The following is a 57,671-nucleotide window of genomic DNA, read 5'->3' on the forward strand; positions in this document are numbered from 1 at the left end:
GCAAGCCAACCACGCGTTGGCGTAGGTCTTGCCGGTGGCCGCTTCGCTCTGGGCGATTTCGTTTTCGTGGTGCGGGAACTCAAGGTCGCTGCCGCCGCCATGAATGTCGAAGGTCTCACCGAGGCAGCAGGTGGACATCACCGAGCACTCGATGTGCCAGCCCGGACGCCCGGCGCCCCACGGCGATTCCCAGCTCGGCTCGCCCGGTTTGGCGGCTTTCCACAGGACGAAATCCAGCGGGTCTTCTTTCGACTCGTCGACTTCGATGCGTGCACCGATGCGCAGGTCTTCGATCTTCTTGCGCGACAGCTTGCCGTAACCCATGAACTTGGCGACGCGGTAGTACACGTCACCATTGCCCGGGGCGTAAGCGAAGCCCTTGTCGATCAGGGTCTGGATCATCGCGTGCATGCCCGGAATGTGATCCGTGGCACGCGGCTCCATGTCCGGCTTCTTGATGTTCAGGCGCGCTTCGTCTTCATGCATCGCGGCGATCATGCGCTCGGTCAGCGCGTCGAACGACTCACCGTTCTCGCGGGCACGATTGATGATCTTGTCGTCGATGTCGGTGATGTTGCGCACATAGGTCAGGTCGTAACCGCTGAACCGCAACCAGCGGGTCACCAGGTCGAACGCGACCATGCTGCGGCCGTGGCCGAGGTGGCAGTAGTCGTACACGGTCATGCCGCACACGTACATGCGCACCTTGTTGCCATCCAGCGGCTTGAAGACTTCTTTGCTCTTGGTGAGCGTGTTGTAGATCGTCAGCACGTTAATTTCCTTGACGCTAAATCACTGGCCCCACGAATCACGCAGGGTCACGGTACGGTTGAATACCGGCTGACCTGGTTTCGAGTCCTTGATGTCGGCGACGAAGTAGCCTTCGCGCTCGAACTGGAAACGGTCTTCCGGCTGTGCATCGCCCAGCGAGGGTTCAGCACGACAACCGGTCAGCACTTGCAGTGAGTCAGGGTTGATGTTGTCGAGGAAACTCGCGCTGTCTTCGGCCTTCTCCGGGTTCGGAGAACGGAACAGGCGATCGTACAGACGCACTTCGCCGTTCGGCTCCAGACGCTTGTAGCCCTTTGGCGGTTCTTCCATGAAGTCATCGCGGTCGATGTAGATTTCACGGGCGAACGGCAGCTTGCGCACGCCGAGTTCTTCTTTCTGCGGATGACGCGGCAGTTCGAGGTTTTCGACCTGGTCTTGCGGGTAGTTGGTGATCACGACTTTCAACGGACGCAGCACGCACATGGCGCGCGGGGCGTTCGCGTCGAGGTCCTGACGGATGCTGAACTCGAGCATGCCGAAGTCGACCACGCCGTCGGAACGGTTGGTGCCGATCATGTCGCAGAAGTTGCGGATCGAAGCCGGCGTGTAGCCACGGCGACGGAAGCCCGACAGCGTCGACATGCGCGGGTCGTCCCAGCCGTTGACGTGCTTTTCATCGACCAGTTGCTTGAGCTTGCGCTTGCTGGTGATGGTGTAGTTCAGGTTCAGGCGGCTGAATTCGTACTGGCGCGGGTTGGCCGGCACCGGCAGGTTCTGCAGGAACCACTCGTACAGCGGACGATGGCTTTCGAATTCCAGGGTGCAGATCGAGTGGGTGATGCCTTCGATGGCGTCCGACTGACCGTGGGTGAAGTCATAGTTCGGGTAGATGCACCACTTGTCACCGGTCTGATGGTGATGGGCGTGGCGGATGCGGTACATGATCGGGTCGCGCAGGTTCATGTTCGGCGAAGCCATGTCGATCTTCGCGCGCAGCACGCGAGCGCCGTCCGGGAACTCACCGGCACGCATGCGCGCGAACCAGTCGAGGTTCTCTTCCACCGAACGGTCGCGGAACGGGCTGTTCTTGCCCGGCTCGGTCAGGCTGCCACGGTATTCCTTGGCCTGCTCAGGGGTCAGGTCGTCGACGTAGGCCTTGCCGGCCTTGATCAGCTCGATCGCCCAGTCGTGCAACTGGTCGAAATACTGCGAGGCGTAGCGCACTTCGCCGGACCACTCGAAGCCCAGCCATTTGACGTCGCTTTCGATCGCGTCGATGTATTCCTGGTCTTCCTTGGCCGGGTTGGTGTCGTCGAAACGCAGGTGCGTGACGCCGCCGAACTCCTGGGCCAGGCCGAAGTTCACGCAGATCGACTTGGCGTGGCCGATGTGTAGGTAGCCGTTGGGCTCAGGCGGAAAACGGGTGACGATCTGGGTGTGCTTGCCCGAGTCCAGGTCTGCCTGGATGATCGGCCGCAGGAAATTGACCGGCACGGCAGGGCCGGACTTGGCATTCGAGGTAGGGTCGACAGTGGGCTTGCTCATAGGATCCTTGACTTACATGTGCGCGGCCGCAAAGGGGGCCAGACAAAACAAAGCCGCTATCATAGCCGATGCTGTCAAGGGGCTGACAGAGCGCGGCCTATAAAGGAGTGCATTTAATCGAAGGGTTTTGGAAAAACAGCCTCGAAATTCGCGCCTGTCACGCTAAACTGCGCTCCTTGGCCGAAGCAGGCTGAACCGGTTGTGGGGCTGAATGTCCCAGAACCACGAATTCCTTATAAAGAGTAGCGATCATGACTCAAGTCAAACTGACCACCAACTACGGCGACATCGTCATCGAACTGGACGCGGAAAAAGCGCCGATCACCGCTGCCAACTTCCTCGAATACGTTAAAAACGGTCACTACGAGAACGTGGTTTTCCACCGCGTGATCAAGGGCTTCATGATCCAGGGCGGCGGTTTCGAGCCTGGCATGCAGGAAAAGAAAGACAAGCGCCCAAGCATCCAGAACGAAGCCGACAACGGCCTGAAGAACGAGAAGTACACCCTGGCCATGGCCCGCACCATGGACCCGCATTCGGCCTCGGCGCAGTTCTTCATCAACGCCACCAACAACAGCTTCCTCAACCACACCGCCAAGACCGCTCAGGGCTGGGGTTATGCCGTGTTCGGTAAAGTGGTTGCCGGTACCGATGTCGTCGACAAGATCGAAGGCGTTGCCACCACTTCCAAGGCCGGTCACCAGGACGTGCCGAAAGACGACGTGATCATCGAGAAAGCCGAGATCATCGAAGCGTGATATTGCTGATTTCAGACTTGCATCTGGAAGAGGAGCGCCCGGACATTACCCGGGCGTTTCTGGATTTGCTCGCCGGACGCGCCCGCTCGGCGAGTGCGCTCTACATTCTTGGCGACTTCTTTGAAGCGTGGATTGGCGACGATGCCATGACGCCCTTCCAGCGTTCCATTTGCCAGGCTCTGCGCCAATTGAGCGACAGCGGCACGGCGATCTTTCTGATGCACGGCAATCGCGACTTCCTGCTCGGCAAGGCCTTCTGCAAAGAAGCCGGCTGCACGCTGTTGAAGGACCCGAGTGTCGTGCAGTTTTACGGCGAGCCGGTGCTGCTGATGCACGGTGACAGCCTGTGCACCCGCGACGTAGGCTACATGAAGCTGCGGCGCTACCTGCGCAACCCGATCACCCTGTTCATCCTGCGCCACCTGCCGCTGAGCACCCGCCACAATCTGGCGCGCAAGCTGCGCAGCGAAAGCCGCGCGCAGACACGGATGAAGGCCAATGACATTGTCGATGTCACGCCTGAGGAAATTCCGCGGATCATGCAGCAATACGGGGTGAACACCCTGATTCACGGCCACACCCATCGTCCGGCGATCCACAAGCTGCAGCTCGGTGAGCAGGCAGCGAAGCGGATTGTGCTGGGGGACTGGGATCGACAGGGATGGGCGTTGCAGGTGGATGAGAACGGGTTTGCCCTGGCACCGTTCGACTTCGCCCCGCCACCGGCACTGCCTGCTCCCGCAATCTAGAAGCCAAACACAAACCACTGTAGGAGTGAGCCTGCTCGCGATAGCGGTGTACCAGTCAACGAAGATGTTGAATGTGATACCGATATCGCGAGCAGGCTCACTCCTACAGTTTGACCGCGTTTTTGCTTAGTGACCGCTGGCCGCCGGGCCGGCCTTGGCAGCAAACGGCGGCTTTGCCAGCCACACAATCAGAATCAGCCCCATGAAGCCCCAACCCAGCAACGTGAAGTAATCCACGGTGGAGAGCATGTACGCCTGGCTGGTGAGGATCTGATCCATCTGCGCGTACGCCGATTGGCTCGCGCCGCCTAGATGATTCAACGTCTCGCGGGTCGCCGGCTCATAGGTACTGATGCTTTCGCTCATGTACGCATGGTGCTGGTCGGCGCGGCGGATCCAGATCCATGTGGTCAGCGATGCCGCAAAGCTGCCACCCAAAGTCCGCAGAAAGGTCGCCAGACCCGCGCCATCGGCGATCTGGCTCGGCGGCAGGTCGGACATCAGGATGCTCAGGGTCGGCATGAAGAACAGCGCCACGCCGATACCCATGAACAGCTGCACCAGAGCGATGTGCTGGAAGTCCACCTGGTTGGTGAATCCGGCGCGCATGAAGCAGCTCAGGCCAATCGCGAGGAACGCCAGACCGGCCAACAGGCGCAGGTCGAACTTGTTTGCGTACTTGCCGACAAACGGCGACAGCAGCACCGGCAGAATCCCGATCGGCGCCACCGCCAGACCGGCCCAGGTCGCGGTGTAACCCATCTGCGTCTGCAACCACTGCGGCAGGATCAGGTTGATGCCGAAGAACCCGGCGTAACCCAACACCAGCACCAGCGTGCCGATACGGAAGTTGCGGTAGGCGAACAACCGCAGATTCACCACCGGATGCTGGTCGGTCATTTCCCAGATGACGAACACCGCCAGGGCGATCACCGAAATCGCCGCGCCGATGATGATGAAGTTCGACTCGAACCAGTCGAGATCATTGCCCTTGTCGAGGATCACCTGCAACGCGCCGACGCCGATGATCAGCGTGATCAGCCCGACGTAGTCCATCGGCTGCCGGCTGGTCTCCACCGGGCGCTTGGCCAGTTGCGAGCGCACCACCATCACCGCAAAGATGCCGATCGGTACGTTGATGAAGAAGATCCACGGCCAGCTGTAGCTGTCAGTAATCCAGCCACCGAGAATGGGCCCGGCAATCGGCGCGACCACCGTGACCATCGCCAGCAACGCCAGGGCCATGCCGCGCCTCGCGGGGGGATAGACTGCAATCAACAGGGTCTGCGTCATCGGATACAGCGGCCCGGCCACCAGACCTTGCAGCACACGGAAACCGATCAGTTCCGGCATCGAGGTGGAGATTCCGCAGAGGAACGAGGCTAGCACGAATAGAATGGTGGCCCAGAGAAACAGCTTCACCTCGCCGAAACGGCGACTGAGCCAGCCGGTCAGCGGCAGCGCGATGGCGTTGCTCACGGCAAACGAGGTGATGACCCAGGTGCCCTGCTCCGAACTCACGCCCAGGTTGCCGGAGATCGTCGGCAGCGCCACGTTGGCAATAGTGGTGTCGAGCACTTGCATGAACGTCGCCAGCGACAGGCCGATGGTGCTGAGCAACAGGCTGGGCGGCGTGAAAGAGGCGTTATTGCTCATTGTGAATCCTTTGAAACCTGATTGACGCTGCGTCTGTTAAAGAAGCAGTTGCCTATAAAGAACAGGCCCTTGTGACGAGGAAGTTCATCTGTGGTGAGGGGATTCATCTGTGGCGAGGGGATTTATCCCCGATGGGTCGCGAAGCAGCCCCTCTTTTAATTCAGAAAAGCCGGGCCTGCTGCGCAGTCCATCGGGGATAAATCCCCTCACCACGGTAAATCTCATCACCTTGAGAACCTGTTCCCACAGGGGAAAGATTCAGCGTTGCGCGGTCTTGCTCACCGCAGCGCTGTTGTCGTGGATCAGCTGCGCAATCATCGCGTCGGCCTCGGCCAGTTGCCGGTCGTAGACGTTGGTGCTGAACGAGGCCTGTTGCGGCGGTTGCTGGGCCAGTACCGGACCGCTCTGGTCATGCAGGTTCACTTCAACATTGGTCGACAGACCGACCCGCAGCGGGTGCTTGGCCAGCTCTTCGGCGTTGATGTGAATCCGCACCGGCACACGCTGCACGATCTTGATCCAGTTACCGGTGGCGTTCTGCGCCGGCAACAGGGCGAACGCGCTGCCGGTACCGGCGCCGAGGCTGTCGACGGTGCCGCTGTACTTCACGCTGCTGCCGTAGATGTCGGACTCGATGTCCACCGGCTGACCGATGCGCATGTCACGCAGCTGGGTTTCCTTGAAGTTGGCGTCGATCCACAGTTGATCCAGCGGAATCACCGCCATCAGCGCGGTGCCCGGCTGTACGCGCTGACCGAGTTGCACGGTGCGTTTGGCGACGTAACCGGTGACCGGCGCGATCAGGGTGCTGCGAGCGTTGGTCAGGTACGCCTGACGCAGATCGGCAGCCGCCGACATCACGTCCGGGTGCGACGAAACCACGGTGTCATCGACCAGCGCGCTGGTGGTTTTCAGTTGCTGCTTGGCATTGGCCAGGGCGTTTTGCGCCGAGGTCAGGTCGTCGCGGGCGTGGGACAGTTCTTCCTGGGAAATCGCGCCGCCAGCGGCGAGGTTTTTCCGGCGGTTGTAGTTGTCCTGAGCCTTCTGCACTTCAGCCTGTTGCGCGTTGACCTGGGCCTTCATGCCGTCGACGTTGCTGTACAGGCCGCGCACCTGACGCACGGTACGCGCCAGTTTCGCCTGGGCACTTTGCAGGCCGACTTCGGCGTCGTTCGGGTCGAAGTTGATCAGCACCTGGCCTTCGTGAACCAGATCGCCATCATCGGCGCCGATGCTGACCACGGTGCCGGTCACCAGCGGGGTGATCTCGACGACGTTGCCGTTGACGTAGGCGTCGTCGGTGCTTTCGTTGAAGCGCCCGATGAACTCGTGATACGCCCACACGCCGGCGCAGGCGAGCAGGACCACGACGGCCAGCACCAGCAGCATGACTTTGCGTTTGCGCGGATTGCCGGTGTCGGGGGTGTTGGCTTGAGTTTGAGTGTTTTCGGCAGTGGCCATGACAAATACCTGAAATTAGTTGTGCGACGTGGCTGGGGTGGCGTTGGCTGCGGTCAGGGTTTCACCCTGAAAGCCGCCGCCCAGCGCTTGCATCAGTTGAATCGACAGGTCGATCTGCTCGGCATTGAGGTTGGCCAACTGACGCTGGGCCTGCAGCAATTGCTGCTCGATGCTGAGCACGTCCAGGTAGTTGCCGATGCCGGAACCGTAACGCTGGACGACGGTGTTGTAAGAATCCTGAGCAATCTCGGTGGCGTGTTGCTGCGCCCCGATCTGCCGGCCGATGTCACGCAACTGGTTGATCGTGTCGCTGACATCGCCCAGTGCTTTCACCAGGCTTTTGTTGTACTGCGCCACCGCCAGATCGTAATCGGCGTCGCGCGCATCGAGGTTGGCGCGCAGACGCCCGCCGTCGAAGATCGGCACCGAGATGGTCGGGGCGATGCTGAAGAAGCGACTGGCCGACCCGAACATCGCGTCACCCAACAAGGATTCGGCACCGGCCGACGCCGTAAGGTTCAGGTTGGGATAGAAGCGGGTTTTCGCCGAGTCGATGTCTTTGCTCGCGGCCTCTACGCGCCAGCGCGCCGCGACCAGATCCGGACGCCGGCCCAGCAGCTCAGCCGGCAGGACCGACGGCACCGCCACGGCGCTGGCTTGCAGGACTTTCGGCCGGGCGATTTCGTTGCCACGATCCGGGCCTTTGCCGAGCAGCACGGCCAGGGCGATCTTGGCGCTGTTCAGACGTTTTTCAGCGTCGATCAGACTGGCTTCGGAACTGGCCTCAAGGCTTTGGGTTTGCTGGAACTGGTACTGGCTGTCGATCCCGGCACTCAAGCGGCGCTGGCTCAGATCGAGCATTTGTTTGGTGCGTTTGAGGTCGTCGTTAGCCAGGTCGTAGACGATGTGCGCCTGTCCCAGATCGCTGTAGGCCCGGGCCACGTCGGCGGCGAGGGTCAATTGCGCCGCCTGACGGTCGACTTCTGCAGCGCGGGCCTGACCGAGTGCGGCTTCCCAGGCATCACGCTGGCCGCCCCACAGGTCGAAGTTGTAATTGAAGCCGGCGCTGACGTTACGCACGGTGGCGTAGGCATCGCCCTGCCCTCGCGGGTCCTGATCCTTGGCCAGGCGCGAACGGCTGATGCCGGCGCTGGCGTCGAGGGTCGGATAGCGTTCGGCATCGGCGGCATACGCCGCAGCGCTGGCCTGATGCGCGCGCGCTTCGGCGATCTGCATGTCCGGGCTGTCGTGCAGGGCTTCGCGGATCAGACCGTCGAGCTGTGGATCGCCGAGGCTGGTCCACCAGTCGCTTTTCGGCCACGCGGCGGGCGACAGGGTCACGCCGCTGAGAGACTGGCCGGCTTTCAGGCTTTTCGCATCGAGATTTTTGCCCTGAGTATCGAGGCCGCTGTAGTTGGCGCAGCCGGCAAGGATCATCGCCGACAGCACCAGGGTCAGGCTGGTGCGCAAGGTTTTACCGCTCATTGTGTTCACCTAACCGCTGGATAGTGATCGGGTCACCGGCTGCCAGCAGGATTTTCTTGAGGATGTATTCCAGGGTCTTCAACTCGTCCGGAGTGACGGCGCCGGCCAGTTCATTCATCGCATCGGCGCCGATGTGCGGCAGGCGATCGGCCAGTTGCCGACCTTGCTCGGTGAGCTTGAGCTGCACCTGACGGCGATCGCCTTCGCTGCGTTGGCGAGCCAGGAAGCCTTTCTGCTCCAGACGATCAAGCATGCGTGTCATCGAACCGCTGTCGAGCGACAGATGCCGGCACAGCTCGGCCGGGGTGTCGACGCCAAACTGCGCCATGATGATCAACACCTTGAACTGCGCGGCGGTGATGCCGTGGGGTTCCATGTGAGTGTCGATGATCTTGTCCTTGAGCAGCGCAGCACGGCCAAGCAACAGGCCGAGATGGCAATGTTTGAATTCGTCCGGGGTGAAATGCTTCATGTGCTTACCTAATAACTGCCTAGGCAGTGAATGTATGTCGAGATGTTACTGCCTAGGCAGCGAATGTCAACGTAATAGTTAGGTTGCTTTGTAATTAGTTGACCAGTGGACTGGGTTTTGTGTTTGGCGGGCGGACGCTATCGCTGGCAAGCCAGCTCCCACAGGTTTCTATGGCGTACGTGAATTTTGAGTACACCACTGACCCTGTGGGAGCTGGCTTGCCAGCGATTGGGACAACTCGGTTTAAAGACGCTCAGGTTTCATCGGAAGGACGGGCAGCCGCCGGCGGCTGAAGGGGATGCACTTCACGTCCGCGCAAGGCGGTGACTGCATAACCGCAGGCGCGTTTGGTCACCGCATACATGCTGTGCCAGCCCGGTGGTGCCGGCTCGATCGCAGCATGCAGCGCCCGTGCGTAATCGAGCACCAGACCGGGCGTCCAGGCCATCACTTCAGCGCGCTTGCGCACCTGCGCCGCGACCCAGAATTCGGGGCTGAAGATGATCCGGGCAAAATCGAACATGCTCGAGTGCCCGCGATTCATGGATCCTTCCAGAGCCGCCTCGAGGCTATGGGCCACGGCACTGGAACAATTGCGGCTGGTGAGGTTGTAGGTGTCGTTCTGCCGATACGCCACCCAGAACGCCTGCAATCGCCGGGCATCGTAGTGGGCAAAACTGACCTGAACCGAAGACCGGCACCAGTCCGCCACCTCGCCGGCATAGTCCGGCAGAAACCGCCCGGCGACATCGTTGTTCGGCGTCGCCCGCAGCAAACGCACGAAATCTCCCGCCGAACGATCGATGTCGTCCAGCGGGTAATGGCTGATGTAAATGTCCGGGCCACATTCCAGCGCCGCGTGGCCGGCGGAAATGACCCCATTAATATCAACCGCCGCGATGTAGCGATTGAGCAGACGGTTGCGCACCAGGGTGTCATCCACGGTGCCGCTGGGCGTCCAGATGTGGATGACCAGCGCGTCGCTGCTGGCCGGCGCACTGACAGCAGCAGGGTCGGTCAGCGCCGGCAGGTGCCTGAAGCGCGCGGCTTGGCGCAGCAACGCGCAGCCCGAGAGAAACAGGCTCATGCCTATGCAGAACGGCACCGTGCCCTTATACAGCGTCGGATACGGCTCAAGGATAAACACGCCAAAACCGAGTTCGAACAACCCCGCCAGCAGCGACACTTGCCAGCCGACAAAACGCACCACCACCGCAGCCGCCAGCCTGAAGACCCCATCAACGATGAAAGCCCCGCCAAACAGCACCGCCAGAATCAGCCCGGCAGCATGTTGCCGGTCAACAATCAGCAGCCCCAACAAGAGAAACGCCAGACCTCGCGCTTTACGCAGGGCCGCAGCGGTCCCGGTTTGCGGTGCCGGCACCAGCAGCAGGATCAGCGCTTCGAGCAACAACAGATAGCCAAACAGGTGCAGCGGAAAATACAGCACGCCGTCCAGCGCATCGATGAAGATCGCCACCCCGGCCGCGCCCCAGACGATGCCGGTCAGCGCCAGTGCTGACCAGCGCTTGCGGACAAAGTCATTACCGAGCAGGACCATACTCAAGCGAACCATAGGCACAACCGGCAAGGTTTACAGGGTTCGCTGAGTCTAATACATCCTGCAAGAACCGGATCGCGACGCCACGACCCGGCTCTTGGCAACGCCCTCAGAAATCGCGCTTGTAGAAGATATCCAGCGAACTGGCGACACCGCTGGCGGCTTCGAGATAAACCTTCTTGCTCAGCTTGTACCGCAGCGCAATGGTGTTGGCCGGTTCGAACACGCCGACGCCATAACGCAGGCTGAGTTTTTCCGAGATATTGCCGCTGGCGACCACGCTGGTGGTGTTGCCGCTGCCCTGGGTGTCGAGCTGGAAGTCCTGAATCCCCAGGTCTTTGGCCAGACTGCTGGTGACCCCGGAACTGCCCATCAGGCCCAGACCCAACGCTGCTTGCGCGAGCATGTTGTTGTCTTCGCCGTTGGTGCTCAGCGGTCGCCCGAGCACCAGATACGACAGCGCCTGCTCCTGACTCATGGCCGGTTCGGAGAAGATCTGCGTGGTCGGCTGTTCGGCACTGCCGCTCAGGCGAATACCCGCGATCACGTCGTCGGTCTGGCGGATCGCTTCGATGTCCAGATACGGCTGGTCGATGGGCCCTGCGAACAACAGCCGTGCACGCCGAACCGTCAGGCGCTGGCCGTAGGCGCGGTATTTGCCGTCGTTGAGCCACAGCTCGCCACGGGTGTCCATGTTGTCGCCGATGTGCACATGACCTTGCAGGTTGGCGGTCAGGCCGAATCCGGCGAAGCTGAGTTTGTCGTCACCGACCACCACGTCGATGTCCATCTTCATGGCCATCGGCGGTTTACCCTCCTCGGTCTGCGCGCCGACGATGATCGTGTCATCGGAGACTTTAACCGTGGAGGGCGGCAGTTCGCGGACGGTGATTTCGCCTCTGGGTACCAGCACTTTGCCGGCAATCTTCAGCTCGTCGCCGGCCATGGAGATTTTCAGATCCGGCGCCACTTCCAGCTTGGCATACGGCTCGACGGTGACCGGCAATTGCGTGCCCTTGAGCGCCACATCGACTATCAGCGCCTGACCCCAGGCGACATTGCCGTTGAGGCTGCCCTGGCCGGTCTTGCCGCTGTTCCAGCCACCATCAAGACGCACGGATTCGCCGGCGATCACCGCTTGCAGTTGCAGGTCCTTGAGTTCCATCGGCAGCTCGGCGCCGGAGACTTCGCCATCACTGAGCTTCACCGTGCCGTTGACCAGCGGCGCCAGCAGCCCGCCGGAAATCGTCCCGCTGCCGTTCAGGCGCCCGGTGAGTTTTTCGACCATCGGCACAAACGGTCGCGCCACCGACAGGTCCAGCCCGCTGAGACGGAACGAACCACTCAGCGGTTTGTTTTTCGGCAGCGGATTGAGCTGCGCCTGCACCATCAATTCGCCGAGTTTGCCGCCGACAAAATTGAGGTCGGTGTCGATGCGCTTCGGTGTGAGTTTGCTGGTGAGCTTCAGCGTCTGGTACGGGAAGTCCAGCCACTGATCTTTTTCTTTCATGCGCAGGGTGCCGCCGCTGGCGTCGATGCTGACCACGCCGTTCGGGCCGCTGGCCGGCAGATCCAGTTGCAGGTCGGCGTTGAGCTTGCCCTGCCAGGCGAAGTCTTTCGGCAACCATTGCGCCAGACTTTCAATCGGGAACTGCTTGAGGTGGTAACGCAGTTTCGGCTCGGGCAGCAGGCGCTGATCTTCACCGCACAGGCTGGCATTGCCAGACATCCAGCAATGCGCGCCGAAGTTGATCTTGCCGTCAGCCAGACGCTCCAGTCTGGCCGGGTTCTGCAGCTTCCAGTCCTGGCCGCCGGCCTGAATATCGCCGCTGGCCAAACGGCCGCGCCAGTTGCCCTTGTCCAGATTGCCGTCCAGACCGAGGGCCAGCTTCAGCTGTGGCCCGAGCAGGTCGAGGTTGAGTTTCTGGCTCTTGATGTCGCCTTGGGCACTGGCGGTCAACACACCGAGGTTGGTGTCGCCGGCCTGAATGCCGCTGCCCTTGAGGTCGATTTTCGCCCGTTGCGCACTGTCGAGGGTGGCGTCGAGGTTGAGGCTTTGCAGGCGATTGTCCTGAAACGCCAGTTGCGAACCTTGCAGACCGAGTTTGCCTTGCGGTGCTTTCAGCGTACCGGCGACGTTGACCTGACCCGTGACCTGTCCGCGCAGCTGCGGCCAGAGCTGGGCCAGACGCGTCAGCTTGATGTCGATCTGCCCGCTGAGTTTCTGTTGCAGGCTGCCCTTGCCGCTGATGCTGTTATCGCCGAGGCGGATTTGCAGGGCGTTGAGGTTCCACTGCTCGCCGGCACCGTCAGCCTTGGCTTGCAGCACTGCCGGTTGACCGCGCAGTTTGCCCTTGAGGTCGAGGTCGGCGGTGAGGCTCAGGCGTTCGTTCTTCATTTCGCCTTTGCTGCGCAGCGGCCCGGCCAGAGTCCCCGGCAACTCCGCAACCCAGTACGCCGGGTTCAGCGCCGAAAGATCCAATGCGGTGTCCCAGGCGATGCCATCGGCGAACTGCACATTCACATGCCCTTCGGCCTTGCCCTGCCCGGCCTGCATTTTCAGCTGCGGCAAAGCGATCTGCTTCAGGCTGCCGCTGAACGGACTGCTCAGGCTGAACGCCCCCGCCGGACCATCGAGGTCGGCGGCGAAGTTACCGAGGTATTGACCGTCGGTGTAGGAGACTTCGCCAGTGAAGGTGCGCAGTGCGACTTGCGGCTCGTCGATCTCGGGATACAGCCGATGCCACGGGAAATCCTGCCAGTTGATGTTGGCCTGAGCCGTGAGGCCCTTGCTCCAGTCAACGCTGCCGGTGAGTTTGAGGCTTTGCTTGTCGTTGGCACTGAGGTCGAGGCCGGCGATCTGCGCGCCGCTGGCATCGACCTTGCCTTTGAGCAGCAACGCCACCGGGCCTTTTTCGGCGGGCAGCGTGGCGTTGCCGAGCAATTGGTAACCGTTTTTCAGGTCACCTTCCCCGGTCAAAACCAGTTGATTGAATTGCAGGGTGTCCGGCAGATCGGCGCTCGGTTTGAACGCCTCACTGGTGATGCGCACCTTGGCCGGCAGGTTTTCTGCCAGCGGTTGCAGCTCGCCGCTCAACTGGCCATCGAGGTAGCCACGGCTGTCGGCATGCAGGTTGAGGGTTTTCAGCAGGTCGCCGTCGACTTTCAACGCCAGCGTCCATGGGCCTGTGCCTGGGGACGGCAGACTCAGGTCACCGGCGATGTTCAGCGGCCAGTTGCCGGTCGGTTGCAGCAGGCCGGAGAGGTTCAGACTCATATCGTCGCGCTGCAATTTCACGCTGTCGATCTGCATGCCTTGGGCCGTCCAGTGCGCCGCCAGTTGCAGGCCCTTGAGCTGTTCGCTGCCGTTGAACAGCAGGCTGCCGATCTGCACGTCGCCCAGTTCGATCGCTACCGGCAGTTGCAGATCCGGCAGTTTGATCGGACCGCTTTCAGTGGTTTCACTCGGCGGGAATTGCAGGATCACCTGATCGGCCTTGAGCTGTTCGATGCACAGGGTCATGCGGGTCAGGCACAGCGGCGACCAGGCGAAGATCGCCTGGTTCAGTTCGACCCGGCTGCTGTCCTGCTGCCACAGCAGATGATCGGCGCTCCATTGGCCACCGAGCCGGCCCTGGAAATTCTCCACACTCAAACCCGGCACCAGGCCCAGCGCCCAACGGCTGCCGGCCTGGGTTCCCACTACTGCGGCGATGCTCAATACAACCAACAGCACCAACGCCAACAGCGCCAGTGCCGATATTTTCAAACCACGCTTCACAGCTCAGGCCCCATGGAAAAGTGCAGCCGGATGCCGCCGTCGTCGTCCAGCGCGTGGGCCAGGTCGAGGCGGATCGGCCCCACCGGCGAGACCCAGCGCACACCGATACCGACCCCGGTCTTGAGGTTCGGCAGTTCGAGTTTGTTGAAGGAGTTGCCCTGGTCGACGAAGGTCGCGATCCGCCATTTCTCGGCAATCGAATACTGATACTCGACGCTGCCGGCGACCATGTAGCGCCCGCCGATGCGGTCGCCCTTGGAGTTTTCCGGGGACAGGCTCTGGTAGTCATAACCGCGCACGCTCTGATCGCCACCGGCGAAGAAACGCAGTGACGGCGGTACCGAGTTGTAACCATTGGTGGCGCTGCCGCCGACCTGCACCCGGCCGAGGAAGCGGTGGTTGTCGAACACCGTGGTCAGGCCTTTGATTAGCGCTGTGCCATATAAAAGGTTGTTGTCCGAGCCGAGGCCTTCCTTTGCCACTTTGCTTTCAAACGTCAGGCGATAGCCGTTGTGCGGGTCGATGCGGTTGTCGCTTTTCAAGTACGAGTAACTGATGCCGGGCATCAGCAAGGTGCTGAGGCCGGAGTCGTCGCCGAGCTGATATTCCTCACGCTGCCATTTCAGCGAAATGACCCGCTGCCAGCCGCTGGGTAATTTGCTGTGCCATTCCGGGCCGAAGGTCAGCAGCTTGCTCAGGGTGTCGGAGCCGTCGATGTCTTCATATTGATAACCGCCGGCCCAGCGCAATTTATCGGTCAGCGGCGGATCGAGCGGGATGTCATAGAACAGCCCGACGTTCTGCCGTGGCGCCGACAACTCGGCTTCCCAACCGTAACTGTCGCCCTGCGGGTTGACCCAGTGGCGGGTCCAGTTGGCCTTGATCCGCGGGCCGACGTCGGTCGAATAACCGAGGCCCAGGCCCATGGTGCGCGGCTTGCGGGTGTCGAGTTTGACCTCGACCGGGATCACGTCGTTTTTCGCCGCCGTCGGCGCCGCATCGACGCGCACGCCTTCGAAATAGCCGCTCGATTGCAGGTCGCGGTTGAGTTCGGCGATCAGCTCGGAGTCATACGGGTCGCCAGCCTTGAACGGCACCATGCGTTGCAGCAGGTCTTCGTCGAAGGGTGTGTCGCCCTCGAAACTGACTTTGCCCAGCGCATAACGCGGGCCGCTGTCGTAGATCAATTCAACGTCGGCCACCCCGGCCCGCGGGTCGACCAGGAGTTTCTGGCTAGTGAAATGGCCACTGAAAAAACCGAAGCGCGAGGCCTGATTCTGGATCAGGCGTTTGGCGTCTTCATAACGCCCATGGTTGAGCACCGCGCCGGACTTGAGCGTGTCGCTGCTCGGCACACGAAAGGATTTGAGGGAGGCGGCAGGCCCGTCGACGCGCACGATGACGTTGCGCAGACGAATCGGTTCGCCGGGATCGATGTTCAGCACCAGGCGCGGTTTTTCACCGCCCTTCACGTCACTGTCGATCTGCGGCTGGTAATAACCCAAGGCCTGCGCGGCTTTGCGCGCCTGCTCCTCGGCCCCGCGACTGAAGCGCAGCAAGGCTTGTTCGTCACGATCGCCGAGGCTGCCGATATAGCCTTCTATATTGGCCTTGAGTTCGTCGTTGGACGGTTTGATCCGCACGTCCAATTCACTTTGCGCCAGCGCCGCGCAGCTGGTTAACAGCATGAGCACGCCACTGGTAAATCTTCCTGGAAACTTCATAGGGGCGGATGCTATCACGGGCTTGGGAGCGTGATAGAACAGGAAATTTCCGAAAAAGTTCTACGGCTAAGCCATTGCAGTTTGTAACACCTGCGGATTGGCGTGGAAAAACACGTGCTCGCGCACCGGGCCGACGGCGACTTCACCGATCTCTTCGTAGCCTTGGCGTTTATAGAATTCCAGGTAACGCGGGTTGCCGGTGTCGAGCACCACGCCTTGCGAGGTTTCGTCCACTGCGCACCAGTTGTGCACCGCCGTCAGCAACTGCTCGCCGAAGTGTTTGCCCTGAAACTGCGGATGAATCCCCAGCAGCGGCAACATGTGCACCGAGTCGCTGGGCACGCAGGCGGCCACTGCATCGTGGTATTCCAGATAGCGCCGGGTGCAGCGGAATCCGGTGCTGAGCACCATGCGCAGGCGCCAGGCCCAACTTTCGGTGATGCCCAGGCGGCGCTGTGGCGGTGCGATCAGGGCGATCCCGATCAGGCGGTCGTTGACCAGCAGGCCGATGGCCGGCTGATCCTGCAAAAAATGCTGTTTGACCAACTCACGCACCGTGGCCCGCACGCGTTGTTCGTAGCCCGGGCGCTCGGCTTCGAACAGATAACCAAAGGTCGGCTCGTGGCGATAGGCCTGATACAGCAGCGATCGGGCTTCGCGCGAGTAACCGCGGTCGAGCATGTGGATGTCGGCGATGGCAGTCTGGGTTTCAGGCATGACGATGATTCTCCCCGGCGCGGCTCAAATGACTGCGCTCTTGTTGGTACGAACCTTTTGGTGGTGGCACAGTTCCCCACAGGTATAGCCCAAGCCAGACTCTTCATCGACTCAACTGACGCCTTCGCGAGCAAGCCCGCTCCCACATTTGGAATGCATTCCCCTGTGGGAGCGGGCTTGCTCGCGAAGAGGCCGGTTCAGACGACATCTATCTGGCAGACAACAATGATTTCTCCCACCCCACACTGGCCCCCATCCCACATGTCAGCTAGCATCGCCCTTTTGCCAGGACTGCCGACCATGAAGATTGTTTCCTTCAACATCAACGGACTGCGCGCCCGTCCGCATCAGCTGGCAGCGCTGATCGAAAAGCATCAGCCGGACGTGATCGGCCTGCAGGAAACCAAGGTCCACGACGACCAGTTCCCGCTGGAAGAAGTGCGTACGCTGGGTTATCACGTTTATTTCCACGGCCAGAAAGGCCATTACGGCGTCGCGCTGCTTTCGCGCAAAGAGCCGATCGCGATTCACAAAGGCTTCGCCACGGATGAAGAAGACGCCCAGCGCCGCTTTATCTGGGGCACCTTCGCCGACGCCAATGGCGTGCCGGTGACCATCATGAACGGCTACTTCCCGCAGGGCGAAAGCCGCGACCACCCGACCAAATTCCCGGCCAAGCAACGCTTTTACAGCGACCTGCAAACCTTGCTGGAAAGCCAGTTCCACAACGAGCAGCCGCTGGTGGTGATGGGCGATGTGAACATTTCCCCGGAAGACTGCGACATCGGCATCGGCCCGGACAACATGAAGCGCTGGTTGAAAACCGGCAAATGCAGCTTCCTGCCGGAAGAGCGCGAGTGGATGGCCCGCCTGAAGAACTGGGGCCTGACCGACAGCTACCGCCACCTGAACCCGGACGTGACCGACATGTTCAGCTGGTTCGACTATCGCAGCCGCGGGTTTGAAGACGAACCCAAGCGCGGGCTGCGGATTGACGTGATCCTCGCGTCCCATGGCTTGCTGCCACGGGTCAAGGATGCGGGCGTGGACTATGAACTGCGCGGGATGGAGAAACCGTCGGATCATGCGCCGATCTGGCTTGAATTGGCCTGATCTCGAGCTTTAAGAGAGCCTTGTAGGAGTGAGCCTGTGGTGAGGGGATTTATCCCCGATGGGTTGCGAAGCGGCCCCGGTCGTCTCTAGTAGATCGAAATGAAGATTTTGGGTCGGCTTCGCCAACCATCGGGGATAAATCCCCTCACCACACCTCACTCTTCCATTGGATCACTGTCATGTTTTGGTCATGCACCTGACTTAATCTCCCCGGCAATCCCCTTGGCCTGATTCGGTGCCGGCATGACCCTGCGTGTTCTGTTCGCTTTTCTGTCGAGTGCATGGCTGACGGTCAGTGCCGCCGCCCTGCCCATCCCCGAAAACGGCCCGGCGCTGCGCATTCAGGGGTCCAACACCATCGGCGCCGACCTCGGCCCGGCGTTGGTCGAAGGTTTCCTGCAAGAACAAGGGCTGCTGAAAGTCCACCGCGAAAACCCCGACACCGCCAACGAACAACACATCGTCGGCCAGACCGCGCAAGGCAAACGGCTGGTGGTGGAAGTCGCCGCCCACGGTTCCAGCACCGGGTTCACCGCGCTGAAAAGCGCCAGTGCCGACCTCGCCGCCTCCTCGCGCCCGATCAAGGACAGCGAACTGCTCAGCCTGCAAGCGCTTGGCGATCTGAAAAGCGCCACCGCCGAGCAGGTAATCGCCATCGACGGTCTGGCGATCATCCTTCACCCCGGCAACCCACTGCAGCAACTGGACACCGAGCAACTGGCGCGGATCTTCAGCGCTGAGGTGAAAACCTGGGAAGACCTCGGCGGGCGCGGCGGTGCGATTCATTTATATGCGCGGGATGATCAGTCCGGCACCTACGACACATTCAAGGAATTGGTGCTGAATCGTCGTGGGAAAAGTCTGAGTTCCACTGCGAAACGCTTCGAATCCAGCGAGCAATTGTCCGACGCGGTGAGCAGCGATCCGCAAGGCATCGGTTTCATCGGTCTGCCGTATGTGCGCCAGGCCAAAGCCGTGGCAATTGCCGACGGTGCCTCGCAATCAATGTTGCCGCTCAACAGTCTGATTGCCACTGAGGACTATCCGCTGTCCCGGCGCTTGTTCTTTTACTTGCCGCCCAACAGCCCGAATCCCTGGGCATCGGCACTGGTGGCATTTGCGCAAAGCCCAAAGGGCCAGAAGATTGTTGCGGCCAACGGTTTCATCAGCCAGACCGTGCACGCGATGACCGTCACCCCGAACGCGCTGATGCCAGAGGGTTATCAATCTCTCAGCCGGCACGCCCAGCGCCTGACAGTGAACTTCCGCTTCGAGGAAGGCAGCGCCAGCCTCGACAACAAGGCACGGCAGGATCTGGCGCGGGTGCTCGACTATATACAGCGCCACGGCAAGACAGAGCGCGCGGTGACGCTGGTGGGGTTTGGCGACGAGAAAGACGATCCGGCCCGCGCCGACCTGCTGTCGAAGTTGCGGGCGATGGCGGTGCGTCGCGAGCTGGTGAAGAACGGCGTGGTGCTGCGCGAGGTGCGCGGGTTTGGCGCGTTGATGCCGGTGGCGGCGAACAGCGCGGATGAAGGCAGGATCAAGAATCGGCGGGTTGAGGTTTGGGTGTATTGAGCCTGATGTTGATGTGTTGAACCTGCTTACGTCATCGCTGGCAAGCCAGCTCCCACAGAGATTTCCAGTGAACACAAAGTTTGTGAACACCAAACAAACCTGTGGGAGCTGGCTTGCCAGCGATGAACGATAACTTGGTCTAGGATCAGCGCTCGCTACGCAGCATTTCCTTCGGCACATATTTGCCGATCTCGAACTTGCCGATCGCCGCGCGGTGCACTTCGTCCGGGCCGTCGGCCAAGCGCAGGGTGCGTTGCATGGCGTACATGTAGGCCAGCGGGAAATCGTTCGAAACCCCGGCCCCGCCGTGCATCTGGATCGCCCGGTCGATCACCCGCAGGGCGACGTTCGGTGCGACGACTTTGATCTGCGCGATCTCGCTCTTCGCCACTTTGTTACCGACGGTGTCCATCATGTACGCCGCTTTCAGCGTCAGCAGGCGCGCCATGTCGATTTCCATCCGCGAGTCGGCAATCTTGTCGACGTTACCGCCCAGACGCGCCAGCGGTTTGCCGAACGCGGTGCGGCTGACCGAGCGTTTGCACATCAATTCCAGTGCACGCTCGGCCATGCCGATCGACCGCATGCAGTGGTGAATCCGTCCTGGGCCGAGGCGGCCTTGAGCAATTTCGAAGCCGCGTCCTTCACCGAGCAGGACGTTTTCGTACGGCACGCGCACGTTGTCGAACAGCACTTCAGCGTGACCGTGGGGTGCATCGTCGTAGCCGAACACCGGCAGCGGGCGGACGATTTTCACCCCGGGGGTGTCAACCGGCACGAGGATCATCGAGTGCTGGGCATGGCGCGGTGCGTCGGGGTTGCTCAGGCCCATGAAGATCAGGATCTTGCAGCGCGGATCGCAGGCGCCGGAGGTCCACCACTTTTTGCCGTTGATCACCCACTCGTCGCCATCACGCACGGCGCGGGCGGCCATGTTGGTGGCGTCGGACGAGGCCACGTCCGGTTCGGTCATGGCGAACGCCGAGCGGATCTCGCCGCGCAGCAACGGTTCGAGCCAGCGCTGTTTCTGTTCTTCGTTGGCATAGCGCACCAGCACTTCCATGTTGCCGGTGTCCGGTGCCGAGCAGTTGAACGGCTCTGGCCCGAGCAACGAACGGCCCATGATTTCCGCCAGCGGTGCGTATTCGAGGTTGGTCAGACCCGCACCGAGTTCCGACTCGGGCAGGAACAGATTCCACAAACCTTCGGCCTTGGCCTTGGCCTTGAGCTCTTCCATGATCGCGGTCGGCTGCCAGCGATCGCCCTCGGCAACCTGGCGTTCAAACACCGCTTCGGCCGGGTAAACGTAGGTGTCCATGAACGCGGTCACGCGCTCACGCAGTTCTTGCACCTTGGGCGAATAAGCGAAATCCATGAGCAATTACCTTCTATGGGCAGAGGTTGTTCAGATCATGCATTCGATGCTAGAACAGCGTTGATAATTTACCTAGCCTATTCTCGGCGTGTATAAACATTCATCACCGATATATGATCCGCTGATCGTCAGCCCCTAGAACAAGAGAAGCCGCGTTATGAATCTGAGTAAGGTCGACCTCAACCTTTTCATCGTCTTCGACGCGATCTACACCGAAGCCAACTTGACCCGCGCCGGGCAGATTGTCGGGATCACCCAGCCGGCGGTGTCCAACGCGCTGGCGCGGTTGCGCGAGACCTTCAACGATCCGCTGTTTGTGCGCACCGCCCAGGGCATGGTGCCGACGCCGATGGCGCAGAACATCATCGGCCCGGTGCGCAACGCGCTGTCGTTGCTGCGGGTGTCGGTGCAGGAGAGCCGGATTTTCAACCCGGCCCAAGCGGTGAAGACTTACCGCATCAGCATGACCGACCTCACTGAGGCGGTGATTCTGCCGCCGCTGTTCCAGCGTTTGCGCCGTCTGGCGCCGACGGTGATCATCGAGAGTTTCCTGTCCAAACGCCGCGAGACCACCAAGGAACTGGCTGCCGGGCGTCTGGATTTCGCCGTCGATGCGCCGCTCAACACTGACCCGCAGGTGCGCCACGTCAAGCTGATGGAAGACCGCTACGTCTGTGCGATGCGCAAGGGCCATCCGCTGGCGGGCAAGGAAAAACTCAGCCTCGACGATTACCTGTCGCTGACCCATATCCACATCTCCAGCCGCCGCAGTGGTCTGGGCTACGTGGATCTGGCGCTAGGCAAAATGGGTATTCAGCGCAAGATCGCCCTGCGCTCGCAGCATTACCTGATGGCGTCGCAGGTCATGCAGCAGACCGACATGGTGATGACCGTGCCCGAGCGTTTTGCCCGGCGTAATGACTTGCATGCGTTCAACCTGCCGGTCAACGACGTGCCCCCGGTGGAGACCCACCTGTACTGGCACGAGAGCACCGATCAGGATCCGGCGAACCGCTGGATGCGCGAGCAGATAATCGAGTTGTGCCAGCAGGTGACGGCGCATGAGAAGAAGCTCGATAAGGCGTAAGGCTGGCAACCGCGTTATCGTTCTTCGCGAGCAGGCTCGCTCCCACAGTTGATCGCGTTCCATCTGAAGAAACGCGACCGAGTGTGGGAGCGAGCCTGCTCGCGAAGAGGCCAGCACTCGCGCCACACACTTTGAACCTTGACGTAAACGTCAACCTGCCATTAGCTTAGCTCCAAGACCTTTTTTCGAGCGCTTTCATGAGCAGCCAGACTTACAGCATTTCCGACCTCGCCCGCGAGCTGGACATCACCACCCGGGCGATCCGCTTTTATGAAGAACAAGGCCTGCTCAGCCCCGAGCGCCGTGGCCAGGAACGCATCTACTCGCCCCGCGACAAAGTCAGCCTGAAGCTGATCCTGCGCGGCAAGCGCATCGGTTTTTCGCTGGCCGAATGCCGTGAGCTGATCGAGCTGTACGACCCGTCCAGCGGTAACACCAAACAGCTCAACAGCATGCTGGCGAAAATCAGCGAGCGCCGCGAACAACTCGAGCAGCAGTTGCTCGACATCGAACAGATGAAACTGGAACTCGATACTGCCGAAGAACGCTGCGTGCAGGCGTTGGAGCAGACGCTCAAGAGCCAGCAGATAGCGCAGTAATCAGCCACAACTCATTCCCTGTGGGAGCGGGCTTGCTCGCGAAGGCGGAGTGTCAGGCGACAAATTTTGTATCTGATACACCGCCTTCGCGAGCAAGCCCGCTCCCACAGGGACCTCATGTAATTCCGAAAATGAGCAGGTCAACCCATGTCCCTCCCCTCCCAAGTACGCCTGATCGAAGTCGGCCCGCGCGATGGCCTGCAGAACGAAGCCCAGCCGATCAGCGTCGCTGACAAGGTGCAACTGGTCGACGCTCTGAGCGCGGCTGGTTTGGGTTATATCGAAGTCGGCAGTTTCGTCTCCCCGAAATGGGTGCCGCAGATGGCCGGCTCCGCCGAGGTATTCGCGCAGATCCAGCGCAAGCCCGGCGTGACCTATGGCGCACTGGCGCCGAACCTGCGCGGTTTTGAAGACGCGCTGGCCGCCGGCGTGAAAGAAGTCGCAGTGTTCGCTGCGGCGTCCGAGGCGTTCTCGCAACGCAACATCAATTGCTCGATCAGCGAAAGCCTGGCGCGCTTCGCACCGATCATGGAAGCGGCGAAACAGCACGGCGTGACCGTGCGCGGTTACGTGTCCTGCGTGCTCGGCTGCCCCTATGAAGGTGAGGTCGCGCCGGAGCAAGTGGCGATGGTCGCCCGCGAGTTGTATGCGATGGGCTGCTACGAAGTGTCCCTCGGCGACACCATCGGCACCGGCACCGCAGGCGCCACGCGGCGGTTGTTCGAAGTGGTGTCGGCGCAAGTGCCACGGGAAAAACTCGCTGGCCACTTCCACGACACCTACGGCCAGGCGATGGCCAACATCTACGCCAGCCTGTTGGAAGGCATCGCGGTGTTCGACAGCTCTATCGCCGGCCTCGGCGGCTGCCCATACGCCAAAGGCGCGAGCGGTAACGTCGCCACCGAAGACGTGGTGTACCTGCTCAACGGCTTGGGCATCAAGACCGGTATCGACCTGGATGCCTTGATTGCGGCGGGTCAGCAGATCAGCGCGGTGCTCGGTCGCCCGAGCGGTTCGCGAGTGGCCAAGGCCCGTAACGCACAGTGAGGGCAAAGGTGTTACCGCTGTGTCTGAAACGTGGGCGTAGTCGAGTAACACGGAAACAAATTGTCTGGTTTGCCCTGAAGGAAAAATCCTGCAAAAACCTCAAACCATTGATTTACAAGGGTTTTAAAAAGTTGGCACGGCTTCTGCTATCTCTATGGCATAACAAGAATAAAAAGCAGCAAACCAATAAAAATAAGACGTACCGACTCTGACATAACAAAAACAACACGGCAGAGACGCAGCTAACAGATTTTTTTGGAGAAGATGTGCTTTTCAGGGTGCTCTCAGGAGTGACCCGCAACCGGGCAGAGAACAATAAAACTACCTTCAGGTAGCTCCCGAATCGGTTGGATCGTTTAACGAGAAAGCAGATCAGCGCTCAAAAAAATACGTTTGCTCTTGACCCCGGATGGGGGTCGCCAAAAACAGCGGTAAAGGGCCACGGTTGCCAAAAACAACAACAGACCGCCCCTCAATAATAAAAAAGAGCACGCGACGACAAAATTAAAGGGGAGCTTCGGCTCCCCTTTGTGCTTTCTGTGATTTATGAATTCCCCGCCGATCCCTTGTGGGAGTGAGCCTGCTCGCGATAGCGGTGTGTCAGTCGATGCAAATATTGACTGATACACCGCTATCGCGAGCAGGCTCACTCCTACATTTGATCGTTGTCAGGCCTGCTTTTCGCGGAGTTCTTCGATACTGATCTCACGCATCCGGAATTTCTGGATCTTCCCCGTCACCGTCATCGGAAACTCTTCGACGAACTTGAAGTGCCGTGGCGTCTTGAAGTGCGCAATGCGTTCCTTGCACCAGGTTTGCAGTTCCAGCTCGGAAGCATTGTGACCGGGGTGGAATTTGATCCAGGCGACAATCTCCTCACCGTAACGCGCGCACGGAATGCCGATCACCTGCACGTCCGCCACCGCCGGGTGGGTGAAGAAAAACTCCTCCAGCTCGCGCGGATAAATGTTTTCGCCCCCACGGATGATCATGTCCTTGTTGCGCCCGGCGATGTTCACGTAACCCTCATCGTTCATGCTCGCCAGGTCGCCGGTGTGCATCCAGCCGGCCTCGTCGATGGCTTCGGCCGTGGCTTGCGGGTTGCTCCAGTAACCGAGCATCACGCTGTAACCGCGAGTACAGAGTTCGCCAATGGTGCCGCGCGGCACCAACTTGCCCGCCTCGTCGATGATCTTGCTTTCCAGTTGCGGCTGAGTACGGCCGACGGTGGTCACGCGCAGTTCCAGTTCATCGTTGGGCCCGGTCTGCAGCGACACCGGGCTGGTTTCGGTCATGCCGTAGGCGATCTGCACTTCGCTCATGTGCATCTCGCTGATGACCCGGCGCATGACTTCGATCGGACAAGTCGCGCCGGCCATGATCCCGGTGCGCAGGCTCGACAGATCGAATTCGCCGCGCAGCGGTTGATCGAGCATGGCAATGAACATGGTCGGCACACCGTACAGGCCGGTGGCTTGTTCTGCGGCGACGGTTTGCAGGGTCAGTAACGGGTCGAATGCGTCGTTGGGATAAATCATGGTGCTGGCGTGAGTGATGCAGCCGAGGTTGCCCATGACCATGCCGAAGCAGTGATACAGCGGCACCGGGATCACCAGCCGGTCGCTCGGGGTCAGGCCGATGCTTTCGCCGACCATGTAACCGTTGTTGAGGATGTTGTAGTGACTGAGGGTCGCGCCCTTGGGGAAACCGGTGGTGCCGGAGGTGTACTGGATGTTCACCGGTTGGTCGAAGTGCAGGCTGTCGCTGCGTTCGCGCAATTGTTCGGCCGAGACGCCGGTCGCCAGATCGGCCAGTTGCGACCACGGCAGGAAGCCCGACGGCGGCTGTGCGTCGAGGCTGATCACCCCGCGCAAATCCGGCAGACGTTCGCTGCGCAACTGGCCGATGGATTGCTCGGCAAGTTCCGGCATCAGCCCTTGCAACATGGCGTGGTAGTCGGAGGATTTGAATGCCCCGGCACAGACCAGCCACTGGCAACCGGACTGCTTGAGCACGTATTCCAGTTCGGAGCTGCGGTAGGCCGGGTTGATGTTGACCAGAATCACGCCGATCTTCGCCGTGGCGATTTGCGTGATGCACCACTGCGCACAGTTGGGTGCCCAGATGCCGAGCCGATCACCCGTCTGCAAACCCAGCGCCAGCAGGGCTCTGGCGTGCAGATCGACGCTATCGGCCAGTTGTTGCCAGGTGTAGCGCAATAGCTGGTGACGTACGACCAGCGCCTCGCCGTTCGGGTGTTGCGCGACAGTCTGGTCGAACTTCTGCCCGATGGTCATCGCCAGCAAGGCTTTGTCCTGGGAGCCTCGGGTATAGCTGCGCTGCGGGTTTGCACTGGGTTGATCCATGACGACCCCTATTGTCTTTATTAGTGGGTTTACCGGGATTTTGCTTCGGGTGGGAGCGGGCTTGCTCGCGAATGGGGAGGATCAGTCGCCAGATGTATAGGCTGACACACTGCATTCGCGAGCAAGCCCGCTCCCACCAAAAGCACTCCGCTTTCAATCCTGAACTGCCCCTACTCTCGCCCAAGTTGACGTTAACGTAAAGGGTGATTGACAGCCAATCGTCACAAGCTTACGTTAACGTAAAGGTGAGAGCTGATCGAGCGCCCTCCCCACCCTACAAAAAAGCCAAAAGGTGCCCCATGAGCTACCCATCCCTGAACTTCGCCCTCGGTGAAACCATCGACATGCTGCGCGATCAGGTTCAGTCCTTCGTCGCCGATCAGATCGCCCCACGCGCTGCGCAGATCGACCGCGACAACCTGTTCCCTGCCGACATGTGGCGCAAATTCGGTGACATGGGCCTGCTGGGTATCACCGTGCCGGAAGAGTACGGCGGTGCGGGTCTGGGTTACCTGGCGCACGTGGTGGCGATGGAAGAAATCAGTCGCGGCTCGGCGTCGGTGGCGCTGTCCTACGGCGCGCACTCCAACCTCTGCGTCAACCAGATCAACCGTAATGGCAACCACGAACAGAAAAGCAAATACCTGCCGCAATTGATCAGCGGCGAACACGTCGGCGCCCTCGCCATGAGTGAGCCAAACGCCGGTTCCGACGTGGTTTCGATGAAATTGCGCGCCGACAAACGCGGCGACCGCTTCGTCCTCAACGGCAGCAAGACCTGGATCACCAACGGCCCTGACGCCAACACCTACGTGATCTACGCCAAGACCGACCTGGAAAAAGGCCCGCACGGCATCACTGCGTTCATCGTCGAGCGCGACTGGAAAGGCTTCAGCCGCAGCAACAAGTTCGACAAGCTCGGCATGCGCGGTTCCAACACTTGCGAGCTGTTTTTCGATGACGTCGAAGTCCCGGAAGAAAACATACTCGGCGTACTCAACGGCGGCGTGAAAGTGCTGATGAGCGGCCTCGATTACGAGCGCGTCGTACTGTCCGGCGGCCCGACCGGGATCATGCAGTCGTGCATGGACCTGATCGTGCCGTACATCCACGATCGCAAGCAGTTCGGCCAGAGCATCGGCGAATTCCAGCTGATCCAGGGCAAAGTCGCCGACATGTACACCCAGCTCAACGCCAGCCGCGCCTACCTGTACGCAGTCGCTCAGGCTTGCGAGCGCGGCGAAACCACGCGCAAGGACGCCGCCGGGGTGATCCTCTACACCGCCGAGCGCGCCACACAAATGGCCCTCGATGCGATCCAGATTCTCGGCGGTAACGGCTACATCAACGAATTCCCCGCTGGGCGCTTGCTGCGTGACGCCAAGCTGTACGAAATCGGCGCGGGCACCAGTGAGATCCGGCGCATGCTGATCGGCCGCGAACTGTTCAATGAAACCCGCTAAACGGAGCTGCACATGGCTATCCTGCATACCCAGCTCAACCCCCGTTCAGCGGAGTTCGCCGCCAACAGCGCGGCGATGCTTGAACAGGTCGACGCCCTGCACACCCTGCTCGCCCAAGTGGCCCAGGGTGGCGGCGCGAAGGCCCAGGAACGACACACCTCGCGCGGCAAACTGCTGCCGCGCGAGCGGATCAATCGGCTGCTCGATCCGGGCTCGCCGTTTCTCGAGATCAGCCAGCTCGCCGCACACGCCGTGTATGGCGAAGACGTACCGGCCGCCGGGGTGATTGCCGGGATCGGCCGTGTCGAAGGCGTCGAGTGCATGATCGTCGCCAACGACGCGACGGTGAAAGGTGGCTCGTACTACCCGCTGACTGTGAAAAAACACCTGCGCGCGCAGACCATCGCCCAGCAGAACCGCCTGCCGTGCATCTATCTGGTGGACTCGGGCGGCGCCAACCTGCCGCGTCAGGACGAAGTGTTTCCGGATCGCGAACACTTCGGCCGGATTTTCTTCAACCAGGCCAACATGAGCGCCATGGGCATTCCGCAGATCGCCGTGGTCATGGGCTCCTGTACCGCCGGCGGCGCCTATGTGCCGGCGATGGCGGACGAAGCGATCATGGTGCGCAATCAGGCGACAATCTTCCTCGCCGGCCCGCCGTTGGTAAAAGCCGCGACCGGAGAAGTGGTCAGCGCTGAAGACCTCGGCGGTGCCGACGTGCACTGCAAGATTTCCGGCGTGGCCGACCATTACGCCGAGAGCGACGAACACGCCCTCGCCCTCGCCCGCCGCAGCGTCGCCAATCTCAACTGGCGCAAGCTCGGCGAAGTGCAGCAGCGCACGCCGATTGCGCCGCTGTACGCCAGCGATGAGTTGTATGGCGTGGTGTCGGCCGACGCCAAGCAGCCGTTCGATGTGCGCGAAGTGATTGCGCGGCTGGTCGACGGTTCGGTGTTCGATGAATTCAAGGCGCTGTTCGGCACCACGCTGGTCTGCGGCTTTGCGCACTTGCATGGTTACCCGATCGCGATCCTCGCCAACAACGGCATCCTCTTCGCCGAAGCCGCGCAGAAAGGCGCGCACTTCATCGAACTGGCCTGCCAGCGCGGCATTCCGCTGCTGTTCCTGCAGAACATCACCGGCTTCATGGTCGGCCAGAAATACGAGGCCGGCGGCATCGCCAAGCACGGCGCGAAACTGGTGACCGCTGTGGCCTGCGCCAAAGTGCCGAAATTCACCGTGATCATCGGGGGCAGCTTCGGCGCCGGTAACTACGGCATGTGCGGCCGCGCGTACGACCCGCGCTTCCTGTGGATGTGGCCGAACGCGCGCATCGGCGTGATGGGCGCCGAACAGGCTGCGGGCGTGCTGGTGCAGGTCAAGCGCGAGCAGGCCGAACGCAGCGGCCAGGCCTTCAGCGCCGTGCAGGAAGCCGAGATCAAGCAACCGATCCTCGATCAGTACGAAGAGCAGGGTCACCCCTACTACTCCAGCGCACGGCTGTGGGACGACGGCGTCATCGACCCGGCGCAGACCCGCGATGTGCTCGGTCTGGCCTTGTCCGCGTCGTTGAACGCGCCTATCGAACCGAGCCGCTTCGGCGTGTTCCGGATGTGATGCTTTTTTGTGGGAGCGGGCTTGCTCGCGAAAGCGGTGTATCAGTCGACGTATCCGCAACTGACAGACCGTCTTCGCGAGCAAGCCCGCTCCCACAGAAACCGTGGAGACGGAAGAATATGAGCGATTTCAACACCCTCGAACTGCACAACGACCCACGGGGTTTCGCCACCCTGTGGCTCAATCGTGCGGAAAAGAACAACGCGTTCAACGCCGAAATGATCCGCGAACTGATTCTGGCGCTGGACAAGGTTGCCAGCGACGCCAGCCTGCGTTTCCTGCTGGTGCGCGGGCGTGGCAGGCACTTCAGCGCCGGCGCCGATCTGGCGTGGATGCAGCAATCGGCCGAACTCGATTACCACACCAACCTGGACGACGCCCGCGAACTGGCAGAGCTGATGTACAACCTCGCCAAGCTGAAAATCCCGACCCTGGCCGTGGTCCAGGGCGCGGCGTTCGGTGGCGCATTGGGGCTGATCAGTTGCTGCGACATGGCGATCGGTGCCGACGATGCGCAATTCTGTCTGTCGGAAGTACGCATCGGCCTGGCGCCGGCGGTGATCAGTCCGTTCGTGGTGCAGGCCATCGGTGAACGTGCAGCACGTCGTTATGCGCTGACCGCCGAGCGCTTTGGCGGCCAGCGTGCGCGGGAAATCGGTTTGTTGTCCGAGAGCTACCCGGCTGCCGAACTCGATCAAGCGGTCGAGCATTGGATCGACAATCTGCTGCTCAACAGCCCCGCCGCGATGCGCGCCAGCAAGGATCTGCTGCGCGAAGTTGGCAACGGCGCGCTGACCCCGGCCTTGCGTCGCTACACCGAAAACGCCATCGCCCGTATCCGCGTCAGCCCTGAGGGCCAGGAAGGCTTGCGCGCCTTCCTGCAAAAACGTCCGCCGAGCTGGCAAGCCGCAACCACCACCAAGGAGCCGCGTTGATGAGCGCACCTGTTCTCACCACCCTGCTGGTAGCCAACCGTGGCGAAATCGCTTGCCGGGTGATGCGTACCGCCAAGGCGCTGGGCCTGACCACCGTCGCCGTGCACAGCGCCACCGACCGCGAAGCGCGGCACACTCGCGAAGCGGATATCCGCGTTGATCTCGGTGGCAGCAAAGCCGCTGACAGCTATCTGCAAATCGACAAGCTGATCGCAGCGGCCAAGGCCAGCGGCGCGCAGGCGATTCACCCGGGTTACGGCTTTCTGTCGGAGAACGCCGGATTCGCTCGCGCCATTGAACAGGCCGGGCTGATTTTCCTCGGCCCGCCCGCCTCGGCCATCGACGCGATGGGCAGCAAATCGGCAGCCAAGGCGTTGATGGAAACCGCCGGCGTGCCGCTGGTGCCGGGCTATCACGGCGAGGTGCAGGATCTCGATACATTCCGCAATGCCTGCGAACGCATTGGTTATCCGGTGCTGCTCAAGGCCACGGCGGGTGGCGGCGGTAAAGGCATGAAAGTGGTCGAGGACGTCAGCCAGTTGGCCGAAGCCCTGGCCTCGGCGCAGCGTGAAGCGCAATCGTCGTTCGGCGATTCACGGATGCTGGTGGAGAAATACCTGCTCAAGCCGCGTCACGTGGAGATCCAAGTGTTCGCTGACCAGCACGGCAACTGCCTGTACCTCAACGAACGTGACTGCTCGATTCAGCGCCGCCACCAAAAAGTTGTCGAAGAAGCCCCGGCCCCGGGCCTGACCCCGGAACTGCGCCGCGCCATGGGCGAAGCGGCCGTGCGTTCGGCGCAGGCGATCGGTTATGTCGGTGCCGGCACCGTGGAGTTTCTGCTGGATGCGCGCGGCGAATTCTTCTTCATGGAGATGAATACGCGCCTGCAGGTCGAGCATCCGGTCACCGAGGCGATCACCGGACTCGATCTGGTGGCGTGGCAGATTCGTGTGGCGCGCGGTGAAGCGTTGCCGATCACCCAGGATCAGGTGCCGCTCAATGGCCATGCGATTGAAGTACGCCTGTATGCCGAAGATCCGTCGAATGATTTCCTGCCCGCCACCGGACGTCTGGAGCTGTACCGTGAATCGGCAGCAGGGCCGGGGCGGCGGGTTGATAGCGGGGTTGAGGAAGGTGATGAAATATCGCCGTTCTACGACCCGATGCTCGGCAAGCTGATTGCCTGGGGCGAAGATCGCGAGCAGGCGCGGCTGCGCTTGTTGAGCATGCTCGATGAATTCGCGATTGGCGGCTTGAAGACCAACATCAACTTCCTGCGGCGGATCACCGCGCATCCGGCGTTTGCCGCGGCTGAGCTGGATACCGGGTTTATTCCGCGTTATCAGGAAACACTGCTGCCGGCCCAGGGTGAGCTGAGCGATGAGTTCTGGCACACCGCAGCACAGGCTTTCGCACAGAGTTTGCCGGGCGCTGTTCGGGCGGATGATCCGGGCTCGCCGTGGGCTTTGAACAGTGGTCTGCGCGCCGGTCTGCCAACGGAAATCACTTTGCACTTGAGCTGCGAGGGCCAGGATCGGGCGCTGACGCTGAATAGCGCGGGCAACGCCACACTGTCCGGTGAAGCACTGGTGGTCGAACACAACGGCGTACGCCGGAGTTTGCGTGCGATTCGTCAGGGCGATTCGCTGTACCTGCAATGGGACGGCGAGTTGCGGCGCATTCAGACGTACGACCCGATCAGCGCCGTCGACGCCAGCCACAGCCATCAGGGCGGTCTGACTGCGCCGATGAACGGCAGCATCGTGCGGGTATTGGTGGAGGCCGGGCAATCGGTCGAGGCCGGCGCGCAACTGGTGGTGCTGGAGGCGATGAAGATGGAGCACAGCATTCGCGCGCCCCATGCCGGAGTGATCAAAGCGCTGTATTGCCAGGAAGGCGAAATGGTCGGCGAAGGCAGCGCTCTGGTTGAACTGGAAGCTGTGTAATGAGGGACCGATCCTGCGCTCTGCGAGGATCGGTCTGACTAGAATCGCGCCGTGGCCTGAACCACCACGCCGATGATCCGACACTCGTCGGTGAACAGGGCTTTAGGCCAGGTCGGATTGAGCGGTACCAGATAACGCTGGCCGCCCTCTTCGTCGAGCTTGCGAAAGATCGCTTCATCGCAGCCCTGCCACTGGGCGATCACCAGTTTGCCGGGCACCGCCTCCACCTCCGGATCCACCAGGATCAGCATGCCTTCGGCAATGCTCTGGCCCGTGGGCGCGGTCATCGAGTCCCCCGCTACCGTCAACCAGAACGCTGCGCCACGGGCGTGATAATCCGTCAGCTCGAAACGCTGCTTGTCCTGCGCCGGGGCGTAGGCCGTGGCCGCTCCCTCGCGAGCTTCACACGGCGTGCGCCAGTCGCTGACCGGATAGCGGAAGTACGGGTTGTACTTCTGCGCCAAGGGCATTTCGTCATCCGCGGTTTCCTGCGGTTCGCGGATCACCAGCACCACTTCCAGGAATTCCATGCCCAGCGCCTGCAACACGCGGTTCATTTCCGTGACGCCCGGTTCGCGACGCTTGTTCAGCCAATGGCCGATGCCGCCCTGGGACATGCCGACGCGCTCTCCGAGCTCTGTTTGAGTGATTTTGAGTTCACTCATCTTGGCCTTGACCAACTCAATCCATTTATCCATGTGCGGCACCTTACTTGGCCCGCCTTCGGCCGACAAAACACATATTGTAGTATTTAAATTCTGGTCACAACTACGCATCGTACTATTCTACGGACACGGATTTTGAATCGAACAAGGAGTGACCTTTGACCATGAATATCAGCAGCAAAGACTTGCCCGATCTGCAAATCGACACCACCTTCACTTCGCCCCAAGGTAACGCCGCAGCGCAGCGAGCACTGGACTATTACTTGAAACCAGCTGTGTCAGAACCCGAGGTTGACGAGCGTTTTTTCGATGTGAAACGCCACCTCAGTGGCGAAGAGGCCCTGGTGCACGCCTCGGATCTGCTGCGCTGCGCAGCCGCCACCGCGCTCAAGGCAGCAGAAAACCTGCAGGGCGCAAGCCGTGACCTGGCATTTTCGGTGGTACACATGGTGGATATGGCGCGGGCGATGGTCGACCATTCGATTGATGGCGAACAACTCTGACAAACAAGGAATACAGACGGACAGGAAAGAATTTCCCCATCGCGCAGATAAAAACATTTGACTTGCAAATGATAATGATTATTATTGCATGCAGCTGGTCGCGAGATCAGTCGATGGACCAAAGACCTTAGGTCGGTCTTCTGGACTATCTCCTCATCAGGCTAATCACGGTTTTTGACCCGGCTTTTTGCCGGGTCTTTTTTTACCCGTTTTTCGGGCTTATGGCTTCAGGCTAATGAAGTCTTTGGATGCTGCAAATTCGATGGCGCGGATAATATCAAAAGAATATCTCTTGGCAAGCGAAGCCCGGCCACATTGGGGCAAACTAATGACAATTAGCACTTGAGAATCAATTGCACAGTCTCTAAGCTGCTTGCGCGTCATGGAAGACGCCCCCACTACAACCCGCAATTTCCCTCGGTTTCAGCCGCGTCTTGCGTGTAAAGTAGCCGCCATAAGAATCATATTCAGGAACCGATTATGACCGTGGCCAAATCTTCGTTCGACATCAGTGCCAATTTCGACAGCGGCAACATCCAAGTCATCGACATCTCCAATCCGCTCAACCCGGTTCTGGCCATCCGCCCGGATACCCGCAGCGCACATTTTCAGTGGTTCCACTTCAAGGCCAGCGGCTTGCATGTTCATCAGGAACACTGGTTTCGCCTGGTCAATGCCAGCCAGTCCTCCTACAACAAAGCCTGGACCGGCTATCAGGCGGTCGCTTCCTACGACCACGTCAACTGGTTCCGCATTCCCACCAGTTTTGAAGGCGACAGCCTGCGCTTTTGCCTCGAAGCCGAGCAGACCCATGCCTGGTTCGCCTACTTCGAACCCTACAGCCGCGGTCGTCATGACTGGCTGATCGAGCAGGCGCTGACCAAGGCCGGCACCGAACTGCTGGCCACCGGCAAGAGCGTCGAGGGCCGTGACATTCAACTGCTGCGCAAAGGCAGCGGCGGCGAAGGCCGGCGCAACATCTGGATCATCGCGCAACAGCACCCGGGCGAGCACATGGCCGAATGGTTCATGGAAGGTGTGATCGAACGCCTGGAACGCCACGACGACCCGGTGCTGAACACACTGCTCGCCAGCGCCGATCTGTATCTGGTGCCGAACATGAACCCGGACGGTGCCTTCCACGGCCATCTGCGCACCAACGCCATGGGCCAGGATTTGAACCGCGCCTGGCAGAGCGCCAGTCAGGACCTCAGCCCTGAAGTACTTTTCGTACAGCAGCAGATGGAAAAGTACGGCGTCGACCTGTTCATTGACGTACACGGCGATGAAGAAATCCCCCACGTGTTCACCGCCGGCAGCGAAGGCAACCCGGGGTACACGCCGCGTATCGCGAAACTCGAAGAGCATTTCTGCACGCACCTCAAGCACACCACCAAAGACTTCCAGACCAAATACGGCTACACCCGCGATGAACCGGGTCAGGCCAACATGACACTGGCCTGCAACGCTGTCGGGCAGAAATACGACTGTCTCGCGCTGACCCTGGAAATGCCGTTCAAGGACCACGACGACGCGCCGAACCCGCTCACCGGCTGGTCAGGCAAGCGCTCCAAACAGCTGGGCAAGGACGTGCTGACCACCATCGCCGACATGGTCGACACGCTGCGCTGATCCCCGCCCCGCTCCCCCTGAAAGATCGCAGCGTTGTCTGCGATCTTTTTTTTGCGCAAACAGCGCGAGCTAACTGCGATCACGGCCACGCAACATGCTGTCGAGCACTTCGTCGCGGCGCACCCAACCGTGGAACAACGCTGCGGCCAGGTGCAGCAGCACGGTCAGGAACAGCAGATACGCCAGATAGCCGTGCGCCTTGCGCAGCAGGGCAAACACTTGCGCATCGGCCGGCAGAATCGACGGCAACTGCAAGGTGCTGCTGAGCATCACCGGCTCGCCCGACGCACTGATCATCGCCCAACCGAGCACCGGCAGCACCAGCATCAAGGCGTACAACAACACATGCGAAGCCTTGGCCGCCATTACCTGCCAACCCGGCAGATCGGCAGGTAAAGGTGGCTGGCGGGTAGAAAACCGCACCAACAGGCGCACGACCACCAGCAGCAGAATCGCGATCCCCAGCGGTTTGTGCAGATGAATCAGCCATTCATGCCGCTGCGAAACCGAAGTGACCATGCCAGCGCCAATGAACAACATGGCGATGATCATCAGCGCCATCAGCCAGTGCAGCAGCCGCGCCAACAGCGCGAAATGAGTCGGTTGCGTGCTCATGGGCGAGCCTCCTGACGGGCGGCGGGCAATTGGTTGACTTCACTGGTACGGCGCAAGTAGGAATCGGCGTAACCGGCGGAGCGTGCGGCGAGCAGCGGGTCTTCAGAGCCTTCGATACCGGCCGGCAGCACCAGCGGATCGTAGTTGATGTCGCGGCATTCACCGCTGAGCTGCGGCTGGGTCTTCTCCAGCACCAGGGTGCCGGCGTTGATCACCTTGCGGCCCTCGGGCCAGGTTTTGCTGGCATCGTTCACCGGATCACCGGGGTTGGCCAAGGTGATATTCAACTGCCAGCGCAACGGCCCTTCGGCCAGACGCTGCACCAGATCCTTCTCGAGAAAATCAGCACCCTCCGGCGCCGAGGCTCCGGCCGCATCACGCGCCAGTGGTGTGACACTCCAGCGCACCGCCTGCTTCTGGCCACTGCCGTTGACCAGATAGAACGCATTCACGCTGTTATAGGTTTCGGTGGCATAGCTGGCCGACGGTTTGGCGGTCTTCACCCAGGTCAGAAACGGCACGGCTTCCGGGTGGGCGGCAAAGAATGCCGGCACTTTGGCCGGATCCGGTTTACCTGTGGCCGGATCCGGCGACTGCGCCTGCTGCAATTGATAGAACGCCTCCGGAGTGCCGACCGGGAACACCGGCATGCTGTTCATCCCGGTGCGCCATTGCTGACCGTTGGCTTGGGTGAAGCGCAGCGCCAGGCTGCGAATCGGCACGCTGCTGTCCGGCGCGTAGGGATTCCCCGCTGGCAAGGCGAAGCGCCCGACCACCGGGGTCTGCGCCTCGTTGAACACCTGCGCCGTAGAAAACGCCCGCGCCTCGCCACTGCTCTCGAAATGCCCGATCACGCACACACCCTTGGCATGGTTGCGCCGAAACCCGGGATGCACGCCGTTGTTTTTCTCCAGCACATCAACCAGCGCCTTGGGCGTCAGACGTTGTGGGTCAAGGTTACCGTGCACGTAGGCAAACGCCCCGGCGACAGCGGCAACGACCACGGCAATCGCCGTCAGGCGCAACACTGTGCTCGCGGCACTCAAGGGCGGACGCGGCGGCCTGCCCGGCGGAGAAGTGCGATCAACCATGAATAACTCCAGGGCCATCGGCCACAAGTAGGAAGAATCAGCAAGACGCGCCCCATCGGGATTTATTCCATGGCCCGGTATTTATTTTTCCGAACGTGGAATAACCTCGAACGGCAGACGTCTCCCTAGTCCACAGCGTAGTGACTAGCAGAAATTCATGAGCGAATTCGACGAACAGTTGAGAGAAATCATTCCCAGATTGCGCCGCTTTGCCGTGTCGTTGACCCGCAACAGCAGCAGCGCCGACGATCTGGTGCAGGCCAGCCTCGAGCGGGCCCTGTCCGGCTGGGGCGCCAAACGCGCCGAGGGTGACGTGCGCGCGTGGCTGTTCGCGATCCTCTATCGGCAGTTTCTCGATGCTCACCGGCGCTCACGTCGTTATGCGCGGATGCTCGAATTCTTTACCGGTCGCGACGACACCGAGCCCTCGACCGAGCGCACGGTAATCGCCCAGGCAACCCTGCAAGCCTTCGATCGCCTGCCCACCGAACAACGTGCGCTGTTGCTGATGGTCTCGGTCGAAGGCCTGAGCTACAAGGAAGTCGCGCAAATCCTCAACATCCCCACCGGCACCGTGATGTCGCGCCTGTCCCGCGCCCGCCAGGCCTTGCGCCAACTCAGCGACGGCGACATCAACAGCCCTTCTTTGCGGATACTCAAATGATCAGCCTGCCCCCCAGCGAGCGTGACCTGCACGCCTACGTCGACCACCAGCTCAGCGAGGCCGACCGGCGTCTGGTCGACACCTGGCTGGCCACTCACTCGGAAGCCGCCGCGCAGGTGCGCGCCTGGCAGCACGACGCACAGTTGTTGCGCGCAGCCCTGGGCGGGGCCTTGCAGCAACCGGCCAATCCGCACCTTGATCCGACGCTGATTCGCCAGCGTCTGAAGCGTCAGTCGCGGCGACACCTGGCCAGCGCGGCGGTATTGCTGATCGCGGTCGGCATCGGCGGTTTCAGTGGCTGGCAGGCGCGGGAAATGACCCTCGTGCGCTCTTCCATTCTGCCGATGACCGATGCCTTGCAAGCCTATCGTTTGATCGCCCAGCAAGGGATTTTGCCGGCGGACTACAAAGTCGACAGTGACGGCGACATGCAGCATTGGCTCGACCGCTATTTCACCCAGGCCAGTCGCTTGCCGGATCTGAAATCCGCCGGCTTCGAACCGGTCAGCGGCCGCCTGCTCAGCACCGACGAAGGCCCGGCGGCGATGGTCATGTATGAGGATCGCAGCGGCCACAAGGTGAGTTTTTACGTGCGGCCACCGGGGCCGAAAAACACCTTCCTGCCACGCGGCAGCCGCAGCGACGGTGATCTGCAAGCCGATTACTGGTCCGGTGGCGGATACAACTATGCGATGGTCAGCCCAACGGACTCGCCGGCTGCGCAAGTGCTTAAGCAATCACAGCCTTTCTGAATCTGCTGCATACCCCTGTGGGAGCGGGCTTGCTCGCGAAAGCGCTGTGTCATTCAACAATGATGGCGACTGACCTGCTGCTTTCGCGAGCAAGCCCGCTCCCACAAGTGGTTCATCGTATGATTCAGAACCCCACGTCGAGCACCACATTGTCCAGGTACGTCCCCGCCGGCGGCGTGGTCTGGTCGGTGTAGATTTTCGCGTTGTAGTTGAAGATCTGGCTGCCGGTGCCCAACCCATTGCCGGGATTGACCTCAGCGTCAGTGCTCGAGCGGCGCGCACTGCCGACGCTGCCCCACCGGGTGGTGCCAGCGCTTTTGAAGATGTCGTAAGCCAGATAATTACTCCCGGAAATCATCCGCCGTCGCCCACCGACGCTGAGCGCATTCTGCCCGTCGCTCAAACCGACGGTGTAGGCGCTGCCCTTGGTGCAGGCCAGATTGATCGTCTGCCCCGTCACCGGGGTAAAAGCGCTGATCACCGGCGCACTGCCAAAGGCAATGTTCGGCGCAGTAATCGTGCAGTCGTTGGACACGGTCAGGTTCACCGTCAATGTCGCGGTGCCGCTGCTGATATCGCGCCCCAGGCACACACTGCCGATACCGATTCCCGAGCAGTAATTCCAGTTCCAGAAAATGCTCAAGGTTTCCGTATAGACACCGGCGGCGACGTTGCTGCCAATGGTCGTGCCCAAATACAGTGGCACGGTTTTCGGGGTGGTGCCGTTGAGCAGTCCCAAGGCGTCGATGATGCCGTTGCGGGCGAAGTCGAATGCGGTGCCACGAGTGACCGGGTAGCTGGTGCTGTTGTTGGCGTAAATCGTGTACCCGATGACATCGCCGGTCGGCCCGAGCAAGCCGCTCTGGGTCGAGGTGATGGTGGCGTAGAAATGATCGTTGCTGGTCAGCAGTGACAGCAGCGAACCGGTGCAACTCAAACCGGCATTCAGCGTGGAACTGGGCTGCGTCGTAGTGCGCACGGCTATCGAGCTGATCGAGCCGAAGGCAGCCGGCGTGGTGCTGACCACCGAACACAAGGCCTGCGCCGCCCCCGGCAGCAGCAACGCCAGGCACAGGCAGATCCGGTTGGCGATCACTGGCACACCAACGGGCCGATCAGCGGCACCTGGCTTTGCTGCATGTCCACGGCGAATTGCGCCTTGCAGGTCTTGCCGTCGGCCAGCGAAACCTGCAACGAGTTCTGCGCCTGGAGGTTTTCCAGATAAACCAGCCCGTCCCAACCGACCACCGTGCGCGTACCGCTCTGCTCATGCAGCACACCCGCGCCCAACGGCAGTTCGCGTTGTTGGGCATCCACCAGCACGATACTCGCGGCGATCACCCGGGTCAGTGGAAACTCCAGCAAGTAGCCGCTGCCACGGCGCACGGCGATGCGTTGTTCGACGTTGGGGCTGCGCACGTTGGCCGGCAAATTCAGCGGATCGATTTCGTATTTGCCGCGGTAGTACGCGCTGCTCCATGGCACCAGCACGTGACCGTTTTTATCGGTCTGACCGACCTGCTGGTTTTCGTAGCGCACCGGAATATCGGCAAAGCCATCGGTGCTGACCACCACAAACGCGTCGTCGATGCGATTGGCGGCGAACACCTGCCGGTCCATCCACACCAGCGAGCCACTGGCATCGGCCCAGCGAGTTTCGGCGTCCGAAGTGCCGTAGACCCCGGCCTGCAATTGCACCGATTGCAGACGCCAGGTCACGTCAGCCTGCCGATAATCCGCGCCGTCACCCTTGGCGTACCCCAGATTGAAGCCGACCCCGCCTTCGGACGGCACCGAACGGCTGTAATTGACCCGCTGCTGACTCTGCCCGGTCTTGCTGCGCTCGCTGCTGATCGCCAGGCTGCCGCGCAGATCGAACGGAATGACCAGTTGCGCCTGCACCGCCCAGTTGCTGTCGCCGATCTCGCGGTTGGCCGACAGGTAGAAACTGCTGTTGCGCCACAACGGTTTGCTCCAGCTCAGGTTGAGCAACCGGGTACGCGAATCGTCCGCCGCACGCACATCGAAATAACCGGCACCGAGACTGCCCCAGCGCTCGAGGTTGACGCTCAGGGTCGCCTGCTCGCTGCGCCGGCTTAGGCTGATGTAAGGGCTGTCGATCACGCTGAGGTCGGCGTATTGGTCGCGACGTTGCAGGCGCTGCCAGGAAAAACTGTAGCGCTGGCTGCTGTATTGATAACCGAGGCTCAACTGCTCGCCGCCGTCGCCGTCGAATCGGCTCTGGCTGATGGCGCTGTTGAGCACGCCGAAATTGCCCAGACGCAAATTGCCGCCGATGCCGCCGAGGGTCAGCGCGTCCGCCGCTTCGGCGTGGCTTTCCAGGGTGAAGCTGTCGCTGACACCGTATCGCAGGCTGCCGGAGCTCACGCCGGGGCCATAGCTGAAGTCCTTCAGGCCGTAATCGCGGCGCAACGTACCGGCTGCCACCGAAAAATCACTCAGGCCTTTTTGCAGCAGACTGCTGGTGACATAGAACGGCACCGTGGTCGACACCTGCCGCCCCAGCGCATCGGTGGTCACCACCACCGCCTCCCCGGCGCCATTGATGAAAGGAATGTTGGTCAGGGTATACGGTCCCGGTTGCAGGTCGGTGCTGCTCGACTTGTAGCCGTTGATGAACAGATCCACCGACGACGGCACCGCGGCTTCACCGGCGAACTGCGGCAACGGATAGGTCACCAGATCCGGGCGCACGGCAAAATCCCTCGAGAACTGCACGCCGCCCAGGCGCACCGAATTGCTCCAGGGCAAGGCGCCGCTGATCACGTCGCCGCCTTCGTAGGTGAGCATTCGCTCGTCATCGGAGTAGCGCCAGGTGGTGTCGTAGCGCAGATAGCCGTTGTCCAGCGTACTGAGCGAAGCGCCGGACAAGGTGCGCCGGTACTGCCCGGTGTTGGACAGCGTGCCCCAACTGTCGAACAGCCGCACCTCGTTCCACGCCGCCAGATAAGTGCCGGCATCGTCGGTGTCATTGAGGTACAAGTCGTAGTTGAACAACGCGCCGAAACTGCTCAGCGCCGGCGTGCGCGGATAATTCTGGCGATTGCCGATGAACTGGTCCGGCAACCACTGCGGCGGTACCACCAACAGCAGGCGCTGGCCGACACTGTCATATTCGCTGTGCAGTCCCGGCAGGCCGTCGAGATCGACTTCGTCAGCACTACCCTCGGGCAATGTCATCCCGGTTTCACGCAATACGCTGGCCGGCAGGAACAGATGCCCGTCGCGCTGCTGCACCGCCACCACCCGCCCGGTGTTCATTTGATTGACCACCAATTCCAAAAACAGCTGTGCATCACTCACGGCCTCCATGCCGCTGGGGGGCGGCGGCAGTTCGCCGGCCCCGGATGGTTGAACGAACATCAGGCAACACGCGCCGCCGATGAGCCACAACGGACGCTGAATACGACGAGCCCATCCCGGGCTCATACACGCTTTACGTCCGTCAATGGACTTGATCCTCCTGATACCACTCTTGCCAAAGCCAGTCAGCTTTCTCTGGATTTTTGACGACACGATGCAATCAATGTGGCGAGGGAGCTTGCTCCCGCTCGGCGGCGCAGCCGTCGTCAGACCTGTTTAAGCGGACTACCTGACACGGCTTGAGGCTGCTTCGCAACCCAGCGGGAGCAAGCTCCCTCACCACAGTCATCCGCTCGACACAGGGTCTTGTGTTAGCGTCCCGGCGCCACGCTCTGCACTTGCGCCCCGCCATTGACCCGCACCTGCAACGCCGACTCACTCGCCAGCGGCCCCGGTGCCGGCCAGCGCATCACCGCCCCCGGCAGCACATAACCGAGCAGGCCCTCGGCCAGTGGTTTGCTCTGTCCACCCTGTTTGAGCGTCACGTCGGTCAGCCGCGCATGCACTGCGCCCTGATTGCGCACCTCGACATAGGGCTTGCCGTCCACCGCCACGGTGCGCCAGCTCAGTTGCGGCACACCGACGCCTTTGGGATCGCGCGGACGAGTGCTGTCCTCCTTGCTCCACAGCCCCGCACCATAGGCGAACAACGGCACCGAATAACGCATCTGGAAGCGAATCGCAGCGGCGGTTTTGCCGCCCTCGGCAGCCGGTGGCTGGGCGGAAGGGATTTCGTCGATGATGATCCGGTAGGCCAGTTCCTGCCCCGGTGGCACATCCTTGGTTCGGGTCAGGCGCACCAGTTGCTTCTGCCCCGGCTCGATCTTCGCCACCGGTGGGCTGCCAATCACGTCACGCTGATTCTGGTATTGCTCTTCAAAACCGCTCTGGCTCCAGCCGAACACGCGGATCTGCAGGTTGGCGGTTTCCGTGCCGCGATTCTCCAGCCACAGGGCACTGGCCTGTTGATCAGCCTCCAGCACCGGATCAATCGGCCAGATCAGCACCGAACTGGCGGCCTGCGCATTGCCGCCACCGAGCATGACCAGCGCCAACAACGCGCCCTGTAAAAACCAATGCCCTGACGTAACTGCCCCCATCAACCTGCTCCTTGTCGGCCATTCAAATGTCGCCTTACCACGATAGCTGCACCTGCAGCACGTCGCTGTACGTCCCCCCAGGCTGATTGCCCGGTAATTGCGCCTGGCCGTAAATCGGCAGCCTGATGTTGTTCGCATCGCTATAAGCCACCGCCACGCTCTGGCCGATGCCCAGGCTCTGGCTGTAAGCCGCGTCGCGAAACAGCGCGTAAGCCACCCGCGCACTGCCGCTGTTGATCTGCATGTGCCGACCGCTGCTGTTGTACTGGCCGCCATCGACGCTCATGTTCAATGTCACCCCTGGCGTGCATTGCAGCTGCACGCCGCCAGTCAGCGCGACTTGCACCGTGCCGGTGGCCAGGGCCGAACTTGAGCCGAAATTCAGCCCGCCGTAATTCGACACCCCGCCCACCACCAGACACCCCGGCGTGATCGTCGCGCTGACCTGAAAGCTCTGACTGGTGGCCGCCCCCAGCGGCAGCGGCACATTGCCCGCACAGAGCAGGAGCAGCGCGGCACAGCCCTGACGGCGCATGGCATCAGAACGTCAGTTCAACAGCGACGGTGTCGGTGTAAGTCCCCGCCGGCAGCCCCGCCTTGCCCACCGCCTGACCGTAGATATTCACCGTCTGCGCCACGCCGGTGCTGGCCGCCAGGTTGATCGTCCCGTCAATCGGCAGCAGCTGCGAATGGCCGGCATCGGTGTAGAAATCGTACGGCACATAGTTGGCGACACCGTCGTACAGCGCTCGAGCGCCGCCGGGTGACTGCCCGTCATGAGCGCCAGCGCGCACCTTGACCACCGGGGTCGTGCCACTGGAGCAGAGAATCGACAGCGCCCCGCCACCGCCACCCAATACCTGCCCGGTGGCCGTGGTGAACAGGCTGTTGGCGGTGCCGAAGTTCAGGGCACCGAAGTTCAGCCCGGTGGAGCCGCCGGCGCCATTGACCTGACAACTGCTGGTCAGGATCAGGCTGGCGGTGATCTGGCCGGTGACAGTGGTGGCGGCATGAGCACTGGAAACCAGCGTCAGGCCGAGCAACGACAAACCTATCCTTGATGCAATCGTACGCATGGTGTCCGTCCTCTACGGGGTTACCAGTCGAGCGTCACCGTCAGGGTGTCGGTATAGACACCTGCCGGTACCGCGCGGGTATTCGCCACCACCGAGCCAAATACCGGAATCGGTATCTGTGCACCGCTGGTGACAGCGAAATTGTGTTGTTGGCCGATGCTGTAGCGCTGGCTGCCGGAGGCATCCAGAAAGAGTTGATAAGGCAGGGTCTGGCGCCCGTTGCTCAAGCGCCGCGTGGTGCCGTCACCGTGGCTGCCGCCGTCGATGGTGACGGTGAACCCGGTGACCGAAGGGTTACAGGCGACATTCAGCTTGCCACTGCTGTCACCGTCGAGACTGGCCTTGATCGGCGCGGTCCAGGTCGGCCCCTGCTGACCGAAGTCGAGGGTGCCGAGATTGCTCACCGGGATCGCCGGGGTGGCGCTGTTGGTGACTTCGCAGCCGGCGATCAGGATCAGCCGCGCATTGATCTGCCCACTGATCGCCGCCTGTGCGTCGTCAGCGAGCAACAGCAGCGTACCTGTGGCGATGACCATCCAGTGCTTGCCTGTCATTGCGTCCGTCCCTACTCCTTCAGGATGCCTGCATAACCTGCGTTCAGCCTTGAACGCCCCTTCCCTGCGCAACCCGCCTCCAGCGGATTGCCTGAAATCCTGCGCTTACCAGGTCACGGTGACCTTGAGCAGATCCGAATAGCGGCTGACCTGTGGTACCTGCGCCAGACGTTCGATCCGCGCATACAGCGGCAGCTCGACCGTGCCGGTATCCGGCACCCGACCGCTGACCGGCACATCCACCACCAACGGCACCCGCCGCGCCGCATCCTGATACAGCCGATAAGGAATCGGCTTGCTCCCCGCCGCCCCCGCCATGTAGCGAACCTCACCGACGCCGCCATGCAGGCCACCGTCGACCCGCAGTTGATACGGCGTATCGGGGTTGCATTCCAGGCGCGGCAGACGCTGGTTGGTCAGCGCCGCTCCCAGTGGCCCGGCCGGATCATCCAGACGCGCAGTGCTGCCGAAATCCAGCACGCCCAGTTGTTCGATGCCCGCCTCGCGCTGCTGGCCGATCAGTTGACAGCCACGCTGCACATCCACACGGACTTCGACCTGAAGCTCCGCCGCGTACACCGAGATCCCCAGCAACCCGAGCAGGCCCACTACCACACGTGCAATCACTGTCCCATTCCTTGTGAGGGAACACCCGGATGACGTTACTGTGTTTCAGGTTAGCAACGGTCGACGAATCCGCCAGTCGATTGGATCCATCTATCTGTCGGGATATGTTTCGAAAGTTTGGCAACATGGCGAATGACATCGCTGAAAATAACTGTACGTCCCGCACTATGTTGTTCAGTGATCGCCCGCAGTCGACAAGCCGCGATGGAAGCCTGGCGCAGGCTCTGGTTACACTACGTCGCCGCGCTCTCGGGCGCCGGTCTGATGAAAACGGAGTGACTGCACAGTGCCCTCTCGAGCGCCCAAACGATCGCCACTGACCCAACGCTGGTCGGCGCTGCGCCGCTGGTTCGCCAAGGGGCGGCCCGCGCATGCCGGACATGACGCCATTGCCCGGTCGATCCACGACTACTTCCGGCACAAGGCGCTGGGCCAGGGTTACACCCTCAGCCACAGCCAGCAGCGGGTGATCGACTGCATGGCGTTGCAGGCCAGCCTGCTGTTCGGCGACAAGCCGCAAACGCCGCCGAGCCTGTACCTGCATGGTGCGGTCGGACGCGGCAAGAGCTGGCTGCTCGACGGCTTTTTCCAGGCGCTGCCGACCGCGCAGAAACAGCGCGTGCATTTTCATGGGTTCTTCGCCCGCCTGCATCAGGGCATGTTCGAGCATCGCCAACAGGACGACGCGCTCGCCGTCACCCTCGACGAGCTGTTGGACGATTGCCGCGTCCTGTGTTTCGACGAATTTCATGTGCATGACATCGGCGATGCGATGCTCATCACCCGCCTGTTCAAGGCCTTGTTCCAGCGCGGCATTCTACTGCTGGTGACCTCCAACTATGCGCCGGAAGGCTTGCTGCCCAACCCGCTCTACCACGCGCGCTTCAAACCGGTGATCGACCTGATCAACGCGCGAATGCAGGTCATGGAGGTCGGCGGCCCTCACGATTACCGCAGTCAGGCGAGCCATCATGCGCATCAGTTGTTCACCCAGGGCCACTATGTCTGGCCGGCTACCGCGACACAGCGCCAGACCTTGAATTTGCCCTCTGAAGATACGCCAGCCATTACGTTAGCGGTGGGCGCCCGGCAGTTTCAGGCGCGGCTGTGCGACGGGGGAACAGTCGGCTTCACTTTCAACGACGTGTGCGAGCAACCGACGGCAGTGATGGATTATCTGGAGCTGTGCCGGCGTTTCGATCGCTGGATCATCGACGATCTGCCGGAGCTGGGTGAGTGCTCGACCGCCGCGCAACAGCGCTTCATCAACCTGATCGACGTGCTTTACGATCAGGACAAACACCTGACCCTGCTCAGCCGCTGGCCACTGCGCGAGGCGCTTGGCGGCAATGCCATCGACCTGGCGCCCACCCGCAGCCGGCTGGGGCAATTGCAGGAAATCCACTGAGCCCATTGATCACCATTGTGGGAGCGGGCTTGCTCGCGAAAGCGGAGTGTCTGTGACAAATCACTGATTGACAGGACGCCTTCGCGAGCAAGCCCGCTCCCACCGAGGATCAGGGTGTCGTCCAGGGTCAGATCAGTGCAAATTCAGCCGTTACCGTTATCATGTCGCCCATTCCGAGCGCCCGGCGCTTCTTTCCCTGGACAGTGAACACCTACATGCACACCCTTGCTCAATTGCGCGCCGGCGAGTTGTCGGGCATTACCCGGCTCGACCTGTCTTGCGGCCTGACCGAGTTTCCCCGGGAGATTTTCGAGCTGGCCGACACGCTGGAGGTACTCAACCTCAGCGGCAACGCCTTGAGCAGCCTGCCCGATGACCTGCATCGGCTGACCAGAATGCGCATTCTGTTCTGCTCGGATAACCGCTTCACCGAAGTGCCGGCCTGTGTCGGAAAATGTGCGGCGCTGACGATGATCGGCTTCAAGGCCAACCGCATCAGCCACGTGCCGGGCGCAGCACTGCCGCCGCTGCTGCGCTGGCTGATTCTGACCGACAACTGCATCGAAAGCCTGCCGACCGAACTGGGTGAACGCCCCTACCTGCAAAAACTGCTGTTGGCCGGCAATCGCCTGCAAACGCTGCCATTGTCCATGCGCCAATGTCAGCGCCTGGAGCTGATCCGCATCGCCGCCAACCGCTTGCGCGAGTTGCCGCAGTGGCTGCTGACCCTGCCAAGCCTGACCTGGCTGGCGTACGCCGGTAACCCATTGGAAACCGAGGCCGATGCCGCCGCGCTGGAAGCCACGCCGCTGATCGACTGGTCGGCGCTGCGTCTGGAACAACGGCTGGGCGAAGGTGCGTCGGGGGTGATTTCCCGGGCACAGTGGCAGCGCGCCGACGGCTCGCAAGTGCCGGTCGCGGTGAAGTTATATAAAGGTGAAATGACCAGCGACGGTTCACCACTGCACGAGATGAATGCCTGCATCACCGCTGGCCTGCACCCGAACCTGATCCGCGTGGAAGGCCGTATTTACGGTCATCCTGACGGGCAACAGGGGCTGGTGATGCAACTGATCGACCCAAGCTTTCGCAACCTGGCAGCATTGCCCAGCCTGGCAAGCTGCTCACGGGATGTGTATGCCGAGGATTGCCGCTTCAGTGCCGAAGTGGCCTTGAATATTGCCAGGGGCATCGCCTCGGCGGCCGAGCACCTGCATCAACAGGGCATCACCCACGGCGATCTCTACGGCCACAACATTCTGTTGAACGACCAAGGCGAATGTTTGCTCGGGGATTTCGGCGCGGCTTCGTTCCATGCCACCACGGACAACCTGGAAACCCGGGCGCTGCAACGCATCGAAGTGCGCGCGTTCGGGATTCTGCTCGGAGAATTGCTGGCGCGCATCGACTCGGGGTTGAGCGATGAGCGGCGCGAGATGCTGGAAGAGTTGCAGCAGCGTTGCTGTCAACCGGATGTGCTGGCGCGGCCGGGGTTTGGCGATGTGATTGAGGTGCTGGAAAAGCTGTAACTGACACAAATCCTGTGGCGAGGGAGCTTGCTCCCGCTGGACGGCGAAGCCGTCCCAAAAACAACGACTGCTACGCAGCCGAGCGGGAGCAAGCTCCCTCGCCACAGTTTATCTTTGCAGCAAATCAGCCCGCCAGACCGACAAACATGTCCTGCACGTCGTCGTGGTTGTCGAGGCCTTCAAGGAATGCTTCAACTTCAGCCATCTGCTCGTCGCTCAGGCCGCTGACCGGGTTCTTCGGCTGGTAGCCGAGTTTGGCCGACAGCACAGTGAAACCTTGCTCAGGCAGGGCTTTCTGCACAGCATCGAGGTCGGTCGGATCGGTCAGGAACAGGGTCGCGCCGTCTTCGCCCGGCTCGAAGTCCTGGGCACCGGCCTCGATCGCGGCCATTTCCGGATCGGCGTCCGGGGTGTCCGGCGACGCTTCGATCATGCCGACGTGGTTGAAGTCCCAGGCCACCGAGCCGGAAGCACCCAGTTGGCCCTTGCGGAACGCCACGCGGATTTCCGCGACGGTGCGGTTGATGTTGTCGGTGACGCACTCGACGATCAACGGAACCTGATGCGGCGCGAAACCTTCGTACGTCACGCGGTGGTACTGCACGGTTTCGCCCAGCAGGCCGGCGCCCTTCTTGATGGCGCGGTCCAGGGTTTCCTTGGGCATCGAAGCTTTCTTGGCCTGTTCGACCACCAGACGCAGGTGTGCGTTGGTGGCGGTATCGGCACCGTTGCGGGCAGCGATGGTGATTTCTTTCACCAGTTTGCCGAAGATCTTGCCCTTGGCGTTGGCTGCCGCTTCTTTGTGTTTAACCTTCCACTGTGCGCCCATTACTCACTCTCTTGATCTGTGGCGCCGAGACATCTATTGGCCGACGCGTGGCGCCAAGTTTATACGGCCTAAAGTCGGCAATCGACCAAAAAAATTCATTGTTGAATCGACATCTTCACCACACCTTGTAGGGCGATTCTGAAAACCCCGCTGCCCATGACCATTCGTGCTCGCGTTTTCGTACCCTCTGCCGTCCGTATTGCCCCACAGAGCCCGTACGAATGCTCAATGACAAGGAAAGCCCGTTCACCCTGACCCTGACCGATGGCCCGTTGTGCCTGCCGGTGCTGCGTTTCAGCGGCAAGGAAGCATTCAATCAGCCGTTTCGTTTCGAGGTTGAAGTGATCGGCCTGGCCCCGGCCTTGCCGCCAGACAGCCTGTTGCGGCGCCCGGCGTTCCTGCGCCTGGGCGCCGATCACGGGATTCACGGCCTGATCCACAGCGTCAGTTGCGAACATCGCGCCAGCCACCGCATCGGCTATCGGCTGACCCTCGTCCCGCACCTGCAGCGTCTGGCGCAGGTGCCCCGGCGCCGAGTCTTTGTGCAGGCGAGCGTGCCGGCGATCCTCGCGCAACTGCTCGCCGAACATGGCTTGCCGACGGACAGTTACCGGATCGAGACGAGCGTCGGCCAGTACCCTCCTCGGGAATTTTGCATTCAGTACGAGGAAAGCGACCTCGCCCTGTTGCAGCGCCTGTGCGAGGAAGAAGGCATCCACTATCACTTCGAACATCACCCGCACGGACATGTCGTGGTGTTTGCCGATGACCACCTGAGCCTGCCGCAGGAGCCACTGCCGGTAGCGTTTGCCGTCTCCGACGAGACCCCGTCACCGCGCATCAGCAGCCTGTTTCAGCGCCATGACGCAACACCGGTGATGGCCGCGCACAGCATTCGCAACCGCGGCCATGAGGTGATGGTCGCTGACGCGGCCAATCACCCCGTGCCGGCCCTGGCACCGCTGAACCTGTCGAGCGAACAGCGCCACGCCGAACAGCGCAGCCGTCGCCACCTGCAGCGCCAGCGTTGCCAGTCGCGCTCGATCCGAGGATCCGCTGATTGCAGCGCGTTGCGCAGTGGACACCTGTTGCAGATCAGCGGGCACCCGAGCAATGCCTTCAACGAGCAATGGCTGATCACCGAGCTGCGCCATCAAGGCCAGCATCCCTCGATCCTCGCCCCCACGCCCGAGGTGCATCACTACCACAACGACTTCATCGCCCTGCCCTGGTCGAGCGACTTTCGCCCGCCCCTGGCCCAGCCACGTCCGAACATCGGGGGCTATCACCTGGCGCGGGTACTGGGTTCGCCCGGGCAGCCGGCGCAGCTGGACGAACGAGGGCGCATTGGCGTCAACCTCTGGCCGACGCCGGGAGCCGATGCGGCGGAGCTCTGGCTGCCAATTGCCCTGACCGGCGCAGGCCGCCTCGCCGCCCACCAACTACCGCGCGCCGGCAGTGAGGTGTGGGTGAGCTTCCTCGACAGCGACCCGGATCGCCCCATCCTCTGCCTCGCCAACCCGCGGCCCGCGCCACCGCCCCAAACGCCGCCACCGCGCGACAGCAGCCTGTTGCTCGATTGGCTGCTCCATGGCGCCGATCCGTAAGCGCCGCAGACATTGGAATTGAGTACAGCAGCCGGAAACTGGTTGGCTGGGAGGTTGCTATCGCGAGCAGGCTCACTCCTACAGTTGGATTGGGTGCGGGCAGTTAGAGATTGGTCGGCCCGTAGGCCGCCATCGCTGGCAAGCCAGCTCCCACAGAAGAGCTAAAGCCAAGCGCATGCTTTTCACCACTCATGGCCGAGTGTCAGCTCGCCGAAAGCCCTTGATCTTGCCGTGCCGGCCCCTTCGGCAGGCTGAGTGGAGGGGTTTATCCGGGGGTGGGAGCGCAGCGACGTTTGGCGCAGCCAAACACATCGAGAGGAGGTGCAGCGAAGCAAACCGGAGGCGATGCCCCCGGATGAACCCCGCAACGAAGGAACCCGAGCCTAAGCGAGGGCCGTACGCCGGGGCCAAGCCTTTTGCTTACTTTTCGGCGTCTGGAAAAGTGAGTCGCTGTAAGAGCGAAACCATAAGAAGCCGTTACCGCAGAAACGGATATGTACTCGGTAACCCAAAAGAACGCAGCGCTCGCTAACCCCCATTCACCCCTTGTCAGCCTTCCCCGCCGCCGCCGCAAACTTCGCCAACCGCACATCCAGATGCCGCGGCCGCCGCCCGTGATCCTCAGCCCGCTCCTTGCGGCGAATCGCATTACGCACCATCAACGACCCCAGATAACGAATCGGCTCCGGCGGAAAATACCCCAGCGGCCCATTCACCAATGGCGAACGGGTCCAAGGGTTATCAAGCCCCTGCACCAACGAGGCGAGAATCTGCCCGCCCATGTGACACGGCCCGACACCACTGCCGGAATAACCAAAACCATAAAACACATTGCCACTGGCACTCATCTGGCCAAAAAACGGCAACCCGGTCACCGAGCGATCCGACGGCCCATTCCAGGTCGCATCGACCTTGACCTCGGCAAACGCCGGAAAAAAATCCCCCAGGCTACGCTTGAGCAAATCCGCATAAGGCGATGGCTGATCGAATACCGGCAACATCCGCCCGCCAAACGCGAAGGTGTTGCCACCCTTGCCGAGCATGATCCGCCCGTCCGGCGTGTTGTGGTAGTAGTGCACGAAAATCCGCGAATCGAGCACCGTAACGCCGCTGGTCAAACCGATTTCCTGCAACAGATCCGGGCGTGGCTCAGTGATGAGCATGTCGCTGGAAACAATCGCCACGCTACGCTCGAACTGCGGGAACGCGCGGGCCATCCACGCGTTCATCGCCAGCACCACGCGGTCGGCTATCACGCAGCCGCCAGCAGTGTGAATACGCGCCGGGCGGCCCTCCTCCAGGCCGGTCATCGCCGTGTTCTCGTGGATCTTCACGCCCAGTTGCAACGCCACTCGGCGCAGGCCGCGCACCAGTTTGCCCGGTTGCACACTGGCGGCTGCCGGCGAGAACCATCCCTCCAGGTGCTTGCTGGAACCGGCCATGCGCTGCACGTCTGCCACCGGCCGCTGGGTGAATGAGTTGATGCCCTGCCGCTCCAGCGCCGCGATCACTGCATCGGTCGAGCCGACCTGCGCCTGGTTGGTGGCGGTGTACAGCGTGCCGTCGAGGCGGTAATCGGCATCGACGCCGTAATGCTCGCAGAACGCGCCGATGGCGTGGATGCTGCGCTCGGATTCCTTGACCAGACGCACCGCCTCCTCGACACCGAACAGCCGCTCAAGGGTGAAATATTTGGCTGACCACGACAACGCACAACCACCGTTGCGCCCGCTGGCACCGGCGCCGCAGATGTCGGCCTCGATCAGCAGCACGTCGAGTTCCGGGTTCTGTTGCTTGAGCATGATCGCCGTCCACAACCCGGTGTAGCCGCCGCCGACGATGCACACGTCGGTGCGCACTTCGCCTTGCAGCGGCGGGCACGTCGGGGATAGGTCGGCCTGCAAGGCCTGCTCGAGCCAAAAAGGGCGCATGGGATTCTCCAGTCAGATGGCCACGACACAGCCTGCCGCGAGCGCCGCAGCAGGCCGCGAGGCAAGGGTTTTCAGTTACGCAGGGGTTTGATCGTCAGCGGGCAATTGGGAATGGACGCGCGCGGTTCCATCACCCCGACCGGGCGGCTGTTCCAGTGCGGAATCAGCACCAGTGCCGAGAACAATGCGCAGCCGGCGAAGACGATGAACACCGTCACCGAGTCGAAGTAACCCGGCAGCAGCCCGCCGAGCACCGCGCCGACCGAGCCGCAGCCGTTGACGAAACCGGCCGCGGTGGCACCGGCCTTGGCCTTGCCGAAGTCGATGGCCGCCGCGCCGCTGATCATCGAGTCCGGTCCGTACAGGGTCAGACCCATGACAAACAGCAGCGCCACCACCAGCATCACGCTGCCGGTGTGCAACGCGCCCATGAACAGGGCCAACGTCACGGTCAACGCCAGCAGACTGAGGACGCAGGCCGGCATGCGCCGGGCGCCGAACAGTTTGTCGGAGGCCATGCCGATCATGATCGGCCCGAGCAGACCGGCAAGTTCGAACGAGGTGGGAATGATCGCCGCGCCGACCTTGCCGACACTCGGCATCTGTTCGAAGACGATCACCGGGCCCCACAGCAGAATCGCGTAGCGCGCCGGTTTCAACATGAAATACGCCAGGCCCAGCACCAGCACCGTGCGGTTGCGCAGGATTTCCTTCAACGGCTCCCAGACGCTCAGTTTGCTGTTGGCTGCAGTTTCAGCTGCACTGAGTTCCGGCTCCGGCTCTACCGCCGGCAGGCCGACGTCTTCCGGTTTGTTGCGCTGGAAGATGAAGAACAGCACCGCCACCGCGGCAACCACCGCCGCACTGGAAATGAACGCGGCGTGCCAGGTGCCCATCAGCGTATACGCCCACCAGCCGGCGAACGGCGAGGCCACCAGACCACCGAACGCATAGCAGGAACTCCACAAACCGAGCACGCGCCCGCGCTGTTCGGCGGGGAAGAAACTGCCGAGGTTCTTGCACAATCCCGACCAGCCAGTGGACTGCGCCAGGCCCTGAATCAGCATGCAGGTGGCGAAGATCGGCAGCGTGGCGAAGCTGCCCATCACCAGTGCCGCACCTGCGGAAATCAGCAGCCCGCCGAGCACTACCACCCTCGGACCAAAGCGGTCGGCGAGCATGCCCCAGGTGAATTGGCCGATGGCGTAGGCCGCCAGATAGATCGCATCGAGGTTGGCCATGGCCATCTTGTCGAGCATGAACGTCGGGTCTTCGGCGATGCCCAGTTTGGCCACCGAAAAGGCTTTGCGGGTGAAGTAGAAAGCGGCGTACGCGAGCCAGGTGACAGCGAAAATCTGCATGCGCCAACGCGCAATGGTGCCGATGTGCTTGTTCATTGTGGTTCTGACCTCAGGGTGTGAGTGTGCCGGCAGAATCGTTAAGTAAACGCCTGTGTTTTTTATTGTTGAGCACTGCGCCAGCGCCCCATCCCTGATGGCGATAGCGGTCAGATGAGTCCTGTTGTTGCACGCACAGGCTCATCGCCAACGTAGCTGCCCGAGTGGACAGTCAGCGCTGGCGTGAGCGGATCAAAGCAATTACTGTTTAATAAATAAAATCGATTTATCGTATTTCACACATAAGCTCAGCTTGTTACCGGAGGCTGCATGTCGGTGTCTCACGCCCAGCTCAAAGCCTTCCACGCCGTGGCCGTCCATGGAAGCTTCACCAAAGCTGCCGAACGGCTTTTTCTCACGCAACCGGCCATTTCCGACCAGGTGCGCAAACTCGAAGAACGCTTCAGCGTCTTGCTGTTTCACCGCAACAAGCGCTCGGTGCGCCTGACCGATCTTGGTGAACGCCTGCTGGCAATTACCCAACGGCTGTTTGTGATTGAGGCTGAGGCACAGGAGTTGCTGCAGGATTCCCGGGCCTTGCAGACCGGCAGCCTGATTCTGGCGGTGGATGCGCCGGTGCATGTGCTGCCGCAGATCGCGCGGTTTTGCGAGCGCTATCCGGGGATCAGCGTGAAAATCGAGACCGGCAACACCGATGAATCGCTGTTTCGCCTGTTTAACTACCAGGCCGATCTGGCACTGCTCGGGCGTGATGTCAGCGATGAACGTCTGCTGTGCGTGCCGCTGCGTAACGACCCGATGGTGGCGTTCGTTTCGCGCCATCACCCGTGGGCCGAGCGCGAGTCGATCTGCCTGGCCGATCTGGATGACACGCCGCTGGTGCTGCGCGAACACGGTTCGGTGACGCGTCAGACGCTTGAAGAGGAAATGGCCCGGGCCGGGTTTCGCATTCGTCCGGCGATTCAGGTCGAGGGCCGGGAAGCCGCGCGCGAGGCGGTGGTGGTGGGAATTGGTGTGGGGGTGGTGTCGGCGGCGGAGTTTGGCGCGGATTCGCGGGTGTGTGCGTTGCCGATTACCGATTGCACGCGGCGGTTGACCGAGACGTTGGTGTGTTTGCGCGAGCAAAGTTCGCGGCGGGTGGTGGCGACGTTTCTCGATATGGTGCGCGAGAGTCTGACCTGACCCACCTCCTGTAGGAGCTGCCGAAGGCTGCGATCTTTTGATTTTGCTTTTAAAAAACAAGATCAAAAGATCGCAGCCTTCGGCAGCTCCTACAGGGGATATGTGTATGGCGCCGTACCTGGGGGGCACCACGGTGTATCAGGCCGGCGCCAAAGCGAAAAACGCCTGAATCAAACGCAGCTCCCGCCGCCGCTCCATGCATCCGATCATGTGCCGATTGATCAACCCGTCGCCGACAATCGGAATCGCCACCACCCGTGGGTCATGGCTGACTTCCACAGAAGACACCACGCCCACCCCGAGTTCCGCCGCAACCGCTTCGGTCACCGCCTCGCGACTGTCCAGCTCCAGCAACACCCGTGGATGCACCGCCGCCTGCGCGCAGGCCTGATCGAAGGTGCGCCGGGTGATCGAACTCGGCTCACGCAGCACCATGATCACCTGATCCAGCTCCTTGAGCTTTACTTCGCCGGCACGCTGCGCCCACGAATGCCCGGCGGGCACCAGCGCGCAGATCCGCGATTCGCTCAGCGCTTGCAAATGCAGGCCCTTGCGTGGTTCGACCTCGGTCAGCACCGCCACGTCCGCGTGCTCGGACAACAGCGCCGCCAAGGTTTCCTGCGCATTACCCAAGCGCAAATTCACCGTGATCCCCGGATAGCGCGTGCGCAGGCTGGCAAGCATCGGCATGACCATGTGCGGGCCGTCGGCCGCCACTTCCAAGCGCCCGGTGAGCAACTGGCGGTTGGCTTCGAGCAGGGTCTGTGCTTCTTCGGCCAAACCGAACATGGCGCGGGTGATCGCCGCCAGTTTGGTGCCCTCCTCGGTCAGCTCCACCCGTCGTGCGGTGCGCCGCAGCAGGGTGATCTGGTAATGCTCCTCCAGCGCCTTGATGTGTCCGGTGACCGCCGGCTGGCTGATGAACAGGCGTGCTGCGGCGCGAGTGAAGCTGCCTTCCCGGGCCACGGCGTCGAAGGCGCGCAGCTGGAACAGATTCATGAATAACCCTCACTGATGGCTGGCATAACAACAAACAATTTGATTGATGCAACGGCGAATTGCAACGTATGCCCCGTAGCTTCATCCCACAGCGCTTTCGCGAGGACACACGAATGAGTACTGCCGCCCCCATCCTGCTCACTCCCGGCCCGTTGACCACCTCGGCGCGTACCCGCCAGGCAATGATGGTCGACTGGGGGTCATGGGATGACCGCTTCAATCAACTGACCGCCAGCCTCTGCGAGCAACTGCTGGCGATCCTCAACGGCGCCGCCACTCACCACTGCGTGCCATTGCAGGGCAGCGGCACCTTCGCCGTCGAAGCGGCCATCGGCACGCTGGTGCCGCGTGACGGCAAGGTGCTGGTGCTGATCAACGGCGCCTACGGCAAACGTCTGGCGAAGATCTGCGAAGTGCTCGGCCGCTCGTTCAGCACTTTCGAGACCGCCGAAGACGAACCGACCACCGCCGCTGACGTCGATCGTCTGCTGCGCGCCGACGGCGACATCACCCACGTTGCGCTGATTCACTGCGAAACCAGCACCGGCATCCTCAACCCGTTGCCGGAGATCGCTGACGTCGTTGCGCAACACGGCAAGCGCCTGATCATCGACGCCATGAGTTCGTTCGGCGCATTGCCGGTGGATGCGCAGAAAGTCCCGTTCGACGCGCTGATTGCCGCTTCAGGCAAGTGCCTGGAAGGCGTGCCGGGGATGGGTTTTGTCTTCGCTCGCAAGGATTCGCTGGCCGCAGCCGCCGGCAACTCGCACTCACTGGCGATGGATCTGTACGACCAGCACACCTATATGCAGAAGACCGGTCAGTGGCGCTTCACTCCGCCGACCCATGTGGTCGCGGCGCTGCACGAAGCGCTGCTGCAATACAACGAAGAAGGTGGCCTGCCGGCGCGGCATGCGCGCTACGCCGCCAACTGTCAGGCGCTGATGGAAGAGATGGCCAGGCTCGGGCTGCGCAGCTTCCTGCCGGCGGCGATCCAGGCGCCGATCATCGCCACCTTCCATGCCCCGCAAGACCCGCGCTACCAGTTCAAGGAGTTCTACGAACGAGTCAAGGCCAAGGGTTACATCCTCTACCCCGGCAAGCTGACCCAGGTCGAAACCTTTCGCGTCGGCTGCATCGGCCACGTCAGTCCGGACCAAATGCGCCAGGCCGTCGCGGCAGTGGGTGAAGTGCTGCGCGAGATGGAAGTCCTAGAGATCTGAACAACACCCTAATCCCCCTGTGGGAGCGGGCTTGCTCGCGAAAGCGGTTGAACATTCAACATTAATGTCGACTGACACAACGCCTTCGCGAGCAAGCCCGCTCCCACAGTTTTGAACCGTATTGCCAACTCAGGAATTGATTGCCATGAACTACGTAAACCCGTCCAAATTGCAAGCCGCCATCCTCGACTGGGCCGGCACCGTGGTCGATTTCGGCTCGTTCGCGCCAACGCAGATCTTCGTCGAAGCCTTCGCCGAGTTCGACGTTCAGGTGTCCATCGAAGAAGCCCGTGGCCCGATGGGCATGGGCAAGTGGGATCACATCCGCACCCTGTGCGATCAGCCGCAGGTCGCCGAGCGTTATCGCAAAGCGTTCGGCCGCACCCCGACCGATGACGACGTGACCGCGATCTACAACCGCTTCATGCCGCTGCAGATCGAGAAGATCGCCGAACACTCGGCGCTGATTCCCGGCGCGCTGGAAACCATCGCCAACCTGCGCCAGCAAGGGATCAAGATCGGTTCCTGCTCCGGCTACCCGAAACAGGTGATGGACAAGGTCGTGGCGCTGGCCGCCAGCAACGGCTACGTCGCCGACCACGTGGTCGCCACCGACGAAGTGCCGAACGGTCGCCCATGGCCGGCTCAGGCCCTGGCCAACGTGATCGCCCTGGGCATCGACGACGTCGGCGCCTGCGTGAAGATCGACGACACCGTGCCGGGCATCCTCGAAGGCCGTCGCGCCGGCATGTGGACCGTGGCGCTGATCTGCTCGGGCAATGCGCTGGGCCTGGACTACGCCGGCTACCGTGCACTGGGCAGTGACGAACTGGCCAGCGAACGCAAACGCATCCACGCGCTGTTCGCCGATTCGCGCCCGCACTACATGATCGACACCATCAGCGACCTGCCGGAAGTGATCGCCGACATCAACAAGCGTCTGGCCAACGGTGAGATGCCGCAATCGAGCTGATACACCTTTCGTCAACACACCAAAAAACGCCAGGGTCTTTGCGACACTGGCGTTTTTTTATGGCTGAAGCTTTGAGTCAGCGCACTGAAACTCCGATCGACACCGGGCAAATCCGCCAAAGCGGATTACAGTTAAAGCATGCCGTCGCTCAAGAACG

Annotated in this window: 47 protein-coding genes; 21 read left to right on the forward strand and 26 right to left on the reverse strand. The window is 61.6% G+C overall.

Going from position 1 to position 57,671, the window contains the following annotated elements; genetic code table 11:
- Together cysS and ACIOUG_RS10990 are read right to left on the reverse strand one after the other, a co-directional pair.
- A partial coding sequence (gene cysS, locus ACIOUG_RS10985; RefSeq protein WP_401065206.1) for a cysteine--tRNA ligase occupies positions 1–771 on the reverse strand: 771 nt, incomplete at its 3' end.
- Between the two features lie 21 nt (positions 772–792).
- On the reverse strand, positions 793–2,316 hold the full coding sequence (locus ACIOUG_RS10990; protein WP_401065209.1) for a glutamine--tRNA ligase/YqeY domain fusion protein: 1,524 nt from the start codon (positions 2,314–2,316) through the stop codon (positions 793–795).
- Between the two features lie 251 nt (positions 2,317–2,567).
- Between ACIOUG_RS10990 and ACIOUG_RS10995 the strand changes: the two genes are divergently transcribed.
- Positions 2,568–3,074 (forward strand): peptidylprolyl isomerase, encoded by a 507-nt coding sequence (locus ACIOUG_RS10995; RefSeq protein ID WP_007912469.1) that lies wholly within the window; start codon positions 2,568–2,570, stop codon positions 3,072–3,074.
- A complete protein-coding gene (gene lpxH, locus ACIOUG_RS11000; RefSeq protein ID WP_401065213.1) occupies positions 3,071–3,823 on the forward strand; it encodes a UDP-2,3-diacylglucosamine diphosphatase in 753 nt (250 codons plus the stop codon). The genes ACIOUG_RS10995 and lpxH overlap by 4 nt, the downstream gene beginning before the upstream one ends.
- A gap of 126 nt (positions 3,824–3,949) precedes the next feature.
- Here lpxH and ACIOUG_RS11005 read toward each other — a convergent pair whose 3' ends face one another.
- The 8 genes from ACIOUG_RS11005 to ACIOUG_RS11040 all read right to left on the reverse strand — a co-directional run bounded on the left by ACIOUG_RS11005 (position 3,950) and on the right by ACIOUG_RS11040 (position 16,680).
- Positions 3,950–5,479 (reverse strand): DHA2 family efflux MFS transporter permease subunit, encoded by a 1,530-nt coding sequence (locus tag ACIOUG_RS11005; RefSeq protein ID WP_401065216.1) that lies wholly within the window; start codon positions 5,477–5,479, stop codon positions 3,950–3,952.
- A 258-nt stretch (positions 5,480–5,737) separates the two neighbouring features.
- A complete protein-coding gene (locus ACIOUG_RS11010) occupies positions 5,738–6,940 on the reverse strand; it encodes an efflux RND transporter periplasmic adaptor subunit (protein WP_401065219.1) in 1,203 nt (400 codons plus the stop codon).
- A 15-nt stretch (positions 6,941–6,955) separates the two neighbouring features.
- Complete coding sequence (locus ACIOUG_RS11015; RefSeq protein WP_401065220.1) at positions 6,956–8,425, reverse strand: efflux transporter outer membrane subunit; 1,470 nt, start codon at positions 8,423–8,425, stop codon at positions 6,956–6,958.
- Positions 8,415–8,897, reverse strand: coding sequence for a MarR family winged helix-turn-helix transcriptional regulator (locus ACIOUG_RS11020; protein ID WP_401065223.1), 483 nt, complete (start codon positions 8,895–8,897; stop codon positions 8,415–8,417). Before ACIOUG_RS11020 ends, ACIOUG_RS11015 begins: the two co-directional genes overlap by 11 nt.
- 253 nt (positions 8,898–9,150) lie before the next feature.
- On the reverse strand, positions 9,151–10,473 hold the full coding sequence (locus ACIOUG_RS11025; protein WP_401065226.1) for a hypothetical protein: 1,323 nt from the start codon (positions 10,471–10,473) through the stop codon (positions 9,151–9,153).
- Between the two features lie 94 nt (positions 10,474–10,567).
- On the reverse strand, positions 10,568–14,239 hold the full coding sequence (locus ACIOUG_RS11030; protein WP_401065228.1) for a translocation/assembly module TamB domain-containing protein: 3,672 nt from the start codon (positions 14,237–14,239) through the stop codon (positions 10,568–10,570).
- On the reverse strand, positions 14,236–15,963 hold the full coding sequence (locus ACIOUG_RS11035; RefSeq protein WP_401065230.1) for an autotransporter assembly complex family protein: 1,728 nt from the start codon (positions 15,961–15,963) through the stop codon (positions 14,236–14,238). The genes ACIOUG_RS11030 and ACIOUG_RS11035 overlap by 4 nt, the downstream gene beginning before the upstream one ends.
- A gap of 66 nt (positions 15,964–16,029) precedes the next feature.
- Entirely contained in the window at positions 16,030–16,680 is a 651-nt protein-coding gene (locus tag ACIOUG_RS11040) for a GNAT family N-acetyltransferase (RefSeq protein ID WP_401065233.1), read from the reverse strand.
- Between the two features lie 300 nt (positions 16,681–16,980).
- On the opposite strand from ACIOUG_RS11040, the gene xthA reads away from it, so the two are divergent.
- Together xthA and ACIOUG_RS11050 are read left to right on the forward strand one after the other, a co-directional pair.
- Positions 16,981–17,793: an exodeoxyribonuclease III gene (gene xthA / locus ACIOUG_RS11045; RefSeq protein ID WP_401065235.1), complete on the forward strand. Its 813-nt coding sequence runs from the start codon at positions 16,981–16,983 to the stop codon at positions 17,791–17,793.
- Positions 17,794–18,036: 243 nt separating this feature from the next.
- Positions 18,037–19,371, forward strand: a complete 1,335-nt coding sequence (locus tag ACIOUG_RS11050; RefSeq protein WP_401065238.1) for a substrate-binding domain-containing protein — start codon at positions 18,037–18,039, stop codon at positions 19,369–19,371.
- A gap of 145 nt (positions 19,372–19,516) precedes the next feature.
- Here the strand turns inward: ACIOUG_RS11050 and ACIOUG_RS11055 are convergent, their stop codons facing one another.
- On the reverse strand, positions 19,517–20,746 hold the full coding sequence (locus ACIOUG_RS11055) for an acyl-CoA dehydrogenase (RefSeq protein WP_401065240.1): 1,230 nt from the start codon (positions 20,744–20,746) through the stop codon (positions 19,517–19,519).
- Between the two features lie 157 nt (positions 20,747–20,903).
- Between ACIOUG_RS11055 and ACIOUG_RS11060 the strand changes: the two genes are divergently transcribed.
- The 3 genes from ACIOUG_RS11060 (at position 20,904) to ACIOUG_RS11070 (ending at position 23,479) form a co-directional block, all read left to right on the forward strand.
- Complete coding sequence (locus ACIOUG_RS11060) at positions 20,904–21,833, forward strand: LysR family transcriptional regulator (RefSeq protein WP_401065243.1); 930 nt, start codon at positions 20,904–20,906, stop codon at positions 21,831–21,833.
- Positions 21,834–22,030: 197 nt separating this feature from the next.
- Positions 22,031–22,432, forward strand: coding sequence for a MerR family DNA-binding transcriptional regulator (locus ACIOUG_RS11065; RefSeq protein ID WP_003223708.1), 402 nt, complete (start codon positions 22,031–22,033; stop codon positions 22,430–22,432).
- A gap of 147 nt (positions 22,433–22,579) precedes the next feature.
- The gene (locus ACIOUG_RS11070) at positions 22,580–23,479 is read left to right on the forward strand and encodes a hydroxymethylglutaryl-CoA lyase (protein ID WP_401065246.1); all 900 of its coding nucleotides are present in this window, start codon (positions 22,580–22,582) and stop codon (positions 23,477–23,479) included.
- 668 nt (positions 23,480–24,147) lie between these two features.
- Here ACIOUG_RS11070 and ACIOUG_RS11075 read toward each other — a convergent pair.
- The gene (locus ACIOUG_RS11075; protein ID WP_401065248.1) at positions 24,148–25,845 is read right to left on the reverse strand and encodes an AMP-binding protein; all 1,698 of its coding nucleotides are present in this window, start codon (positions 25,843–25,845) and stop codon (positions 24,148–24,150) included.
- Between the two features lie 299 nt (positions 25,846–26,144).
- Here ACIOUG_RS11075 and ACIOUG_RS11080 point away from each other — a divergent pair, with 299 nt between their 5' ends.
- The 4 genes from ACIOUG_RS11080 to ACIOUG_RS11095 all read left to right on the forward strand — a co-directional run bounded on the left by ACIOUG_RS11080 (position 26,145) and on the right by ACIOUG_RS11095 (position 31,812).
- Positions 26,145–27,308: an isovaleryl-CoA dehydrogenase gene (locus ACIOUG_RS11080; protein WP_401065250.1), complete on the forward strand. Its 1,164-nt coding sequence runs from the start codon at positions 26,145–26,147 to the stop codon at positions 27,306–27,308.
- A gap of 12 nt (positions 27,309–27,320) precedes the next feature.
- Positions 27,321–28,928: a carboxyl transferase domain-containing protein gene (locus ACIOUG_RS11085; RefSeq protein ID WP_401065253.1), complete on the forward strand. Its 1,608-nt coding sequence runs from the start codon at positions 27,321–27,323 to the stop codon at positions 28,926–28,928.
- Positions 28,929–29,047: 119 nt separating this feature from the next.
- Positions 29,048–29,863 carry a gamma-carboxygeranoyl-CoA hydratase gene (locus ACIOUG_RS11090; RefSeq protein WP_401065255.1) on the forward strand — a complete coding sequence of 272 codons (816 nt, stop codon included), beginning with the start codon at positions 29,048–29,050 and terminating at the stop codon, positions 29,861–29,863.
- Complete coding sequence (locus ACIOUG_RS11095; protein ID WP_401065257.1) at positions 29,863–31,812, forward strand: acetyl/propionyl/methylcrotonyl-CoA carboxylase subunit alpha; 1,950 nt, start codon at positions 29,863–29,865, stop codon at positions 31,810–31,812. The genes ACIOUG_RS11090 and ACIOUG_RS11095 overlap by 1 nt, the downstream gene beginning before the upstream one ends.
- Positions 31,813–31,850: 38 nt before the next feature.
- On the opposite strand, the gene ACIOUG_RS11100 is transcribed toward ACIOUG_RS11095, so the two are convergent.
- On the reverse strand, positions 31,851–32,510 hold the full coding sequence (locus tag ACIOUG_RS11100; RefSeq protein ID WP_401065259.1) for a LexA family protein: 660 nt from the start codon (positions 32,508–32,510) through the stop codon (positions 31,851–31,853).
- A gap of 131 nt (positions 32,511–32,641) precedes the next feature.
- On the opposite strand from ACIOUG_RS11100, the gene ACIOUG_RS11105 reads away from it, so the two are divergent.
- Together ACIOUG_RS11105 and ACIOUG_RS11110 are read left to right on the forward strand one after the other, a co-directional pair.
- Positions 32,642–32,980 (forward strand): DUF6124 family protein, encoded by a 339-nt coding sequence (locus ACIOUG_RS11105; protein ID WP_401065262.1) that lies wholly within the window; start codon positions 32,642–32,644, stop codon positions 32,978–32,980.
- Between the two features lie 480 nt (positions 32,981–33,460).
- The gene (locus ACIOUG_RS11110; protein WP_401065265.1) at positions 33,461–34,612 is read left to right on the forward strand and encodes a M14-type cytosolic carboxypeptidase; all 1,152 of its coding nucleotides are present in this window, start codon (positions 33,461–33,463) and stop codon (positions 34,610–34,612) included.
- Between the two features lie 69 nt (positions 34,613–34,681).
- Here the strand turns inward: ACIOUG_RS11110 and ACIOUG_RS11115 are convergent, their stop codons facing one another.
- Both ACIOUG_RS11115 and ACIOUG_RS11120 read right to left on the reverse strand, forming a co-directional pair.
- A complete protein-coding gene (locus ACIOUG_RS11115; RefSeq protein WP_401065267.1) occupies positions 34,682–35,227 on the reverse strand; it encodes a cytochrome b in 546 nt (181 codons plus the stop codon).
- A complete protein-coding gene (locus ACIOUG_RS11120) occupies positions 35,224–36,318 on the reverse strand; it encodes a catalase family peroxidase (protein ID WP_401065270.1) in 1,095 nt (364 codons plus the stop codon). The genes ACIOUG_RS11115 and ACIOUG_RS11120 overlap by 4 nt, the downstream gene beginning before the upstream one ends.
- Before the next feature lie 157 nt (positions 36,319–36,475).
- On the opposite strand from ACIOUG_RS11120, the gene ACIOUG_RS11125 reads away from it, so the two are divergent.
- Both ACIOUG_RS11125 and ACIOUG_RS11130 read left to right on the forward strand, forming a co-directional pair.
- A complete protein-coding gene (locus ACIOUG_RS11125) occupies positions 36,476–36,982 on the forward strand; it encodes an RNA polymerase sigma factor (protein ID WP_401065273.1) in 507 nt (168 codons plus the stop codon).
- Positions 36,979–37,734 carry an anti-sigma factor family protein gene (locus tag ACIOUG_RS11130; RefSeq protein ID WP_401065275.1) on the forward strand — a complete coding sequence of 252 codons (756 nt, stop codon included), beginning with the start codon at positions 36,979–36,981 and terminating at the stop codon, positions 37,732–37,734. Before ACIOUG_RS11125 ends, ACIOUG_RS11130 begins: the two co-directional genes overlap by 4 nt.
- 124 nt (positions 37,735–37,858) lie before the next feature.
- Here the strand turns inward: ACIOUG_RS11130 and ACIOUG_RS11135 are convergent, their stop codons facing one another.
- The 7 genes from ACIOUG_RS11135 to ACIOUG_RS11165 form a co-directional block, all read right to left on the reverse strand.
- Positions 37,859–38,830 (reverse strand): spore coat protein U domain-containing protein, encoded by a 972-nt coding sequence (locus ACIOUG_RS11135; protein WP_401065278.1) that lies wholly within the window; start codon positions 38,828–38,830, stop codon positions 37,859–37,861.
- A complete protein-coding gene (locus ACIOUG_RS11140; protein ID WP_401065281.1) occupies positions 38,827–41,184 on the reverse strand; it encodes a fimbria/pilus outer membrane usher protein in 2,358 nt (785 codons plus the stop codon). The genes ACIOUG_RS11135 and ACIOUG_RS11140 overlap by 4 nt, the downstream gene beginning before the upstream one ends.
- A 245-nt stretch (positions 41,185–41,429) precedes the next feature.
- Complete coding sequence (locus ACIOUG_RS11145; protein WP_401065283.1) at positions 41,430–42,218, reverse strand: molecular chaperone; 789 nt, start codon at positions 42,216–42,218, stop codon at positions 41,430–41,432.
- 34 nt (positions 42,219–42,252) lie between these two features.
- Entirely contained in the window at positions 42,253–42,753 is a 501-nt protein-coding gene (locus ACIOUG_RS11150; protein WP_401065285.1) for a spore coat U domain-containing protein, read from the reverse strand.
- A gap of 4 nt (positions 42,754–42,757) precedes the next feature.
- Entirely contained in the window at positions 42,758–43,294 is a 537-nt protein-coding gene (locus tag ACIOUG_RS11155; RefSeq protein ID WP_401065288.1) for a spore coat U domain-containing protein, read from the reverse strand.
- 20 nt (positions 43,295–43,314) lie between these two features.
- Positions 43,315–43,848, reverse strand: a complete 534-nt coding sequence (locus tag ACIOUG_RS11160) for a spore coat U domain-containing protein (protein ID WP_401065290.1) — start codon at positions 43,846–43,848, stop codon at positions 43,315–43,317.
- Positions 43,849–43,953: 105 nt separating this feature from the next.
- Positions 43,954–44,475: a spore coat U domain-containing protein gene (locus ACIOUG_RS11165; protein ID WP_401065293.1), complete on the reverse strand. Its 522-nt coding sequence runs from the start codon at positions 44,473–44,475 to the stop codon at positions 43,954–43,956.
- 286 nt (positions 44,476–44,761) lie between these two features.
- Between ACIOUG_RS11165 and zapE the strand changes: the two genes are divergently transcribed.
- Both zapE and ACIOUG_RS11175 read left to right on the forward strand, forming a co-directional pair.
- On the forward strand, positions 44,762–45,883 hold the full coding sequence (gene zapE / locus ACIOUG_RS11170; protein WP_401065296.1) for a cell division protein ZapE: 1,122 nt from the start codon (positions 44,762–44,764) through the stop codon (positions 45,881–45,883).
- A 215-nt stretch (positions 45,884–46,098) separates the two neighbouring features.
- Positions 46,099–47,412 (forward strand): protein kinase, encoded by a 1,314-nt coding sequence (locus tag ACIOUG_RS11175; protein WP_401065299.1) that lies wholly within the window; start codon positions 46,099–46,101, stop codon positions 47,410–47,412.
- Positions 47,413–47,536: 124 nt separating this feature from the next.
- Here ACIOUG_RS11175 and ACIOUG_RS11180 read toward each other — a convergent pair whose 3' ends face one another.
- Complete coding sequence (locus ACIOUG_RS11180) at positions 47,537–48,241, reverse strand: YebC/PmpR family DNA-binding transcriptional regulator (protein WP_095189923.1); 705 nt, start codon at positions 48,239–48,241, stop codon at positions 47,537–47,539.
- Between the two features lie 221 nt (positions 48,242–48,462).
- On the opposite strand from ACIOUG_RS11180, the gene ACIOUG_RS11185 reads away from it, so the two are divergent.
- A complete protein-coding gene (locus tag ACIOUG_RS11185; protein WP_401065300.1) occupies positions 48,463–49,848 on the forward strand; it encodes a type VI secretion system Vgr family protein in 1,386 nt (461 codons plus the stop codon).
- Positions 49,849–50,387: 539 nt separating this feature from the next.
- Here ACIOUG_RS11185 and ACIOUG_RS11190 read toward each other — a convergent pair.
- Positions 50,388–51,779 carry an FAD-dependent oxidoreductase gene (locus tag ACIOUG_RS11190; protein ID WP_401065302.1) on the reverse strand — a complete coding sequence of 464 codons (1,392 nt, stop codon included), beginning with the start codon at positions 51,777–51,779 and terminating at the stop codon, positions 50,388–50,390.
- A gap of 71 nt (positions 51,780–51,850) precedes the next feature.
- The gene (locus ACIOUG_RS11195) at positions 51,851–53,176 is read right to left on the reverse strand and encodes an MFS transporter (protein WP_401065305.1); all 1,326 of its coding nucleotides are present in this window, start codon (positions 53,174–53,176) and stop codon (positions 51,851–51,853) included.
- A 270-nt stretch (positions 53,177–53,446) separates the two neighbouring features.
- Between ACIOUG_RS11195 and ACIOUG_RS11200 the strand changes: the two genes are divergently transcribed.
- Positions 53,447–54,319, forward strand: a complete 873-nt coding sequence (locus ACIOUG_RS11200; RefSeq protein ID WP_401065308.1) for a LysR family transcriptional regulator — start codon at positions 53,447–53,449, stop codon at positions 54,317–54,319.
- Positions 54,320–54,457: 138 nt separating this feature from the next.
- On the opposite strand, the gene ACIOUG_RS11205 is transcribed toward ACIOUG_RS11200, so the two are convergent.
- Positions 54,458–55,318, reverse strand: coding sequence for a LysR substrate-binding domain-containing protein (locus ACIOUG_RS11205; protein WP_401065310.1), 861 nt, complete (start codon positions 55,316–55,318; stop codon positions 54,458–54,460).
- Between the two features lie 113 nt (positions 55,319–55,431).
- On the opposite strand from ACIOUG_RS11205, the gene ACIOUG_RS11210 reads away from it, so the two are divergent.
- Together ACIOUG_RS11210 and phnX are read left to right on the forward strand one after the other, a co-directional pair.
- Positions 55,432–56,541, forward strand: coding sequence for a 2-aminoethylphosphonate--pyruvate transaminase (locus tag ACIOUG_RS11210; protein ID WP_401065312.1), 1,110 nt, complete (start codon positions 55,432–55,434; stop codon positions 56,539–56,541).
- Between the two features lie 145 nt (positions 56,542–56,686).
- A complete protein-coding gene (gene phnX / locus ACIOUG_RS11215) occupies positions 56,687–57,514 on the forward strand; it encodes a phosphonoacetaldehyde hydrolase (RefSeq protein ID WP_047597488.1) in 828 nt (275 codons plus the stop codon).
- The last annotated feature ends 157 nt before the right edge of the window (positions 57,515–57,671 follow it).

The organism is Pseudomonas sp. NPDC087803, from assembly GCF_044742995.1.
Lineage (GTDB): Bacteria > Pseudomonadota > Gammaproteobacteria > Pseudomonadales > Pseudomonadaceae > Aquipseudomonas.

What these genes read in the sequence shown, in the direction of transcription:
- ACIOUG_RS11130 (WP_401065275.1), top strand. Translation starts at nt 36,979, where the DNA reads ATGATCAGCCTGCCCCCCAGCGAGCGTGACCTGCACGCCTACGTCGAC.
- ACIOUG_RS11190 (WP_401065302.1), bottom strand. Translation starts at nt 51,779, where the DNA reads ATGCGCCCTTTTTGGCTCGAGCAGGCCTTGCAGGCCGACCTATCCCCG.
- ACIOUG_RS11195 (WP_401065305.1), bottom strand. Translation starts at nt 53,176, where the DNA reads ATGAACAAGCACATCGGCACCATTGCGCGTTGGCGCATGCAGATTTTC.
- ACIOUG_RS11155 (WP_401065288.1), bottom strand. Translation starts at nt 43,294, where the DNA reads ATGCGTACGATTGCATCAAGGATAGGTTTGTCGTTGCTCGGCCTGACG.
- ACIOUG_RS11145 (WP_401065283.1), bottom strand. Translation starts at nt 42,218, where the DNA reads ATGGGGGCAGTTACGTCAGGGCATTGGTTTTTACAGGGCGCGTTGTTG.
- ACIOUG_RS11090 (WP_401065255.1), top strand. Translation starts at nt 29,048, where the DNA reads ATGAGCGATTTCAACACCCTCGAACTGCACAACGACCCACGGGGTTTC.
- ACIOUG_RS11055 (WP_401065240.1), bottom strand. Translation starts at nt 20,746, where the DNA reads ATGGATTTCGCTTATTCGCCCAAGGTGCAAGAACTGCGTGAGCGCGTG.
- ACIOUG_RS11020 (WP_401065223.1), bottom strand. Translation starts at nt 8,897, where the DNA reads ATGAAGCATTTCACCCCGGACGAATTCAAACATTGCCATCTCGGCCTG.
- ACIOUG_RS11200 (WP_401065308.1), top strand. Translation starts at nt 53,447, where the DNA reads ATGTCGGTGTCTCACGCCCAGCTCAAAGCCTTCCACGCCGTGGCCGTC.
- phnX (WP_047597488.1), top strand. Translation starts at nt 56,687, where the DNA reads ATGAACTACGTAAACCCGTCCAAATTGCAAGCCGCCATCCTCGACTGG.
- ACIOUG_RS11005 (WP_401065216.1), bottom strand. Translation starts at nt 5,479, where the DNA reads ATGAGCAATAACGCCTCTTTCACGCCGCCCAGCCTGTTGCTCAGCACC.
- ACIOUG_RS11110 (WP_401065265.1), top strand. Translation starts at nt 33,461, where the DNA reads ATGACCGTGGCCAAATCTTCGTTCGACATCAGTGCCAATTTCGACAGC.
- ACIOUG_RS11150 (WP_401065285.1), bottom strand. Translation starts at nt 42,753, where the DNA reads ATGCGCCGTCAGGGCTGTGCCGCGCTGCTCCTGCTCTGTGCGGGCAAT.
- ACIOUG_RS11085 (WP_401065253.1), top strand. Translation starts at nt 27,321, where the DNA reads ATGGCTATCCTGCATACCCAGCTCAACCCCCGTTCAGCGGAGTTCGCC.
- ACIOUG_RS11160 (WP_401065290.1), bottom strand. Translation starts at nt 43,848, where the DNA reads ATGACAGGCAAGCACTGGATGGTCATCGCCACAGGTACGCTGCTGTTG.
- ACIOUG_RS11095 (WP_401065257.1), top strand. Translation starts at nt 29,863, where the DNA reads ATGAGCGCACCTGTTCTCACCACCCTGCTGGTAGCCAACCGTGGCGAA.
- ACIOUG_RS11065 (WP_003223708.1), top strand. Translation starts at nt 22,031, where the DNA reads ATGAGCAGCCAGACTTACAGCATTTCCGACCTCGCCCGCGAGCTGGAC.
- ACIOUG_RS11210 (WP_401065312.1), top strand. Translation starts at nt 55,432, where the DNA reads ATGAGTACTGCCGCCCCCATCCTGCTCACTCCCGGCCCGTTGACCACC.
- ACIOUG_RS11010 (WP_401065219.1), bottom strand. Translation starts at nt 6,940, where the DNA reads ATGGCCACTGCCGAAAACACTCAAACTCAAGCCAACACCCCCGACACC.
- ACIOUG_RS11120 (WP_401065270.1), bottom strand. Translation starts at nt 36,318, where the DNA reads ATGGTTGATCGCACTTCTCCGCCGGGCAGGCCGCCGCGTCCGCCCTTG.
- ACIOUG_RS11115 (WP_401065267.1), bottom strand. Translation starts at nt 35,227, where the DNA reads ATGAGCACGCAACCGACTCATTTCGCGCTGTTGGCGCGGCTGCTGCAC.
- ACIOUG_RS11040 (WP_401065233.1), bottom strand. Translation starts at nt 16,680, where the DNA reads ATGCCTGAAACCCAGACTGCCATCGCCGACATCCACATGCTCGACCGC.
- ACIOUG_RS11100 (WP_401065259.1), bottom strand. Translation starts at nt 32,510, where the DNA reads ATGGATAAATGGATTGAGTTGGTCAAGGCCAAGATGAGTGAACTCAAA.
- ACIOUG_RS11075 (WP_401065248.1), bottom strand. Translation starts at nt 25,845, where the DNA reads ATGGATCAACCCAGTGCAAACCCGCAGCGCAGCTATACCCGAGGCTCC.
- ACIOUG_RS11175 (WP_401065299.1), top strand. Translation starts at nt 46,099, where the DNA reads ATGCACACCCTTGCTCAATTGCGCGCCGGCGAGTTGTCGGGCATTACC.
- ACIOUG_RS11140 (WP_401065281.1), bottom strand. Translation starts at nt 41,184, where the DNA reads ATGAGCCCGGGATGGGCTCGTCGTATTCAGCGTCCGTTGTGGCTCATC.
- ACIOUG_RS11205 (WP_401065310.1), bottom strand. Translation starts at nt 55,318, where the DNA reads ATGAATCTGTTCCAGCTGCGCGCCTTCGACGCCGTGGCCCGGGAAGGC.
- ACIOUG_RS11185 (WP_401065300.1), top strand. Translation starts at nt 48,463, where the DNA reads ATGCTCAATGACAAGGAAAGCCCGTTCACCCTGACCCTGACCGATGGC.
- ACIOUG_RS11060 (WP_401065243.1), top strand. Translation starts at nt 20,904, where the DNA reads ATGAATCTGAGTAAGGTCGACCTCAACCTTTTCATCGTCTTCGACGCG.
- ACIOUG_RS11035 (WP_401065230.1), bottom strand. Translation starts at nt 15,963, where the DNA reads ATGAAGTTTCCAGGAAGATTTACCAGTGGCGTGCTCATGCTGTTAACC.
- ACIOUG_RS11180 (WP_095189923.1), bottom strand. Translation starts at nt 48,241, where the DNA reads ATGGGCGCACAGTGGAAGGTTAAACACAAAGAAGCGGCAGCCAACGCC.
- ACIOUG_RS10990 (WP_401065209.1), bottom strand. Translation starts at nt 2,316, where the DNA reads ATGAGCAAGCCCACTGTCGACCCTACCTCGAATGCCAAGTCCGGCCCT.
- ACIOUG_RS11070 (WP_401065246.1), top strand. Translation starts at nt 22,580, where the DNA reads ATGTCCCTCCCCTCCCAAGTACGCCTGATCGAAGTCGGCCCGCGCGAT.
- ACIOUG_RS11080 (WP_401065250.1), top strand. Translation starts at nt 26,145, where the DNA reads ATGAGCTACCCATCCCTGAACTTCGCCCTCGGTGAAACCATCGACATG.
- ACIOUG_RS10995 (WP_007912469.1), top strand. Translation starts at nt 2,568, where the DNA reads ATGACTCAAGTCAAACTGACCACCAACTACGGCGACATCGTCATCGAA.
- ACIOUG_RS11125 (WP_401065273.1), top strand. Translation starts at nt 36,476, where the DNA reads ATGAGCGAATTCGACGAACAGTTGAGAGAAATCATTCCCAGATTGCGC.
- xthA (WP_401065235.1), top strand. Translation starts at nt 16,981, where the DNA reads ATGAAGATTGTTTCCTTCAACATCAACGGACTGCGCGCCCGTCCGCAT.
- ACIOUG_RS11105 (WP_401065262.1), top strand. Translation starts at nt 32,642, where the DNA reads ATGAATATCAGCAGCAAAGACTTGCCCGATCTGCAAATCGACACCACC.
- ACIOUG_RS11025 (WP_401065226.1), bottom strand. Translation starts at nt 10,473, where the DNA reads ATGGTTCGCTTGAGTATGGTCCTGCTCGGTAATGACTTTGTCCGCAAG.
- ACIOUG_RS11050 (WP_401065238.1), top strand. Translation starts at nt 18,037, where the DNA reads ATGACCCTGCGTGTTCTGTTCGCTTTTCTGTCGAGTGCATGGCTGACG.
- ACIOUG_RS11015 (WP_401065220.1), bottom strand. Translation starts at nt 8,425, where the DNA reads ATGAGCGGTAAAACCTTGCGCACCAGCCTGACCCTGGTGCTGTCGGCG.